Raw genomic sequence first — 54,858 nt, 5'->3', positions numbered from 1 at the left:
CCACCGACTCCGACGGCACCGTGCGCGCCCTCGCCGAGCGGGGCGCGATCCGGGCGTTGGAGGTGGCGCCGGTCTCGCTGGACGACGCCTTCCTCGCCCTGACGGCACCGCAACCCGTGACCGCACCGCAGCCCCCGCAGCCTTTGGAGACAGACTGATGATCACCGCGTACGTACGCCTCGAAACACGCCGCACCCTGCGCGACCCCGCCTTCGTGATCTCCACGGTCGGCGTGCCGGTGATGCTGTACCTGCTCTTCACCAACCTCCTGGGCAGCCGCGACGACACCACCTACCGCACGGCCGCGATGATCGGCATGGCCGCGTACGGCACCCTCGGCGCGGCGCTCTCGCTCGGCACCGGTGTCGCCGAGGACAAGTCCACCGGCTGGCTCCGGCAGCTGCGGATCACCCCCATGACGCCCGGGCAGGTCGTCACGGGCCGCGCCCTGACCGGCTCGGTGGTCGTGCTGCCCGCGATCGTCTCGGTGCTGTTCGCCGGCGCCCTGGTCAACTCCGTCCGGCTGGCCGCCTGGCAGTGGGGCGCGCTGACGCTCGCCCTCTGGGCCGGCTCGCTGCCGTTCGCGCTGCTCGGCCTCGGCAACGGCTACCGGCTCACGGCCCAGACCACCGGCGTCGTCAACCTCGCCTGCAATCTCGGCCTCGCGGTCGTGGGCGGGCTCTGGTTCCCGGCGGAGCTCTTCCCGGACTGGATGCGGACCCTGGCCGCGTCCACCCCGACCTTCCGCTTCGCGGAGCTGGGCGGGAGCGTGGCCGCGGGCCACGCCCCCACCGCGGCGGCCCTCGGCGTCCTGGCCCTGTGGACGGCCCTCTTCGGCGGCTACGCGGCGGTCTCGTACCGTCGTGCGGCGAGGACTGCGTAGAACGAAGAGGAGCCCGCGTCATGACGGAAGCCCTACTGAGGCGCACGGCGGCGGTGTGCCGTCCGGCGACGGTACGGGAGCGGTGGCGGGCCAGGAGGGAGGGCGGGCCCACCGGTTTCAGCCTGCTGCCCTGGCTGCTCATGGGCCTGGGCGCCCTCTCCCACCTCGTCCAGGGCGAGGCTGCCAACCCCTGGCTCGGCGGGCTCGGCCTCTTCGCCTTCAACACCCTCTACATCGGGATCGTCTTCCGCGCCTTCGACCGGAGCCGCCGCGAGGCCCCCCTCACCTGGACGCTGCTCACCGCCCTGGCCGTCCTGGCCTTCGCGCTCGCCATCGGCTACGGCCGGGAGTGGCTGTTGCTCTTCCCGCTCCTCGGCCTCGCGGTGGGCTCCGTGGTGCGCCGCCCCCGCCTCCTGCCGACGGTCGCCCTCCCGCTCTGCGCGGCGGTCGCCGTGGTGACGCTGTGGCGGGACAGCTGGACGGCCTTCGGGGTCGTGTACGGGACGTTCATCTCGGTCATGGTGACGGCAGCGATCCTCGCCCTGGACGAGACGGTGCGGGAGCTGCGGGAGACCCGCGAGGAGCTGGCCCGGGCGGCGGTGGAGCAGGAGCGGCTGCGCTTCTCCCGGGACCTGCACGACCTGCTCGGCCACACCCTGTCGGTGATCGTGGTGAAGTCGGAGGCCGCACGGCGCCTCGTGCCGCGCGACCCGGACGCGGCGCTCGCCCAGATCACCGACATCGAGGCGGTGGGCCGCCAGGCACTCACCGAGATCCGGGAGGCGGTCACCGGCTACCGCGAGGGCAGCCTCACCACGGAGCTGGACCGGGCCCGTTCGGCGCTGGCCTCGGCGGACGTGGAGCCGGTGGTCCGGCGCTCGGGCCCCCCGCTCGAACCGGCGGCGGAGGCGCTGCTCGGCTGGGTGGTACGGGAGGCGGCAACGAACGTGGTCCGGCACGCGGGGGCGACCCGGTGCGAGATCGAGGTCACGACCGCCCCGGAGCGGACCCGCCTCACCGTCACCGACGACGGCCGGGGCCCCTCCCCCACCATCACCGGCACCGGCCTGCGCGGCCTGCGCGAACGCCTCGCGGCGGCGGGCGGCACCCTCACCACGGCCGAGGCGCCGGCCGGCGGCTTCCGCCTGACGGCGGAACTCCCGGCGTCCCCGGACCTGTACGCCCCAGGCGGGGAGGAACCATCCGGCCTAGGCTTTCGCTCGTGAACGAGATGCCTCAGGACCACCGCCCGTCCAAGTCGATCCGGGTGCTCCTCGCCGAGGACCAGGGGATGATGCGCGGGGCGCTCGCCCTGCTGCTCGGGATGGAGACGGACATCGAGGTCGTCGCCCAGGTCGGGCGGGGGGACGAGATCGTGGAGCGGGCGCTGGTGGCGCGGCCGGACGTGGCGCTGCTCGACATCGAGCTGCCGGGGCGGTCGGGGCTCGACGCGGCGGCGGAGTTGCGGGACGAGGTGCCGGACTGCCGGGTGCTGATCCTGACGACCTTCGGACGGCCCGGGTATCTGCGGCGGGCGATGGAGGCGGGGGCGGCCGGGTTCCTGGTGAAGGACGGGCCGGTGGAGGAGCTGGCGGAGGCGGTCCGGAAGGTGCTGCGGGGCGAGACCGTCATCGACCCGGCGCTCGCGGCGGCGGCGCTCGGCGCGGGACCGAACCCGCTGACGGCCCGTGAGCGGGAGGCCCTGTCGGCGGCGGTGGACGGGGCGACGATCGCGGACATCGCGGGCCGGCTCCACCTGTCGGAGTCGACCGTGCGGAACTACCTGTCGTCGGCGATCGGCAAGACCGGGACCCGGAATCGGATGGAGGCGGCTCGGGCCGCCCGGCAGCAGGGCTGGCTCTAAGACTTGATCCGTAATTCACCAGAGGGTGAGCTGCGGACTGCACGCCGTTCGGGTGCCGGGCGCTCCAGCGTGGTCGCGCGCTGGGCGCGGCTCATCTGGGGTTGCTCGGTCCCGTCGTTCGGCGGTTCGGTGAGCAGAGGTCTCCCGCGGGCGCGGCCGGGGATGCGGGTGAAGTCGTGCCACCGGCCTGTGCGGGGGCGGCCGTGGCGGTTGCCCGAGGAATCGGCGAACAGATGCCGCTGCACGCCGTTCCACACTTCGTCGGCCATATGCATGGCCAGGGCCTTGGAGGCGTGGTGCTTGAGGTGACCGGCGTCTTCGAGGTGCCTGTACGCACAGCGCTCCAGGCCCTCTCGGGACAGGCCCAGGCGCTGGCGTACGGCCTTCGCTCCCTGCTCGCCCCGCTCGTGGAAGGCGGCCCAGTACGCATCGACCTTGGCGCGGGCGTCGCGCTGGACGGCCGCTTGACCAACCACATCGCGCCGAACAGTTTCTCCAGCCGGGCGAGGTCGGCGGGGTCGGTGACGGCCAGCGGCAGCACCATCACCGACACCATCCCGTCATCGGGCTTGGCCCACTTCGGAGCTTTGTTCCTCCCCCGGAACTTCCGCCCCTGGGCAGCCTGCATCACTGTCACCCCCCTTCCATCAAATGCCTGATCTAATTGAATCGACGTATGGAGGAGGCGGCACCCGAAGCGCGGAGATTGATCGATCTTTTCTCACACAGGAAGAAAATCACCTATTTAGGCCGTGCTGTCCGTTCGTGTGTGTCCGTTCGTATCGAAGCTCAACGTCACCAGCCTGCCGTCCCGCATCCTGCCCCAGTGGACTGGCCTGTCCGTCAAGGCTTCTCTCGTCCTGCCGACCCCCGCATCCTCGACCGGCTTATGTCGCCTTGGCCTTTCGGGGCAGCCAGACGGCCATCAGGGCCGCTGCCGCCAGGAGGATGCCCGTGGAGACGCGGAAGGCCGTCGCGTAGCCGGGGACCAGGTGGGCGGGGTCCGGGGTGGCGGCGGCCGCGACTGTGGTCAGCAGGGCGAGGCCGATCGCGCCGCCCATCGTCCGGGAGGTGTTGACGAGGCCGGAGACGAGGCCCGCGTCGCCGGGGGCGGCCCCGGAGGTGGCGAGGGTGGCGAGCGGCGTGGTGGCGAGGCCGATGCCGGCCATCATGAGGATGCCGGGGCCGAGGACCGTGGTGAGGAAGGTGCCGTCGGCGGTGAGGGTGGACTGCCAGGCGAAGCCGGCCGCCGCCGTGAGGATGCCGGCGATCGCGAGCGTCCGGGCGCCGGTGACGGCCATCAGGCGGGGCGCGGTCTTGGAGCCGACGAGGACGGCCAGCGAGCTGGGCACGAGGGCGAGTCCGGCCTGGAGCGGGGTGTAGCCGAGGACGTTCTGGGCGTACACCGTCATGAAGAACCACATGCCGAAGGAGGCGGAGCCGCAGAGCATGATGCCGGTGTTGGCGGCGGACACGGCCCGGTTGCGGAAGATGCCGAGGGGGACCAGGGGTTCCTTCGTGCGCTTCTCGACCGCGACGAAGACCGCCAGGAGCGCGAGGCCGCCGAGCAGCGGCAGCAGCGTCGCGGCGGAGGTCCAGCCGGCCATCTCGGTCTGCACGATGCCGTACGCGAGCGTCGCCAGGCCCCCGGTGACGAGGACCGCGCCGGGCAGGTCCAGGCGGCGCCCCTCCGCGGTGCGGCTCTCGGCGAGCCAGAGGACGGCCGCGGCGAGGATGAGGACGCCGAGGGGCGCGTTGACGAGGAGCACCCAGCGCCAGTTCAGGAGGTCGACGAGGAGGCCGCCGACGAAGCCGCCCGCGGCGCCGCCCGCCGCGCCGACCGCCGTCCAGGTGGCGATGGCCCGGGTGCGGGCCGCGCCGGGCGGGACGGCGGAGGTGACGAGGGTGAGGGTGGCCGGGGAGAGCGCCGCCGCGCCGAGTCCCTGCGCGGCCCGCGCCGCGACGAGGTAGCCGCCCTCGGGGGCGAGGCCGCCGACGACGGAGGCGGCGGTGAAGAGCCCGAGACCTGCGAGGAACATGGTCTTGCGCCCGTACAAGTCGGCCGCCCTGCCGCCGAGGAGCATGAAGCCGGCGAAGGCGATCGCGTAGGCGTTGAGGACCCACTGGAGGCCGAGGGTGCCGAGGCCGAGGTCGGCCTTGAGGGACGGCAGCGCCACGTTCATGACCGACACGTCGAGGACGACGAGGAACTGCCCGGCGCAGGCGACGAGGACGACGAGCCAGGGCCGGGCGGTGCGTATGAAGGGGCGGGTGGCGGTGCTTCCGGTGGCGGAGTCGGTCTGCGGCATGCGTGTCATGGTCGCAGAGCGGCTCCGCCCCGTACATGCGGAAAGAGTCCTACGACTCGCGACGCAGCAGGGTCACGACCGCTGCGCCGCCGAGGCCGATGTTGTGGGCGAGGCCGACGCGGGCGCCGGGGACCTGGCGGTCGGCGGCCTCGCCGCGGAGCTGGCGGACGAGTTCGGCGGTCTGGGCGAGGCCGGTGGCGCCGAGCGGGTGCCCCTTGGAGATGAGGCCGCCGGAGGGGTTGACCACCCACCGGCCGCCGTAGGTGGTGGCGCCGGACTCGACGAGCTTGCCGGAAGCGCCCTCCGCGCACATGCCGAGGGCCTCGTAGGTGAGGAGCTCGTTGATGGAGAAGCAGTCGTGGAGCTCGATGACGTCGACGTCCTCGATGCCGAGCCCGGAGGCCTCGTACGCCTGCCGCGCGGCCTCCCGCGACATGGGCCGGCCGACGGCGTCGACGCAGGAGCCGGAGGCGAAGGACTCTCCGGTGTCGGTGGTCATGGCCTGGCCCGCGATCTCCACGGCCCGCCCTTCCAGGCCGTGTTCCGCGACGAAGCGCGCGGAGACGACGAGGGCGGCGGCGGCGCCGTCGGAGGTGGGCGAGCACTGGAGCCTGGTGAGCGGATGGTGCACGGGCTTCGCGGCGAGGACCTCCTCGACCGTGTACACGTCCTGGAACTGGGCCTGGGGGTTGCGCGAGGAGTGGAGGTGGTTCTTGGCGGCGACGGCGGCGAGCTGCGCCTCGGTGGTGCCGTACCGCTCCATGTGCTCGCGGGCGGCGTTGCCGAAGATCTGCGCGGTGGGCGGGGAGGCCTCGAAGCCGTGGGCGGCGGCCATGATGCCGTAGTGCCGGGCGACGGGTGAGGTGGCGAAGTCTCCGGCGCCGCTGCCGCCGCCCAGCGAGCCCCGGCTCATCTTCTCGAAGCCGAGGGCGAGGACGCAGTCGGCGATGCCGCCCTCGACGAACTGGCGGGCGGTCATGAGGGCGGTGGAGCCGGTGGCGCAGTTGTTGTTGAGGTTGTAGACGGGAAGTCCGGTGAGGCCGAGTTCGTAGACGGCGCGCTGCCCGGCGGTGGAGGCCTGGAAGCAGTAGCCGACGGCGGCCTGTTCGACCTTCTCGTACGGGACGCCGGCGTCGGCGAGGGCGGCGGTGCCGGCCTCGCGGGCCATGTCCCAGTACTGCCAGTCCCGGGTCTCGGGCTTCTCGAACTTCGTCATGCCGACACCGACGACGTACGACTTCATGAGGGCCTCTCGGTCAGTCTCGCGGGAGGCCGAGCAGGCGCTCGGCGACGACGTTGAGCTGGACTTGCGTGGTGCCGCCCGCGATGGTCAGGCAGCGGGACATGAGGAAGCCGTGGACGGCCGCCGCGCCGGCGCCCTCGGCCACGGCGCCGTCGGGGCCGAGGAGTTCGAGGGCGAGTTCGGCGGTCTTCTGCTGGTGGAGGGTCTGGACGAGCTTGCGGACGCTGGCGCCCGCGCCGGGTTCGAGTCCCGACACCTGGAGGAGGGTGGTGCGCAGGCCGATGCAGGCGAGCGCGTGGGCCTCGGCGAGGAGGGCGCCGGTGCGGGCGCGGACGGAGCCGTCGGCTTCGGCGGAGGCCTTGATGAGCGCTTCGAGGCCGGTGTCGAAGACGACCTGGTCGGCCATGTGGACGCGTTCGTTGCCGAGGGTGGTGCGGGCGACCCGCCAGCCGTCGCCCACCTCGCCGACGACGGCGTCGGCGGGGAGGACGGCGCCGTCGAACCAGACCTCGTTGAAGAGGGAGTCCCCGGTGATCTCCTTCAGCGGGCGGATGTCGATGCCGGGGGTGTTCCTCATGTCGACGAGGAAGTAGCTGAGGCCCCGGTGTTTGGGGGCGGCGGGGTCGGTGCGGGCGAGGAGGATGCCGAAGTCGGCCTCCTGCGCGGCGCTCGTCCACACCTTCTGTCCGGTGATGCGCCAGCCGCCGTCCTCGGTGCGTTCGGCGCGGGTGCGGAGGGAGGCGAGGTCGGAGCCGGCGCCGGGCTCGGAGAAGAGCTGGCACCAGCGCCGTTCGCCGCGGAGGGTGGGGCCGAGGTGGGTCTCCTGCTGGGCGGGGCTGCCGTGGGCGAGGAGGGACGGTACGACCCAGGTGGCGATGGAGAGTCCGGCGATCGTGACGCCCGCCTCGTCGAGTTCGCGCTGGACGGCGAGCTGCTGGAGCGGCCCGGCGCCGAGGCCGTACGGCTCCGGGAGGTGCGGGGCGGCGTGGCCGGTGCGGGCGAGGACGCGGCGGGCGGCGGCCGGGTCGAGTCCGGCGGCGGGGGCGATGGCGGCGCGGGCGGCCTCGCGGTACTGCTCCGCGGCGGCCGGCAGGTCGAGGCGGAGGGAGCGGCGCGGGCCGGTGGCGGCGTGCCGGAGGGCGTCGAGCCGGAAGCGGTCGCCGGTGCCGAGGAGCTGGCGGGCGACGAGGGCGCGGCGCAGCAGGATGTGGGCGTCGTGTTCCCAGGTGAAGCCGATGCCGCCGAGGATCTGGACGCAGTCCTTGGCGCAGGTGTGGGCGGCGTCGAGGGCGGTGGCGGCGGCGAGCGCGGCGACGAGGGGCCGGGCGGGGTCGTCGGCGGCGCGGGCGGCATCCCAGGCGAGGGCGCGGGCCTGTTCGAGCCGGACGAGCATGTCGGCGCAGAGGTGTTTGACGCCCTGGAACTTCCCGATGGGGTGCCCGAACTGTTCGCGGGTGCGGGCGTGTTCGGCGGCGGTGTCGACGGCGCGGGCGGCGGTGCCGCAGGCGTCGGCGGCGAAGAGGACGGCGGCGAGGTCGTGGACGAGGCCGGTGTCGAGGGCGAGCGCGCGGTCGGCGGGCACGGGGACGGCGGCGGCCCCGACCTCGGCGGTGGGCCGGGTGGGGTCGGCGGAGGCGTGGGGGCGGACGGCGAGGCGCGGTCCGGCGGCGGCACGGGCACGGACGTCGGGACCCGGCCCGGCGGCGGCACGGGCACGGACGTCGGGACCCGGCCCGTCGGCGGCACGGGCACGGACGTCGGGACCCGGCCCGTCGGCGGCGCGGGCACGGACGTCGGGGCCCGGCCCGTCGGCCGGGTGCGCGTCGACGGCGAGCCAGACGGTGCCGTCGGCGGTGGCGGCCTGGAGGAGGAGCAGGTCGGCCTGGGCGGCGCCGAGGACGGGGGGCGCGGTGCCGTCGAGGAGGTATCCGGCGCCGGTGCGTACGGCGGTGAGGGTGCCGGTTCCGCCGAGGGCGACGGCGCCGACGCGGCGGCCTTCGGCGAGGTCGGCGAGGAGGGGCCCGTGCGCGCCCGCCCGGCGCAGGAGTTCGGCGGCGAGGACGGAGGGGAGGTAGGGGCCGGGGAGCAGGGCCCGGGCGGTCTCCTCGACGACGACGGCGAGGTCGTCGAGGCCGCCGCCCCCGCCGCCGTGCTCCTCCGGTACGTGGATCCCGAGGAGGCCCTGCGCGGCGGCGGCGTGCCAGTACGCGGGCGGGCCGGCGGGCGGCTCGGGCGCGTCGAGCAGGCGGCGGAGCTCCTCGGGGGGTGCGGCGCGGGTGAGCCAGGCGCGGACGGACCGGGCGAGGTCCCGCTGTTCGTGCGTGATGGCGATGCCCATGGCGCGCAGAGTAGAACACGTTCCACTACGACGGAAGGCCACATCTGACGGAAGGTCAGATGTGGCCCGCGTCTCACAGGGGGAGGCGACTCACTCCCCGTCCGGTACGCCCTCCGGCTCCGCGGGCTTCGTCAGCAGGACGTCCCGCGCCTGTTCGGCGGCGCGGACGATGGCCTCGCTGACGAAGTCCATGAAGCGGGCGACGTTCTCCAGGCGGGCGGCGGCGGGGGTGCCGGGACCGAGGACGGCGACGCCCTGCCGGGCGATCTCGACCATCTGCTCGTTGGCCTTGGCGGCGGCGATCATCGACTGGTACCAGAGCTCGTCGTCGACGATGTACCGCTCGCGGCGCCGGTCGTCGCGCTCGCGGCGGATGAGGCTCTGGCCCTCCAGGAAGGCGATGGCCTTGGAGATGGAGCCGGCGCTGACCTGGAGCCGCTCGCCGAGTTCGCCGGCGGTGAGGCTGCCCGCGTCGGTGGCGTAGAGGGCGGCGAGGACGCGGGCGGTCATCCGGGGCAGACCGCTCTGCATGAAGACGGTGGCGAACGCCTCCTCGTAGTCGCGCACGGCCTCCGCGTCCCGCCCGTCCGCCCGCGCGGCCGGCACCGCGGCGGCGCCCCCGGGCCTGCGGCGCCGGGCGCGGCCCTCGGTGGCGCGGTGCGCCAGGTCGGGGCGGTAGGCGGTGGGTCCGCCGTTGCGCATCACCTCGCGGGTGACGGTGGAGGTGGGGCGGTCGAGCCGCCTGCCGATCTCCGCGTACGCGAGCCCGTCGGCCAGTCCCAGCGCGATCTGCTGACGTTCCTGCTGAGTGAGCCTGCCTCCCGGCATCGCGCTCCCCTTTCGACTTCGCCCCCGTGCGTGCACAACGCGGCCAGCATAGCGTTCACCCTCCCTCCATTGCAACGCAACGGATCGGCGACGTTGCATCAATTCTCGATCCATTGCAACGAAATCTCGGCACCGACCTGCAAATACATCAATCCAGTGCAACGAAGTAGTTGCTAGATCTTGGAAAGCAACGTAGCTTTTCTCGTGTCGGAAACGCCGACGGAACACCACTCCACAAGGAGCGCCCCTCATGCAGACCTTCGCCGCCGCCGCCCCGATCGCCGCCCTCGTCGCCGTCCCGGCCGGTCACCTCCGCTTCATCGCCGCCGACCGCAAGGACGTCACCGTCGACGTCCGCCCCGCCTCCGCCGGCCGGTCCCGTGACGTGAAGGCCGCCGAGGAGACCACGGTCGCCTTCGCGGACGGCGTCCTGCGGATCACCGCCCCCGAGGCGAAGAACCAGCTGTTCGGCGCCTCCGGCTCCGTCGAGATCACCGTCCAGCTCCCGGCCGGGTCCTCCGTCGAGGGCAAGGCCGCCGCCGCGGACCTGCGCGGTGTCGGACGGCTCGGGGACGTCACCTTCGAGGCCGCCCAGGGCCCGGTCAAGCTCGACGAGGCCGGCCGCGTCCGCCTCGCCCTCCAGGACGGGGACATCACCCTCGGCCGCGTCAACGGCGACGCCGAACTCACCACCGCCCGCGGCGACCTGCGGATCGCCGAGGCGACGGCCGGTTCGGTGGAGCTGAGCACGCAGTCCGGCTCGATCTCGGTCGGCGCCGCCCGCGGCGTCGCCGCGACCCTCGACGCCGGCACCTCCTACGGCCGCGTCAGCAACGGCCTCCGGAACGCCGAGGGCGCGGGCGCCGGCCTCGCCATCCGCGCCACCACCTCCTACGGCGACATCTCCGCCCACTCCAACTGAGACCGCCACCCCTGTGGCGCCCCCGCACGACCCGCACGACCCGCACGACCCGTACGCCCCCCGCGGCCCGGGCCGGGACTCACCTCCCGCCCGGGCCGAAGCGGTTCCGGTACGCCGACGGGGACAGGCCCGTCTCGCGGCGCACCAGGGTCCGCAGATGGGCCGCCGTGCCGAGCCCGCTCGCCCGCGCCACCACGTCGAGCCGGGCCTCCCCGCGCTCCAGGAGCCGGCGGGCCAGCGTCACCCGCTCCCCCGTCAGCCAGGCCAGCGGGGTCGTGCCCAGCTCCGCCCGGAAGCGCCGGTGCAGGGTCGCGGGACTGACGGCCGCCCGCGCGGCGAGGTCGGCCACCGTCAGCGGCCGGTCGAGGCGCTCCTGCGCCCAGGCGAGGACCGGCGCGAGCGACTCCTCGGGGACCTCCGGCACGGGCCGCTCGATGAACTGCCGCTGCCCGCCGTCCCGGTGGGCGGCGAAGACGAGCCGCCGGCTCACCGCGCTCGCGACCTCCGCCCCGTGGTCGCGCCGCACCACGTGCAGGCCCAGGTCGAGCGCCGCCGCGCTGCCCGCCGCCGTCAGGATGTCGCCGTCGTCGACGAACAGCACGTCCTCCTCCAGGCGTACGGCCGGGAACCGCGCCCGGAAGGCGTCCGCCCACTGCCAGTGCGCCGTCGCCCGCCGCCCGTCCAGGACGCCCGCCTCCGCGAGCGTGAACGCCCCGCTGCAGAAGCCGATCAGCCGCGCCCCGCGCGCGTGCGCCCGCCGGATCGCGTCGAGGACGGCGGGGCGGCGCGGCACGGCCACGTCGGGCCGGTTCGGCACGATGACGGTGTCGGCGGCGTCCGCCGCCTCAAGCCCCCGGACCCCGGTCAGCGTGAAGAAGCCGTCCCGCATCAGGGTCTCCGGCTCCGGCGAGCAGAGCCCGAAGTCGTACAGCAGCTCCCGCCCCTCCCCCAGCTCCGGCCTGCGCAGGCCGAAGACCTCGCTGGCGCAGCCGAGCTCGAAGGGGTTGGAGTTGGCGTCGACGATCACGACGACCCGGTGAAGGGCGGACGGACTCGGGCCGTGCTGCGAGGATCCTTGCGACATACGCGATTCCTAGCACTCCCGCTCCGCTCCCGCCACGACGAGGATCACCCCATGACCCGCAACGAACCCGTCGCCCTCGCCGCCGCCCTCGCCTCCTTCGACGCCCTGTGGAGCCCCCGGATCGTCACCCGCGTCAACGACTACGACGTGCGCGTGGCCAAGGTCGAGGGCGAGCACCTGTGGCACGCGCACGACGACACCGACGAGTTCTTCCTCGTCCTCGACGGCGAGCTGTCGATCGCGCTCCGCGAACCGGACGGCGAGCGCACGGTCCGCCTCCCGAAGGGCTCGGTCTTCACCGTCCCCCGGGGCGTCGAGCACAAGCCGTACGCCCCCGCCGGCGCGTCGATCCTCCTCCTCGAACCCACCGGCACCTCCACGGTCGGCGACCGCCACGACCCGGTCCCGGCCCACGTGGACGCGACGACGGGCCACGCCCTCGACCTGTGACCACGGGCCGCGTGACCCGCACCCTGTCGGCCCCGTGACGACATTCGTACAAGACCGGGGCCGGCGGCCCGGGCATCCTCCCGTGCATGGCTATCCACGACGGTAAGCATGTGCACGGGATGCGCGTGGTCCACGACGGCCCCCGGGAGGCGCCGCCGCTGGTGCTCATCCACGGATCGGGGGCCTCGGGCAGCTCCTGGGGCCCGGTGGTGCCGGCCCTGGCCGGCCGGTACCACGTCATCCGGATCGACCTCCCGGGCCACGGCCAGTCCCCGCCCGCGCCGTCGTACGACGTGCCCGGGCAGGCCGCCGGCCTGGCCAAGGTGCTCGACGAGCTCGGCCTTCGTCCGGTCACGGTGGCCGGGCACTCCAGCGGCGGATACATCGCCACCGCCCTCGCCGAACAGCGCCCGGACCTGGTGGGTTCGCTCGCGCTGATCAGCAGTGGCCCGAGTCCCGACGCGCTCCTTCCGCAGCCCGCCTTCCTCCGGGTCCTGATCGGCCCGCCGCTCGGCCCGCTCGTATGGAGGATCCGTTCCGACGCGATGCTCCGCCGGGGGGTGACCTCGGTGTGCAACCGCCCGGTGGACGTCCCGGACGAGCTGATCGCCGACGTACGGGACATCGGCTACCGCACGTTCAAGACGGTGCTGCGCCAGAACACCGCGTACATCGCCGAGAGGAGCGTCCCCGCGCGCCTGACCGCACTCGACGTCCCTGTTCTGGTGATCTTCGGCGCTGCCGACCCCCGCTGGGACCCGGCTTCGGCGCACGACTACGACACCGTGCCGAACGCGCGGGTCGAGCAGCTGCCCGACGTCGGGCACTTCCCGATGCTCGAAGCGCCGGAGGCGACCGGCGAGTTGCTGCTGGACTTCGCGGCCACGGTCCGCTGACCCCCCTCGTCTAGCCTGGTGCCGTGAGGTCCACCGAACCACCACCCGACTGGGCGTCGTTGGAGGTCGCCGTGCCCGGGAAGCCGGGCCGGCTGCCGGGGGTCGGCATGGCCGGGTTCCGCCGACGTGCCCCGGCGCACATGGATGTCGCCATGCTGGATGTCGCCATGATGGACATCGCCATGGTCGCGCACCCCTCGATCACTCTGTTCATGGACCTGAGCGAGGGAGAGGGCCTCGTCCACGACGCCCACGGCCGGCGCGAACGCGGCAGCACGGTCGTCGGGCTGGTACCGCGCGGCCTTCGGCTCGGGGGCCGGGCGACAGCCGGGATCGAGTGCCTCCAGATCCGGTTGTCGCCGGTCCTGGCGGTCGCGGTGTTCGGAGCATCGACCGACCTCAGCGGGACGGTGGTCTCCCTGGAGGACGTCTGGGGCCGCGACGCCGGGAGAACCGAGGACAGGCTGCGGGCCGCCACGTCGTGGGACGAGCGGTTCACGATCGCGGCGGAGGTCCTCGGCCGACGGATCAGCGCCCGCCCCTCGCTCGATCCTGAGGTGGCCGCCGCCTGGCGGCTGATGCGCGCCGGCCGAGGACGGGTGCGCGTCGACAGCCTGGCGAACGAGGTGGGTTGGAGCCGTCAGCGCCTGTGGTCCCGCTTCCGGTCCCAGATCGGCCTCACCCCCAAACACGCCGCCCGGCTGGTGCGCTTCGACCACGCCGCCCATCTCCTCGCGGCAGGCAACGCCGCCGCCCAGGTGGCAGCCGCGAGCGGCTACGCCGACCAGGCCCACCTCCACCGCGAGGTCAAGGCGTTCACCGGGGTGACGCCCACCGCCGTAGCCGCTGCGCCCTGGCTCGCCATCGACGACGTCGCGTGGCCGGCCTCGTTCGCGGACCCGCCGCCGTCGACGCATCCGATCCGCGCATGAGAAGGATCCGCGCATGAGAAGGGCGCGCCGCTCCTCCTCGTGTTGTCAGTGGGCGCTGTCACGATGGCGACGAGACCGGACGACACGATCACGAAAGGGCGTACGCGCCATGGGGACCTGGGACATCGGACCGTTCGACAACGACACGGCGGCGGACTTCTCGTACCGGGTGGACGAGGCCCCGGACGGGAAGAAGGCGGAGGTGCTGCTCGCGGCCTTCCGGGAGGTGACCGGGACCGGGGAGGAGTACCTGGACTCGGATTTCGGGGCGGAGGCGCTCGCGGCCGCCGCGCTGGTGGCGGCGCGGTGTCCGGGCGGGGAGCCGGTGACGAGCTCGTACGGGCCGAAGGCGCCGGTCGGAGACCTGCCGGTGGCGCTGCTGCGGGCGGAGGCCGTCGCCGCGCTGGACCGGGTGCTCGCCGAGCCGTCCGAACTGCTCGAACTCTGGGAGGAGTCGGACGGCGAGGAGTGGAAGGCGGGGGTGCTGAAGCTGCGGGGCGTGCTGGCGGGGGCCTGACCGGTCGTCGCCTCGGCCCGTCCGCCGCCTACTGTGAGGGCTCGACGAGAGCGGAGGTCCGGAGGCAATGCCGACGTGGGGGCTGGTCGTGGAGATGACCGTGGGGATCGGGGAGCGCAAACACCTGGAGGCGTACGTGCTGACGCACGTCACCGGGTCGCGCGAGGACGCGCTGGCCGAACTGGAGCAGCGGGCTCGCGACTTCTCGCCGCCGCATCCCCGGAATCCCCGGCGCCGTCGGCTTCTTCGGGAGGGGGACGCCTTCCTGCTCGTCGTGGACGGGGCGTGGCAGTCCCACCTCACGCGGGTTCACCCTGGCGGAGCTGCTGGAGGACTCCGCGTCGCCTCCGCCCGAGCCCGACCCGGAACCGACGGAAGCCGAACCGGAGCCCGAGCCCGAACCGGAGCCCGAACCGGAGCCCGAGCCCGAGCCCGAGCCCGATGTCGAGCGGTACGCGGACGGGGTGCCGGTCAGGCCGTCGTGGCTGGGCCGCGCCGACCTGGGCTGACCGACGGCTCCGGGCGGTGCGGTCCGGCGGGCGTACGCTCCCGCCATGACGGGCGTCGGCGGGCCGAGGGCTCGCCGCCGTACGAGCGGGTCCACCACCGGGGCGAACCGCCCGCCCGGCACGGCGAGGTCCGGGCGACCGGGACCGGAGACCGTACCCTCCGGGCCCATGTCTCCGGCGGCCGGGGCCTCGTGACGACGGACTCCCTGGAGTACACACCGTGGGGCCTCCACGGCCCCGCGTACCTCCTCGACCTGGCCGACGGCACCGTCGTCCCCGAGCGCCGCGCACCGGGTCCGCCGCACGATCGCCTCTCCCCTACCGGCGCCTGACCCTCAGCACGATCGCGGCGACGGTCGCACCGACGGCGGTCACCGCGAGGACGGCGAGCCCCGGGTTCAGCCACGGCGGGACGATCTCCTCCCCCGCGCAGACCAGACTCACCGGCAGCCCACCGCTGGAGTCGGGCACCACCATGCGCCCCGCCTTGAACCAGCAGGCGTCCTCGGGCTGGAGGAACACCAGGTACGAGAACCCGTACAGGTGCAGCGCCCCGCCGAGGACGTACGCGAGTACGGCGATCCAGGCGGCCTTCTTCGCAGCGGTACGCCGGGGGCGGGGCGGGCCCGGAAGACCCGCGTTCTCGCGGCGGGCGCGGACGAGCCCCACGTACGTGATCCCCGCCCACGTCGGCAGGACGAGGGCGAGGATCACCATCCCTATGAGGGTCGCCATGGCCGGTCAGCGACCGATGCGCCCCTCGGCAGCGGCGCTCACGAACGCCGTGAAGGCGGCCGACGAGGCGAGGAAGGCGGGGCCTTCGGGGTTCTTGGAGTCGCGGACCGCGACGTGCGCGGCGAGGTCGGCGACCTCGATGCACTGGCCGCCCGTATCCCCGCTGTACGACGACTTACGCCAGGCCGCGGTGCCGAGCGGCGCACACTCGATGCAGTCGCCGCCGGTGTCCCCGCTGAACGAGGACTTACGCCAGCGCGCTCCCGCCAGGCTCCGGTTGGTCTCCATAGTGTTCCTCCATGACGCGGGTGATCAGCGCGGACGAGTCCTCCACCGAGAGAGCGGCCGCTCGCAGGTGATCGTAACGGAGCGACCCCCGCATGAACGCGGCGGAATCCACGGTCATATGACCCTGGACGAAGTCCTCGGTGTAGACGAGATCCGGATCGTCCTCGAACCGGAGGAGATTGAAGGAGCCCATCTGTCCACCGTGCGCGCCCACCTTGAACGGGAGGATCTGGATGTTCACCCTCTGGCGTTCCTGCATCTCCAACAGATGAGCCAGTTGATCCCTCATTACCTCCCGTCCACCAACCTCCTGGCGCAGTACCGCCTCGCTCATGACGACCCAGAGCAGGGGCGGGTTGTCTCGGTCCAGGATCCGCTGACGCTCAAGGCGGGCGGCGGCCAGACCATCGAGATCGCTCTCGAACCTGACGCCGATGACGGCCCGGGCATAGGCCTCCGTCTGGAGTAGGCCGTACACCAGCTGCGCCTGGAACGTGCAGAGATAGGTGGCCTTCTCTTCCATCTCCGCGTACGGCCTGAACCACGACGGCAGTTGGCTCTTCAGCACGAGCCCCACCAGCCGCGAGAACAGCCCGCCCGTCATCAGCGCCGCGTCGAGCCGCTCCGAGAACTCCCTGGTGGGGACCTTTCTCGCGGTCTCGATCTGGCCCACCAGCGAGCCCGTGCAGAAGAGGATCGCCCCCAGCTGCGACTGGCTCATCCCCGCTTCCTCTCTGAGGCGGCGGAGTTCGTAACCGTAGTAGTCCAGCGGCGAGGCGCTGGGATCGAGGCTGCGGATGTTGACCATGGCGAGGTCACCCCCCATTGCGTACGCACCGTGGCGTTGCGTTCAGTCCGGTAGCCGAGCGTAACGAAGTGTGGTCACCCTAGAGGCATGAATGAACCAACAGACTTGCATCCTGCGGCACTTGAGGCCAGCTACCGGATGGGCTTCACCGTGGGTGAGCACTCGGCCCGCCACATGCGCACCATCCTGCGCATGTTCCTCACGCGTTGGGGACTCGACCAGGTGAGCGATTCCGCGACCCTCGCGCTGACCGAGCTCGTCGCGAACGTCGTGCGGCACGTGCCGGGGCGGCGGTGCTCGGTGCTGTTCCTGCGGGAGCCGTACGGGCTGCGCGTGGAGGTCGCGGACGGGGTGGCGTGCACGCTGCACGCGAAGGTGCCGGAGGCGGCTGCGGAGAGCGGGCGGGGGCTCGCGGTGGTGGAGGGCGTGACGGACCGGTGGGGGGTGGAGGAGCGGAGGGACGGGAAGACGGTGTGGTTCGAGTGCGACGGGTAAGGCACGATGGGCGCCCGTACCGACGTACTACTTGCCAGTAGGAGACCGCCATGTCCGAGCCCACTCCCGAGATCCTCGCCGCCTTCGAGGCGGCGAAGGGGTTCATGCCCGTCGGCGAGGGGCTGGCCCTGTACGCGGCGGCCGAGGAGGCCGGCAAGCTCGGGCTGCCGCTCCTGGAGGTCGGCACGTACTGCGGGCGGTCGACGATCCTGCTGGCGGACGCGGCGCGGCGGGCGGGGACGGTCGCGGTGACCGTGGACCACCACCGGGGCAGCGAGGAGCAGCAGCCGGGGTGGGAGTACCACGACCCGACCGTGGTGGACCCGGAGGTCGGCGCGATGGACACGCTGCCGACCTTCCGGCGGACGCTGCGGAAGGCGGGCCTGGAGGAGCACGTGATCGCGGTGGTCGGGCGCAGCCCGCAGGTCGCGAAGGTGTGGGGCGGGGAGCTCGGGCTCGTGTTCATCGACGGCGGGCACACGGACGAGCACGCCACGAACGACTACGAGGGCTGGGCCCCCCGGGTCGCCCCCGGGGGCCTGCTGGTCATCCACGACGTGTTCCCGGACCCGGCGGACGGCGGCCAGGCGCCGTACCGGATCTATCTGCGCGCACTGGAGTCCGGCGACTTCGAGGAGGTCTCGGTCACGGACTCGCTGCGGGTGCTGCGCCGGGCCTCCTGAGGCCGGCCGGGCGGGCGGGTCACCTGCGCCAGAAGAGGTGGTGGGTGACGCCGCTCGGGCTGGGCACGACGTCCAGGTGGAAGCGGTCGGTGAGCTCCTCGGGAGTGTCCCAGAGCTTGAGGCCGGTGCCGAGCTTCACCGGCGAGACGGCGATGTGGAGGGTGTCGACGAGGTCGGCGTCCAGGAACTCGCGGACCGTCGTCACGCCGCCGCCGAGGCGGACGTCCTTGCCGTCCGCCGCCTCCTTCGCGCGCTCCAGGGCCGTCGCCGGGTCGGCGTCGAGGAAGTGGAACGTGGTGTCGGAGAGGGTGAAGGACGGGCGGGGGTGGTGGGTGAGGACGAAGACGGGCGTCCGGAAGGGCGGCTCCTCGCCCCACCAGCCCTTCCAGTCCTCGTCCTGCCCGGGGCCGCGCAGGGGGGCGAACTTGTTGCGGCCCATGATCTCCGCGCCGATGCCGTGGTGGAAGTCGCGGACGAGGTAGTCGTCGAGGCCTCGGGTGCCGCCGGGGTCGGTGCGGTTGGGCCAGCTGGCGGTGGCTCCGGCCCAGGCGAAGAGGCGCCCCGGGTCGACGTGGCCGAAGGGCCGCTCCAGGGACTGGTCCTCGCCGGCGGCGATCCCGTCGGTGGAGACGCAGAAGCTCTGGACCTTCAACAGCTGGGGCCTGGGGGGCTGGGCGGGCATGGGGCGCCTCCTCGGTCGGTCGTTCCGCATGGATGACTGCCCGGACGGCGGTAACTCATCGCACGTCGCGCGGGGACGCGTACCCTACGAGAAGGGGTTCAGTTGTAGTACTACGAACGGAGTGGTGTCGATGGCGAGGCGGAACGACGAGCGGCGCACCGCGCTCGTGGACGCGGCGATCGAGGTGCTGGCCCGCGAGGGCGCCCGGGGGCTGACCTTCCGGGCCGTGGACAGCGAGGCCGGGGTGCCCACCGGCACCGCGTCCAACTACTTCGCCAACCGCGACGAACTCCTCACCCAGGCCGGCGCCCGGGTCTACGAACGGCTCCGGCCCGACGAGGCGACGATGGAGGAGACCCGTACGGCGCCCCCGGACAAGGAGACGTACACGCGGATCATGCGGGAGCTGGTCGGGCGGGTCTCGTCCTTCCGCACCGGCTACCTCGCCCTCCTCGAACTACGGCTGGAGGCCACCCGCCGGCCCGCGCTCCGCTCGATCCTGACCGAGCGGGTGCGGGCCGACGTCGAGGCCAACGTCGCCTTCCACGAGTCCTCCGGGCTGCCCGGCGACGCCACCTCCGTCAAGCTGCTCATCCTCACCCTGAACTGGCTGATCGTGGAGCAGCTGACGCTCCCCGACGTCTTCTCGGAGGAGGAGCGGGACGCGCTGGTGGCGGCGGCGGTGGACCGGATCGTGGACGGGTACTGAGACTCAGACTCAGTAGAGCAGCGAGGTCACGTAGAGGCAGTTGGTGTAGCTGTAGCCGGGCTCGATCTTCGCCTTGCTGGACTTGGTGTCGCCGGCCGAGGAGAGGCCGCTGCCCGCCCGCTTCTGCAGCAGGTGGTACGTCCCCGCCGGCAGCGAGATCGTCGTCTTCGGGTACTTGGAGGACGGGCCGGAGCAGGGCTTGAAGCCCCTGACGGCGGTGTCGACGGCGCGGTACTTGCGGCAGCCGCCGCAGGCCCGCAGCGTGATCTTGCCGGTGACCGGGCCGGTGTAGAGGAGCTCCACCGTGTCCGGGGCGTCGTTGCTGATCACCATGGTCATGCGGGGGCCGCCCGGAGCCGTCGCCGGGGGCAGCTTCTTCCCGGCCTCCGGCACCTCGTCGGCGATCTCCGCGGCGATGGAGACCGACCGGGCGTGGGCCGCCTGCGGGCCCTTCGGGTAGTCCTTGAGGTACCGGTCCATGGTCGTCCCGGCGTCGGAGAAGTCCCCGTCGCGGAACTGCCGGGTGCCGCAGGCGAAGACGCCCTTCTGGATGCCCCGGTCGGCGTCCGCGACCGCCCCCGAGAGCGCGTAGTCCTTGAGCGAGGTGGCGAAGGCCCGCTGGGTCTCCACCGTCTTGACGGCGGCGCACGGGTCGGACGCGGTGCCGGCGGTCAGCGGGGCCGCCGCCTTGGAGAGGTCGCCGCCGACGAGCTTCTCGACCTCGGCGACGTGCGGGGACTTCGGGAACAGCGCGCGCAGTTCGGTGAACGCCTCGCGGGCGGGCTCCGTATCCGACCGGCCGCGCTCCGCGCTGCCGCACTCGTACAGGGAGCGCGCCAGCGGCTCGTCCCAGCGCGCCGCCCGGTCGCCGAGGACGGACTCGTCCACGGTGTCCGGGAGCGACCGCAGGTGCTTGAGCGGGTCGACCGCCAGGCAGTACTTCTTCTCCGTGTACGGCGCGGACACGGACACGACGTACGCGTCGAGGCGCTCCGGTACGAGCTTCGCGGCGCGGGAGCCGGGGTGTTCGAGCGCCAGCGACTCGTAGGTGCCGAGGGCCTCCTCGTAGTAGGGCTCGGCGAGGTCGAAGCGGACGCCGTCCTTGGACTTCACGACCGCGTCGGCGTCGGCGAGCCGGGCCAGCAGCGACTGCTGGAACGCCTCCTCGCGCGCCTCCTCCCGGGCCGCCCCGTACGCGACGGTGCCGCCGGCCGGGGCGGCGAGCAGCACGACCGCGAGCGGCAGCGCGAGGCGGCGGGCCGTGCCCCCGAGCGGGAGCCGGGCCCGCAGCCCGCGACGGGCGCCGTCGGCGACGGCGGCGAGCAGCACGGCGCCGTACCCGACGAGCACGCCCACCGGGACGCCGTCCGCGTCCGCCGGCAGCGCGAGCAGCAGCAGCGCGGCCGTGGCCGCCCAGCAGACCGCCGCCAGGACCCACCGCCGCAGCAGCACGTACCCGAGCCCGAGGCACGACAGGTTCAACAGCCCCACCGCCACCGCCTGCAGCGGCCGCGCCTCCCCCTGACCACCGGCACCGCCGGCCCCTCCGGCCCCTCCGGCCCCGAACCCGGGCGGCGCGGGAGGCAACGGCGGAAGCGCCCCCGCCCCGGCCCACCCGGGCCCGGCCACAGGCGCCTGCCCGTGCGCCCCACCGTCCCCGGCCCCGAAGCTGCCGGAGGGCGGCCCGAAGCCGCCGGCTCCGCCGGAGGAAGCCCCGAAACCGGCCCCGCCGGAATCGGTGCCCCCTGCGAAGCCGGAGGTCCCGGCGGGACCGGCGGGGCCGGCGGGACCGGTGGGGCCGGCGGGACCGACTGAGCCGGTCGAACCGGCAGGACCGGCGGCCCCGGCCGAGCCGGCAGAGCCGGTGGGGCCGACGGAACCGGCGGGACCCGCCGAGCCGCCGTTCTGCGCCGGCGCCTCCCAGGGCGCCGGGCCGCCCGCGGGCGCCGGGGCGGCCAGCCGGAAGGAGCCCGTCGGCGTGGCGTCCGCGGGCGTGGCCGCCGCAGGGGCGGCCTGTGTGGGCGCGGCGTCCGGGGGAAGCGCGTCCCTGGGTGCTGCCTGCATGGGCGTAGCGTCCGCGGGAAGCGCGTCCCTGGGTGCTGCCTGCATGGGCGTGGCGTCCGCCGGGAGCGCGTCCCTGGACGCCGCCTGCGCAGGCACGGCGTCCACAGAAAGCGCGGCCCCGGACGCCGCCTGCGCGGGCACGGCGTCCACAGGAAGCGCGGCCCCGGACGCTGCCTGCACGGGCGCGGCGTCCGCAGGAAGCGCGGCCCCGGGCACGGCCTGCACGGGCGCGGCGCTCCCGGGCCTGGCGCCTCCAGGCACCGCGTCTCCACGCACCGCGCCTCCAGGCACCGCGTCCCGGGGCGCCCCGTCCCCCGGTGTCCCCTCCCCCGGCCTCGCGTCCTGCGGGGTCGGGCGGGACGGGCGGATGCGTACCGTTTCGTTGGACGGGACGGTCGTCGAAGGTGCGTCGGGCTCCGTCGCCTCCGGTTCCGGCTTGTTCAGGCCCAGCTTGGGCGGTGCGTCCTGGGGACGCGTGTCGTTCGGTTCTTCCCCCACCGGTTCCCCCTCGTGGGTCCAGGCGCGGTGACCCCCACGCCACTCCGTGTTCCCAGCCTTCCCGGGTCCCCGACCGCGCGTCCACCGTTTTGCGGACCGCGTGACCGAGCCGGTACATCCGGTCCGCGGTTTCGTCCGGGGGAGGGCCTAGAGTCGCGGGGTGCCGTACGACCACAGGAACCCCGTGACCCGCTCGCTGCCCGCCGCCCTGGCCGCCCTCGTCTGCTCCGCCGCGCTCGCCGGATGCGGCGCCGCCTCCGAGGCCGCGGAGGGCAGCCGGGGGCCGGGCGCGGCGGCCACGACGCCCGGCCCGGCCCGTACCCCCACCGGCTCCGCCACGCCGGGCACCGCCGCCGCGCGGCCGCTCGCCGGCCGGACCGTCGTCGTCGACCCGGGGCACAACCCGGGGAACTTCCGGCACGGGCGGGAGATCGCCGAGAAGGTGGACATCGGGACGGCCCGCAAGGAGTGCGACACCACCGGGACCTCGACGAACGCGTCCGCGGGGAAGGCCGCGTACACGGAGGCCGCCTTCACGCTCGACGTCTCGCACCGGCTGAAGGAGCTCCTGGAGGCGCGCGGCGCCACCGTGGTCGTGACGCACGACGCGGACCGGCCGTTCGGGCCGTGCATCGACGAGCGGGCGCGGATCGGGAACGAGGCGGCGGCCGACGCCGTCGTCTCCGTCCACGCGGACGGCTCCGCCGTGGGGAACCGCGGCTTCCATGTGATCGTCCCCGCCGAGGTCCGTGAAGGATCGGCGGACACCGGCCCGATCGTCGCCCCGTCGCGTAGGCTCGGCGAGCGGATCGCCGCCGCCTTCGCCCGGACGACCGGCACCTCCCCCGCCAACTACCTCGGCGGCGGCACCGGGTTGGACGTCCGTTCGGATCTCGGCGGGCTCAATCTCTCAACCGTGCCCAAGGTCTTCGTCGAATGCGGCAATATGCGTGATCCGAAGGACGCAGCACTGCTGACGTCCGGCGCGTGGCGGCAGAAGGCGGCGCGGGGCATCGCCGACGGCATCGTGACCTACCTCCAGGGGTAGAACCCGCGAGCGATAGATTCGCTCCGTACGATGGGGCCGCCCCCGTGCCGAGAAACCGGCGCCTGCCCGACGCGACGACGACCCGACGAAGGACTTCTTACGTGAATATCCGCTCCCTCACCCGAGGCGATGGCGTAGTGATCGGTGCTGCGGTGCTGCTGTTCATCGCCTCGTTCCTCGACATCGCCGGCTGCGCCGGGACGCCTCAAGAATGCTCGCGGTACTACACCAGCGTGAACTCCTGGGAGATCTCCTACCTGGGCTGGGGCTCCTTCTTCCTCGGCATCGCCGGCGCGGCGCTCGTCGTCGTCTCGCGCGGCCTGCCGCAGCCCCGCAAGGTCGTGGGTCTGGAGCTCGGCCAGGTCGGGGCGGCCTTCACGATCGCCTCGGCGTGGACCCTGCTCATGTGGATCTTCGAGGCGGAGAACGCGGGCGCCGGCCTCATCCTCGGCCTGATCGCCGCGCTCGTCCTCGCCGGTGCCGTGGTGGCCGGTCCGATGGTGCCCGCGCTCAAGGCCCCGCTCGTCGGCGCCCCGCGCCCGGTCGCCCCGCAGCCGTACGGCGCGCAGCCCGGCCACCCGGGCGTCCAGGGCGGCGGCTACGGCTACCCGGGTGCCCAGCAGGGCCAGCAGGGCCAGCAGCCGTACCCGGCGCCGCAGGACGCCTCGCAGGGCGGTCAGCCGTACGCCCAGCCGCAGCCGGCCGCCGCGCAGCCGGCGCCGCAGCCCGAGCCGCAGGCCCAGGGCGGCGGGGACTTCACCCCGTTCTGGTTCGCCGTGCCGGTCGCCCGCCCGCTGTACGCGGAGGACGGCTCCGGCTCGCAGATCGCCGAACTGGCCCCCGGCACCTGGTACCTGGCCGTGGAGCAGCGCGGCCAGGCGCTGATCGCGCAGACGCAGGACGGGCGCCGCGGCGTCCTCCAGGACGCCACGGGCATCCAGCGCGGCTGACCCGGCCCGCTCCGTTTCGACGGCGGCCCCCCGACCGGAACCCTTCCGGTCGGGGGGCCGCCGTCGTACAGTCCCCGGACACCCTGATCTGACGATACGTCAGAAAGGAGTCCGGTCATGCGCCTGGGACTCGCGCTCGGCTACTGGGGCCGCGGCCCCTCCCCCGCCCACCTGGAGCTCGCCCGCGAGGCGGAGCGCCTCGGCTACGACTCGGTGTGGACGGCGGAGGCCTGGGGCTCGGACGCCTTCACCGCGCTCACCTGGATCGCCGCGCACACCCGCCGGATCGGGCTCGGCACGGCGGTCGCGCAGATGGCGGCCCGCACCCCGACCGCGACCGCGATGCAGGCGCTGACCCTGGACCACCTGTCGGGCGGCCGGATGCGGCTCGGCCTCGGGCTGTCGGGCCCGCAGGTGGTGGAGGGCTGGTACGGCCGGCCGTTCCCCCGCTCCCCGCTGACGGCGACCCGCGAGTACGTGGACGTGATCCGGCAGGTGCTGCGGCGGGAGGCGCCGGTCACCCTGGCGGGACGGCACTACTCCTTCCCGTACGCGGGCGAGGACGGCACCGGCCTCGGCAGGCCCCTGAAGCCGATCACCCACCCGCTCCGCGCCGACCTGCCCGTCCTGCTCGGCGCGGAGGGCCCGAGGAACATCGCGCAGACCCTGGAGATCGCCGACGGCTGGCTGCCGCTGTACTGGTCGCCCCGCCGCTTCCGCGACGCGTACGCCCTCCCGGACCGCCTCCCGGACGGCTTCCTGGTCGCCCCGATGGTCCGCGCCCAGGTCTGCGACGACGTGGCGAAGGGCCTCCTGCCGGTGAAGGCGATGCTCGGCTTCTACATCGGCGGCATGGGCCACGCGACCCGCAACTTCCACGCCGACCTCATGGCCCGCATGGGATACGGGGCGGAGGCCCGCCGCATCCAGGCCCTCTTCGCCGAGGGCCGCCGCGAGGAGGCCGTCCTCGCCGTCCCCGACGCCTTCGCCGACGAGATCTCCCTGGTCGGGCCGAGGGAGCGAATCGCGGAGCGGCTGGCCGAATGGCGCTCCGGCCCGGTGACGGACCTCCTGGTCGCGGCCCCGGACCCGGAGACCCTGCGGGCGCTGGCGGAGCTGTCCGGCTAACCGCGCCCGGTGGAGGCCGTCTCGATGACCTCGTCCAGGATGTCGCGGGAGCGGACCAGGTCGGCGATCATCGCGTCGATGCGGATCCGCTCGGCGGACAGCTCGTCGACCAGCTGCGAGGTGGCGATCTCGCTGGGCGCGCCGTCCGCGTCGCGCATGCAGGGCAGCAGGTGGGCGATCTTGCGGCTGTTCAGGCCCGCCGCGTACAGCGCCTGGACGCGGACGACCCGGTCCACCGCCCACTCGCCGTAGCGGCGCTGGCCGCCCGGGGTCCGCTCGGAGCGCAGCAGGCCCTGGGTCTCGTAGGAGCGCAGCGAACGCTCGCTCACGCCGCTGCGGCGGGCCAGTTCACCGATGCGCATCCGCCACCTCGCCGGAGAGTAGAAGGACTTGAACCTGACACTGGTGTCAACTCCTACGGTACCGGCATGACGAACGCAGCCGCTTCCTCCCGCCTCTTCGAGTCCACCGCCCTCGGCGCCCTCGCCCTCCCCAACCGGCTGGTGATGCCCCCGCTCACCCGCAACCGCGCCGCCGCCGACGGCGTCCCCCGCCCCCTCATGGCCGTCCTCCCCCAAGCTCTCGACTTCGCTCGAGCAAGGGGGGACCCCCATCGCCCAGCGGGCCGCCGCCGGCCTGATCATCACCGAGGGGACCACGCCGAACGCGGTCGGCCGGACGTACCCGAACATCCCCGCCCTCCACACCGACGCCCACGTGGCCGGCCGGCGCGCGGTCACCGACGCCGTACGGGCCGAGGGCGGGCGGATGTTCCTCCAGATCCAGCACGGCGGCCGGGTCGGCCACCCCGACAACAGCGGTCTCCTGCCGGTCGCGCCCTCGCAGGTCGCGCTTCCCGAGGAGATCCACACGCCCTCCGGCCGGAAGCCGTCCGTCGTGCCCCGCGAGATGACCGCCGACGGCATCCGGGAGACCGCCGCCGACTTCGCCGCCGCCGCGCGCCGGGCCGTCGACGCGGGCTTCGAGGGCGTCGAGGTGCACGCCGCCAACGGCCACCTCCTCCACCAGTTCCTGGCGAAGAACACCAACCGGCGGACGGACGGGTACGGCGGGTCCGTGGAGAACCGCGTCCGGTTCGCGGTCGAGGTCGTCCGGGCCGTCGTCGACGAGATCGGCGCCGACCGGGTCGGGGTGCGGATCTCCCCCGGGGTCACCGTCAACGGCATCGAGGAGGGCGACACCGACGACATCTACGCGGCGCTCGTGCCCGCCCTCGCCGCCCTCGGCCCGGTCTATCTGCACGTGGTCTTCGCCGACCCCGGGCAGCCGCTGTACCGGCGGATCCGCGCCGCCTGGCCGAACACCCTGATCGCCAACCCGGTGCTCGGCTTCGGCGGGCCCCTCCCCGCCGACGGCGGGAAGGCCGCGGGCGAGCGGCTCCTGGAGGCCGGGGCGGACCTGATCTCGCTGGGCCGGGCCTTCCTCGCCAACCCCGACCTCGTCGAACGGCTCCGCACCGGCGCGCCGCTCAACCCGCTGCGGGAGACGAACTGGATGTACTCGGGCGACGAGGCCGGGTACAACGACTACCCGACCCTCGCCGAGTCCGCCGCCCTCGCGTGACGGGGGATCAGCCGCCGCTGAGCTGGGAGGCCGAGGGGACCTTGTCGACGACCTCGGCCCCGGCGGACTTGCCCGCGTCCTTGATGCCGTTGATGACGCCCTCCAGGCCGCCGACGTCCGCCGCGTCGATCTCGCCCTTGCGGAGCTTCGTACCGAGATCCTTCAGGGAGTCGATGCCCGCGGTCAGCGGGGCCACCGCCTTGGAGAGCAGCGGGTCGCCCTTCGCGTTGTTCACCGCCGCCTTCAGCCGGTTGTACGTGAACGCGCCCGCGAGCCCCGCCTTCACCAGGGCGAAGGTGCGCCCGTCCGCGCCCTTCTTGAACTTCCCCGCCTTGTAGGGCTTCACGATCCACTGGTACGTGGCGCCGGCCGCGAGCCCGGCGTTCGCCACGAACCGGGTCTTCGCCAGCTTCTGCTGCTCGAAGGTGCCCGACGCCGAGGGGCTGCCGGCGGCGGTGAGACTGGCGTCGGTGTCGGACCCGCACCCGGCCGTGCCGAGCAGCAGGGAGCCGGACAGCAGCAGTGCGGCGGCCCCGCGACGGAGACTTCTGGGCACAGCGGACCTCCCTGGGACTGGTTCCCGCCAGCCTCGTCCGCCTCCCGGCGGGCCGCCATTCCGGCGGCCCGTCCGGGTGGTCCCCGCCGGGGTCAGCCCTCGCAGCAGTCCGGGGCCAGGCCCGTCGGGAGGGTCTCGCCGCCGAAGACGGCGACGGTCGCCTGCTCGCCGCCGAGCGCGGCGACGGCGAGGAGGAGGGAGCCCGCCGTCCAGGTGGTCTGCTCCTCGGGCCAGACCGCCGGCTCGTGGCCGTCCGCGCCCTCGTACACGTACCCCGTCCAGTACAGGCCGCTCGCGGCCCGCAGGTGGCCGATGGACTGGAGGACGTCGAGGGCCCGGTCGGACTCCCCCGTCGCCCACAGGGCGAGGGCGAGCTCGCAGCTCTCGCCGCCGGTCACCCACGGGTTGGGGACGACGCAGCGGACGCCGAGGCCCGGGACCACGAACTCGTCCCAGCGCGCGTCGATGCGGGCCTTCGCCTCGGCGCCGGTGACCGCCCCGCCCAGGACCGGGTAGTACCAGTCCATCGAGTAGCGCGCCTTGTCGAGGAAGCGCTCCGGGTGGCGGCGGATCGCGTGCGCCAGGGCGCCGGCGGCCAGCTCCCAGTCCGGCTGCGGCTCCTCGCGGGCCTCCGCGATCGCCAGGGCGCAGCGCAGGGCGTGGTGGATCGAGGAGGAGCCGGTGAGGAGCGCGTCGGTGACGGGGGTGCCGTCGGGCTCGCGCTTCCAGCCGATCTGGCCGCCGGGCTGCTGGAGCCGGAGGACGAACTCGACCGCCGCGTAGACGGCCGGCCACATCCGGTCGAGGAAGGCGTCGTCGCCGGTCGACAGGTAGTGGTGCCAGACGCCGACGGCGATGTACGCGGTGAAGTTGGACTCCTTGCCGCGGTCGGTGACGTCGTCCGGGTCGCCGTCCCGGTAGGCCGCGTACCAGGAGCCGTCGCCGTTCTGGTGCCGGGCGAGCCAGGCGTAGGCGCGGGCCGCCGCCTCGTGCTCGCCGGCCGTGTCCAGGGCCATGGCGGCCTCGGTGTGGTCCCACGGGTCCAGGTGGTGGCCGCGGAACCACGGGATGGCGCCGTCCTCGCGCTGGACGGCGAGGATGCCCGCGACCGTCCCGGCGGCCTGCTCGGCGGTGAGGACGCCGGGCAGGACCAGGTGTTCCGCTATCCGCTCGGGGCTCACGCCTCCGCCTTCGGGAGGTGGGGCTTGGTGGCGTACGCGACGAAGCTCTTGCCGACGACCGGGTTGAGCAGCTGCTCGGCGACCCGGGTCACGGCGGGCTTCTTCATGATGTCCCAGACCAGGAGCTTGTGGTACGCGCGCACCGGCAGCGCCTTGTCGTTGTCGACGCCGAAGGCGCACTTCAGCCACCAGTACGGGGCGTGCAGCGCGTGCGCGTGGTGCGTCCCGTACGGCTTGAGACCGGCCTGGCGGATCTTGGCGAGCAGCTCGTCCGCCTTGTAGATGCGGATGTGGCCGCCCTCGACCTCGTGGTACTCGTCGGAGAGCGCCCAGCAGACCTTCTCGGGGCCGTAGCGGGGGACGGTGATCGCGATCCGGCCGCCGGGCTTGAGGACGCGCACCATCTCGGCGAGGACGCCCTTGTCGTCCGGGATGTGCTCCATGACCTCAGAGATGATGACGACGTCGAAGGACTCGTCGGGGAACGGCAGGTTGAGCGCGTCGCCCTCCATCGCGGTGGCGGTGGCGCCGGCCGGCGCCTCACCGGCCTCCTTCATGGCCGCGAACCACTTGGCGACCTCGCGGATCTCCTCGCCGTTCTGGTCGAGCGCCACGACCTGCGCACCGCGCCGGTAACACTCGAAGGCATGCCGCCCCCCACCACAGCCCAGATCGAGCACGCGGTCGCCGGGGGCGAGCGGGAAGCGGGTGAAGTCGACGGTCAGCACGGAGTCTGCCTTTCGGAGTTGGTTGTGGGCAGGCGTTCCGCAGGGGCGGAACGGGTGGGCACAACCCACCCACCGGGCCGCACCCGGCGAACAAGGCGAGGTGTCACCGACGGGCGCCTTGGCGTTCCAGGGCCTCGCGGTACAGCTCGGCGGTGCCCTGAGCGGCCCTGGCCCACGTGAAACGGTCCAGCACCCTGGCCCGCCCGGCGGAACCGAGCCGAGCCCGCAGCTCACCATCCCCGAGCACCCGCCCGAGCGCCGCCGCGAGCGCCCCCGCGTCACCGGTCGGCACCGCGAGACACGTCTCCCCGTCAGGGCCCGCGACCTCCGGAATCGCCCCACCGGTCGTGGCGACCAGCGGCGTCCCCGTCGCCATCCCCTCCGCCGCCGGCAGCGAGAACCCCTCGTACAGGGAGGGCACGCAGGCGACCTCGGCGGACCGGTAGAGGTCGACGAGCTCCGCGTCGCTGATGCCCTTCACGAAGCGGACGGCGCCGTCGAGCCCGTACCGCTCGATCGCCCGGGCGACCGGCCCGTCCTCGGCGCGCTTGCCGACGACGACGAGGTGCGCCTCGGGCCGCTCGGTGCGGAGCTTGGCGAGCGCCTCGACGAGGAAGACGAGCCCCTTGAGGGGGACGTCGGCGCTGGAGGTGGTGACGATCCGGCCGGGGACCTCGGCGACGGAGGGGTCAGGGGACCACAGCTCGGTGTCGGCGCCGATGTGCACGACCTTGATGCGGTCCTCGCGGACGCCGAGGTGCTCGACGATCTCGTCGCGGGAGGTGCCGGAGACGGTGAGGACGGACGGCAGCCGGCGGGCGACGCGCTTCTGCATGCGGGTGAAGGCGTACCAGCGGCGGACGGAGGCGCGGCGCTTCCAGTCGGCGGCGGCGTCGAGCTCCAGCTGCCGGTCGACGGTGATGGGGTGGTGGATCGTGGTGACCAGTGGGGCGCCCAGCGCGCGGGGGCCGCCGAGGAGCCCGTACCCGAGGGTCTGGTTGTCGTGGATCACGTCGAAGTCGCCGCGGCGGGCGGCGAGGGTGCGGCGGGCGCGCAGCGAGAAGGTCAGCGGCTCGGGGAAGCCGCCGGTCCACATGGTGCCGACCTCCAGCGCGTCGATCCAGTCCCGGTACTCCTCGCGCCCGGGCGTCCGGAAGGGGTCGGGCTGGCGGTACAGGTCGAGGCTGGCGATCTCGCTGAGCGGGACGCCCTCGTCGAGCGTCGGGTAGGGCTGCGAGCCGAAGACCTCGACGGTGTGGCCCAGGCGGGCCAGTTCGCGGGAGAGATGGCGGACGTAGACGCCCTGCCCTCCGCAGAAGGGGTTGCCCTTGTACGTGAGGAGAGCGACCCGCAACGGACGGTCACCGGAGTCGGTGACGCCCTGCCGGGGGCTTGCCTCTATGGCCTCAGCGGTCATGCGCGACCCCCTTCGAGCGTGCGTTTCGCGCGAGCGTAACCGCTCGCGCTAAGGTAGAACAAGTTACAGACTTGATCGTTCCCGACGTCGACCGCCCCTTCGGGAGGCACAGAATCTACCGGCAGGTAGCTTCGCTGTGAGCGTCGGAACAGGTGATTCGCGCCACCCGGTCGCAGAGGTTCGCGCCACGGCCGTCCTCCGCCATACTGGCGCTGCCCACCGCACGGAACGGGACCCCGATGACCGCAGAGAGCAGAGCGGACCACCACCCCTCCGCCACACCACCCCTGACGGAACGTCAGGAGGCGCGGCGGCGCCGCATCCTGGACGCCAGCGCCCGGCTCGCCGCCCGCGGCGGCTTCGACGCGGTGCAGATGCGGGAGGTCGCGGAGGCGGCCGGGGTCGCCCTCGGCACCCTGTACCGCTACTTCCCGTCCAAGATCCACCTGCTCGTGGCGACCATGCAGGACCAGCTCCAGCACATGCACACCACGCTCCGGAAGCGGCCCCCGGCGGGCGCCGCCCCGGCCGAGCGGGTCGCGGAGACCCTGATGCGGGCCTTCCGCGCGCTCCAGCGCGAGCCGCAGCTCGCCGACGCGATGGTCAGGGCGCTGACCTTCGCCGACCGCAGCGTCAGCCCCGAGGTCGACACGGTCTCGCGGCTGACGACCGCGATCATCCTGGACGCGATGGGCGCGGAGCAGCCGACGCCCGAGCAGCTGTCGGCCGTCCGCGTCATCGAGCACACCTGGCACTCGGCGCTCATCACCTGGCTCTCGGGGCGCGCCTCGATCGCCCAGGTGAAGATCGACATCGAGACGGTCTGCCGCCTGATCGACCTGACGACCCCGGAACGGGCCCGCGCCGCCGCGCGTCAGTGACCGGACTCCTCGCGGGGCTCGTCGCCGGACAGCAGCGCGGTCTCCTGCTCGGTGAACTGCCCCATGCACACGTCCTCCGCGGCGATGAAGGAGAGGATGTCCGCCCCCAGCGCGCGCGAGGGGTTGTGCCGGGCGTAGAGGGTCCACCCCTCCTTCTTGAACGCCACCTGCACCATGGTGTCGCCGCCCTTCTCGCCGACCGGCTGCTCGAACCGCTTCCCCGACTCCTTCCAGCCCGCGCGGGCCAGCCCCGTCAGGGCCTTGTCGTACTTCCCGCGCGCGCCGTCCGCGACGGGCCCGATGTACTGCCAGCCGGCGGAGCAGGCGGCGGCCCGCCGCGCCACCCGCTCGCGGTCCGTCGCCGGGCTCGCCGTACCGGTCTCCTCGCCCGGCCCCGGCAGCTTCGACTCCGGCATCCCGGCCTCTGCGACGACCGTCCGGATCTCGGCCCGCACGGCGTCCCGGCCGAAGGCGGCCGGCTCCTCGGCGGCCTGGCACCCGGTGGCGAGCACCGCCGTCAGGGCCGCGGCAGCGACCCGTCCCTTCCCCTGCACGTGCGTTCCCTCCCCAGGTCACGGGGTCTTTCGCCGCGCGATCAGGCGAGGAGTGTGACACGGGCGCGGACCTCAGTCCTCCGGTGGGTAGACCGGCTCGCCGCCGTCGGCGAGGGTGAGGAGGATGGCCTCGACCGGGCAGCCCTCGGCCGCCGCGAGGAGGCGTTCGCCCGCGTCGGCCTCCGGACGGACCGGGTGGGACTGGCGGGCGGTGTCGAGGCGGAAGCCGTGCGGGGCGTGGTTCACGCACAGGCCGGAGCCGATGCAGACGCTCCGGTCGACCTCCACGCGCCAGCGGTCGCCCATCAGTTGTCCCCGTACCCGGCGGGCAGGTGGATCATCTTGTGCTCCAGGTACTCGCCGAAGCCCTCGGGGCCGAACTCGCGGCCCACGCCGGAGTTCTTGTAGCCGCCGAAGGGGCCGAGCATGTCGAGGCTGAAGGTGTTGACGTTGAAGGTGCCGGTGCGCACCCGGCGGGCGAAGTCCAGGCCGTGCTCGACGTCGCCGGTCCAGACGCTGCCGCTGAGGCCGAAGTCGGAGTCGTTCGCGATCCGCAGGGCCTCGGCCTCGTCCCCGTACGGCAGGAGACAGATCACCGGGCCGAAGATCTCCTCCCGGGCGATCCGCATCGCGTTGTCGACGTCCCCGAAGAGCGTCGGCTCGACGTACCAGCCCCGGTCGAGGCCCTCCGGGCGGCCGCCGCCGGTGAGGAGCTTGGCGCCCTCCGCCTGCCCGATGCCGATGTAGTCGAGGGAGCGCTGCTGCTGGCGGCGGGCGACGAGCGGGCCGAGCTGGGTGGCCGGGTCGAGCGGGTCGCCGACGACGAGGGCGGAGGCCGCGGCGGAGAACGCCTCGGCGTACTCCTCGTACCGGGAGCGGGGGGCGAGGATCCGGGTCTGGGCCACGCACGCCTGGCCGTTGTTCATCCAGGCCGCCGGGACGATCCCGGCGACGGCGGTCGCCACGTCGGCGTCCGGGAGGACCACCGCCGCCGACTTGCCGCCGAGTTCGAGGGTGACGCGGCTGAGGTTGCGGGAGGCGACCTCCATCACGCGCCGGCCGGCGGCGACCGAGCCGGTGAAGGAGACCTTGTCGACGCCGGGGTGCCCGACCAGGTACTCGCTGACCTCGCGGTCGGCGGGCAGGATCGAGAGGACGCCCTCGGGCAGCCCGGCCTCGGCGGCGATCTCGCCGAGGAGGTACGCGTCGAGCGGCGACTCCGGCGAGGGCTTGAGGACCACGGTGCAGCCGGCGAGCAGCGCCGGGCCCAGCTTGGCGGCGGCGGTGAACTGCGGCACGTTCCACGGCACGACGGCCGCGACCACCCCGACCGGCTCGCGCCGCACGAGCAGCGGCCCGAGGACGCCGGCGCGCCGCTCCTCGAAGACGAAGTCCCGGGCGACGGTGATCGCCGAGTCCCACACCATCATCGCGCCGAGCGCCTGCGCGAGGACGGACCAGGAGTACGGGGAGCCGTTCTGCGCGCTGACCGAGCGGGCGATCTCCTCGTGCCGGACGGCGATGGCGTCCTTGATCCTGGAGACGACCTCGATCCGCTCCGCCAGGCTCGTCCGCGGCCAGGGCCCCTCGTCGAACGCCCGCCGGGCCACCGCGACCGCCCGGTCGACGTCGGCGCGGGAGGCGTGCGGGACGCGCCCGATGACCTCCTCGGTGTGGGGGGAGATCACCTCGATGGACGCGTCGCCGAGCGGATCGGTCAACTCCCCGCCGATGAACAGCTTTCCGTGCTCCACGAGCTCGCTCATGCCGGTCGCCTCCCGGGGGTATCTGACGGTGTCTCAGAACTGATATCAGTTCTAGTTATGGTCGGCAATGGTCGTACCCGCACGGAGAGACGAGGACGCTCATGACGCAGGTGACCGAGCACGGCGGCGGCGTCTGGTCGCTCCGGGTGCCCATCCCCGACAACCCCCTGGGCCACACCCTCGTCCACGTCCTCGACACCGACCGCGGGCCGGTCCTCGTCGACACCGGCTGGGACGACCCGGACTCCTGGACCGAACTGACCGCCGGGCTGAGCGCCCTGGGCATCGACCCGGCGGACGTCCACGGCGTCGTCATCACCCACCACCACCCCGACCACCACGGCCTCTCGGGCCGGGTCCGGGAGGAGTCCGGGGCCTGGATCGCCATGCACGCCGCCGACACCGCCGTCGTCCGCCGCACCCGCGAATCCGACCCCGGCACCTGGCTCGACTACCTCGCCCGCAAGCTCGCCGCCGCCGGCGCCCCCGAGGACCACCTCGCGCCGCTGCGCGCCGCCCGCTCCGGGGGCGGGATGCGCACCCTGCCCGGCCTCGGCGCCGCCCTTCCCGACCGGGAGATCGTCCCCGGCGAGCTCCTCGACCTCGCCGGGCGGCGGCTCCGCGCCGTCTGGACCCCCGGCCACACCCCCGGCCACGTCTGCCTCCACCTGGAGGAGGAACACCCCGCCGGGCTCCCCGGCCACGGCCGGCTCTTCTCCGGCGACCACCTCCTCCCCGGGATCTCCCCGCACATCGGCCTGTACGAGGACCCCGACGACGCCGCGGTGACCGATCCGCCCCCAAGCTCTCAACTTCGTTCGAGCAGGGGGGACCCCCTCGGCGACTACCTGGACTCCCTGGAGCGGATCGGGCGGCTCGGCGTCGCCGAGGTGCTCCCCGCCCACCAGCACGCCTTCCCCGACGCCGCCGGGCGCGTCCGCGAACTCCTCGACCACCACGAGGACCGGCTCACCGGCCTCCTCGCCCTCCTCACCACCCCCCTCACGCCGTGGCAGCTCGCCGAACGCATGGAGTGGAACCGGCCCTGGGACCGCATCCCGTACGGCTCCCGCAACATCGCCGTCAGCGAGGCCGAGGCCCACATCCGGCGGCTCGTGAAGCTGGGCCGCGCGGAGGCCGTGCCGGGGACCGAGCCGGTGGCGTACGTGGCGGTGTGACGCGGCTCGCACGCCCGGGGGCAGGGCCGTACGGGCCGGTACAGTGGCCCGGTCGTCTTCATGCCCGAGCAGGGGAAAGCCGGTGCGAATCCGGCGCTGACCCGCAACCGTGAGCCGTTCCAGGGAATGGCGAGCCGGAACGCCCTGCCCTCGGAAGTGAGCGCCGGCACCGTCGAGGAATACGGCGCCGGACGCGGGCCCCGCGCGGGCGCCGGTGTCCGGTGCCCGCACGAGAGGCAACCATGATCAGCGTCCGTCGCGCCGCCGCCGCGCTCACCGCAGCGGCAGCCGTGCTCAGCACCGCCGCGACCGGCACGGCCTCCGCCGCGCCCTCTCCCAGCGCCTCCGCCGCCGCGCTCCCGCCCGGCCTGTACGGGAAGAGCGACCCCACGTACGACGGCGTCTGGCGCCAGTCGCTCGCCTTCCTCGCCCAGCGCGCCACCGGCTACCAGCCCGCCGACCAGGCCGTCGACTGGCTGCTCGGCCAGCAGTGCGCCGACGGCTCGTTCGCCTCCTACCGCGCGGACACCACCAAGCCCTGCGACGCGCAGACCATGCGGGACTCCAACGCCACCGCCGTCGCCCTCCAGGCGCTCGGCGCGGTCCGCCGCGAGGCCGCCGACCCGACGAAGATCGACACCGCGGTCAAGTCCGGCTACGGCTGGCTGCGCGGCGTACAGAACAAGGACGGCGGCTGGAGCTACACCCCCGGCGGCCCCAGCGACGCCAACTCCACCTCGATCGTCGTCAGCGCGCTCGCCGCCTCGGGCGTCAAGCCCGGCTCGTACACCTCCGCCGAGGGCCGCACCCCGTACGACGCGCTGCTCGCGCTCGCGCTGCCCTGCGCCGAGGAGGAAGGGCCGGGCGCCTTCGCGTACCAGCCCGACAAGGAGGGCGAGCTCGCCGCCAACGCGGACGCAACCGCCGCCGCCACCCTCGCCGGGCTCGGCAAGGGCATCACCGCCGTGAAGGCCACCCCGCCGCAGGCCCCGACCTGCGTCGACCTCTCCGAGCCGACCGTCGAGCGGGCCGCCCTCAACGGCGCCTCCTACCTCGCCAAGGCGCTCGTGCAGACCGGCCACCTGACCACCCCGCCGCTGCCCGGCGCCACCGACACCGAGCCGAAGCCCGACTTCGGCAACACCGCCGACGCCGTCGTCGCCCTCGCCGCCGCCGGCACCGCCCGCCTCGCCGAGCCCGCGCTCCAGTGGCTGGAGCAGAACGCCGCCCCCTGGGCGAAGGAGTCCGGCCCCGCCGCCTACGCGCAGCTGATCCTCGCCGCGCGGGCGATGGAGGCCGACCCGCGCGAGTTCGGCAAGGTCGACCTCGTCGAGGCGCTCAACGCGACCGGGCCCGCCCCGAAGACCCCCGACACCTCCGCCGCCTCCACCGAGGACGAGGACGACGACTCCTTCCTCGGCTTCGACGTCTGGTGGATCATCGGCATCGGCATGGTCGTCGGCGTCGGCATCGGCTTCCTCCTGAGCGGCCGCAAGAAGTGACCCTCCCGAAGCGGATCACCGGCTGGGGGGCGTGCGCCGCCGCCGGGCTGCTGCTCGCCCTCGGCGCGGCGGCCCCGGCGCAGGCCGCGGGCTACCGGTACTGGTCGTTCTGGGAGTCCGACGCCGGAAAGTGGACGTACGCCACCCAGGGCCCGGCGACCGCCCGGCCCGCCGACGGCGCCGCCATCGGCTTCCGCTTCGCGCTCAGCGAGGACTCCGCCGACGCGGCCAAGCCGACCGCCGCACCCGGCTTCGACACGGTCTGCGCCGGCGTCGAGAGGACGCCCGGCACGAAGCGGGTCGCGGTCGTCGTCGACTTCGGCACCCCGAAGGACGCCCCCGCGGGCGAGACCCCGCCGAAGACCGCCCCGACGACCGGCTGCGCCCTGATCGACGACAAGGGCACGGCCGCCGACGCCCTCGCCGCCGTCGCCAAGCCGCTCCGCTACGACAGCTCCGCGATGCTGTGCGGCATCGCGGGCTACCCGGAGAAGGGCTGCGGCGAGGCGGTGGCCGCGACGGAAGCCGCCGACCCCTCCTCCGAACCCTCCTCCGCCCCCTCCTCCGCCCCCTCCTCCGAACCCGCTTCCGAACCCGTTTCCGAGAAGAACGACAGCGGGGGCGACGGCCCGTCCCTCGGCCTCCTCGTCGGCGGCGGAGCCGTCCTCGCGCTCGGCGGCGCGGCCGTCTGGAAGTCCCGCCGCCGCGGATGACCCGGGTCACGTCCGTCACCCCCGGCCGCCTGCCGGGGCGCCTCCTGGCGCCCGTGGCGGACCGGGGCAACGCGCTGCACCCCGGCGCCTGGTGGCTGTGGGCCCTCGGCCTCGCCGTCGCCGCCTCCCGCACGACGAACCCGCTGCTGCTCGGACTGATCGTCGCGGTCGCCGGATACGTGGTGGCGGCGCGCCGGACGGACGCGCCGTGGGCCCGCTCGTACGGCGCCTTCGTGAAACTCGGCCTTTTCGTCGTCGCCCTGAGGATCGTCTTCTCGCTCGTCCTGGGCTCGCCCATCCCCGGTACGCACGAACTGTTCACCCTCCCCGAACTGCCCCTCCCCGGCTGGGCGCAAGGCATCCGCGTCGGCGGCCGGGTCACCGCCGAACAGCTCGCCTTCGCCCTGTACGACGGGCTCAGACTGGCGGCCCTGCTGATCTGCGTGGGCGCGGCGAACGCGCTCGCCAACCCGGCGCGGCTCCTCAAGTCGCTGCCGGGGGCGCTGTACGAGGCCGGGGTCGCGGTCGTCGTCGCGATGACCTTCGCGCCGAACCTGGTCGCGGACGTCGTCCGGCTGCGCACCGCCCGACGGCTCCGCGGCCGGCCCACGGGCGGGGTGCGGGCGGTCCTCCAGATCGGCCTGCCGGTCCTGGAAGGCGCGCTTGAACGGTCGGTCGCCGTGGCCGCGTCGATGGACGCGCGCGGGTACGGGCGCACCGCCCAGGTCCCGGCGGGCGTCCGCCGCACCACGAACGTCCTCACCCTCGGCGGCCTCCTCGGCGTCTGCGCCGGCTCGTACGGCCTGCTCGCCGCGCAAGGCGCCGGATACGGGCTCCCGCTGCTCGCCGCCGGCCTCGCCGCGGCCGTCGCGGGCCTGCGCCTCGGCGGCCGGCGCACCCTGCGCACCCGCTACCGGCCCGACCGCTTCGGCCCCCGCTCCTGGCTGGTCGCCGCGTCCGGCATCGCGGTGGCGGCCCTCATGATCCACGCCAACACGTACGCGCCCGGCGCCCTCCACCCCGGGGTCGTCCCCCTGGTCGCCCCCGACCTGCCCCTCTGGCCGGCCCTGTCGGTCCTCCCCGGCCTGCTGCCCGCCGTCATCGCCCCCGTACCGCCCGTCCCCGTACCGCCCGCCCGCGAGGAGTCCTCCGCGTGATCCGCTTCGAGAACGTCTCGGTGACGTACGAGGACGCCGCCGGCCCCACCCTGCGGGACGTCGACCTCGTCGTGCCGGAGGGGGAGCTCGTCCTCCTCGTCGGCCCCTCGGGCGTCGGCAAGTCGACCCTCCTCGGGGCGGTCTCCGGGCTCGTCCCCCACTTCACCGGCGGAACGCTGCGGGGCCGGGTCACCGTCGACGGCCGGGACACCCGGACCCACCACCCGCGCGAGCTCGCGGACCTCGTCGGCACGGTCGGCCAGGACCCCCTGGCCCACTTCGTCACGGACACCGTGGAGGACGAGCTCGCCTACGGCATGGAGTCCCTGGGCCTGGCCCCCGCGGTCATGCGCCGCCGCGTCGAGGAAACCCTCGACCTCCTCGGCCTGGCCGACCTCCGCGACCGCCCCATCGCCACGCTCTCCGGCGGGCAGCAGCAGCGCGTCGCCATCGGCTCCGTCCTCACCACGCACCCCAAGGTCCTCGTCCTCGACGAACCGACCTCCGCCCTGGACCCCTCCGCGGCGGAGGACGTCCTCGCGGTCCTCCAGCGCCTGGTCCACGACCTCGGCACGACGGTCCTCATGGCGGAACACCGCCTGGAGCGGGTGGTCCAGTACGCGGACCGCGTCCTCCTCCTCCCGGAGGCGGTCCTCGGCACCCCCGCCGAGATCATGGCCGTCTCCCCGATCCACCCCCCGGTGGTCGCCCTGGGCCGACTGGCCGACTGGACCCCCCTCCCCCTGACGGTCCGGGACGCCCGCCGCAGGTCCCCCACCCTGAAGGCCCGACTGGAGGGACGGACCCCGGTACGCAGCCGCCGCACGGGGCCTCTCCCCCACCCCGCCCCTTCCCGAAACCGGGGCTCCGCCCCGGACCCCCTACGGCCTCCGGCCGTGTCCTCAAACGCCGGACGGGCTGAATTGCCGGCCCCGCCGGAGCAGGAGGCCGAGCCCGGAATTCCAGCCCCGCCGGCGTTTGAGGCGCGGGGGTCCGGGGGCGGAGCCCCTGGTTTCGGGAAGGGGCGGGGTGGGGGAAGGTCCCTGTTCCGGCGGCGGCGGCGACGTGCGGGGGCCGCGGCGCGCGAGGACGTGGCGCTCGTGGAAGTCGACCGGCTCGCCGTCCGGCGGGGCCGCGTCGAGGCGCTGCGCCGGGTGGATCTGCGGGTCGCCCGGGGCGAGACCGTCGCGCTCATGGGCCGTAACGGGGCCGGGAAGTCCACGTTGCTGTCGACCCTCGTCGGCATGACCGCCCCGACCTCCGGCAGCGTCCTCGTGTCCGGGCTCGTCCCGCACGCGACCGAGCCGCGCACGCTGATCCGGCAGGTGGGCCTGGTCCCGCAGGAGCCGAGGGACCTGCTGTACGCGGAGACCGTCGGCGACGAGTGCGCGGCGGCCGACGCGGACGCGGGCGCCCCGCCCGGGACCTGCCGGGCGCTCGTGGCGGAGCTCGTACCGGGGGTGGCCGACGCGACCCATCCGCGCGACCTGTCCGAGGGGCAGCGGCTCGCGCTCGCCCTCGCCGTCGTGCTGACGGCCGCACCCCCGCTGGTGCTGCTCGACGAGCCGACCCGCGGCCTGGACTACGCGGCGAAGGCCCGCCTCGTGACCCGGCTGCGTGCCCTCGCCGCCGACGGGCACGCGATCGTCCTCGCCACGCACGACGTGGAGCTCGCCGCGGAGCTGGCGGACCGGGTGGTGATCGTCGCCGGCGGCGAGGTCGTCGCGGACGGCCCGACGGCCGAGGTCGTCGTCTCGTCCCCGGCCTTCGCCCCGCAGGTCGCGAAGATCCTGGCCCCCGAGCCGTGGCTCACGGTCGAGCAGGTGGAGGAGGCGCTGCGCACGTGAGGACGCATCCGATCCGCCTCGGGCCGCGCTCCGTCGCCGCCCTCGTCCTCGTCTCCCTCGTCGGGCTGGCCGGCATCTGCTGGCCGCTCTTCGCGGACGCCGGCTCCGCCGTCACCGACCACGCCGCCGACGCGCCGTGGCTCTTCGCGCTGATCCTCCCCCTCCTCATCGCCGTCGTCGTGGCGACGATCGCGGACTGCGGGATGGACGCGAAGGCGGTCGCGATGCTGGGGGTGCTCGCCGCCGTGGGCGCGGCGCTGCGCCCACTGGGCGCGGGCACGGCCGGCCTGGAGCCGATGTTCTTCCTGATGGTGCTGAGCGGCCGCGTCCTCGGTCCGGGCTTCGGCTTCGTCCTGGGCGCGGTGACGATGTTCGCGTCGGCGCTGCTCACGGGCGGGGTCGGGCCGTGGATGCCGACGCAGATGCTGGCGATGGGCTGGTTCGCGATGGGCGCGGGCCTGCTGCCGGCGGGCGTCCGGGGCCGGCCGGAGCGGCTGATGCTGGCCGCGTACGGCTTCGTCGCGGCGTTCGCGTACGGCACGGTCACCAATCTGTACGGGTGGGTGACGGTCGGCGGCCTCGGCCAGGGCATCTCCTTCGTGCCGGGGGCTCCGACGGCCGAGAACCTGGTCCGTTTCCTCGCGTACGTGCTGGCCACCTCCCTCGGCTGGGACCTGGGCCGGGCCGCGCTCACCGTGGTCCTGACGCTCACGGTCGGCGGACCGCTGCTGAGGGCGCTGCGCAGGGCCACCCGGCGGGCGAACTTCGAGGCCCAGGTCACATTCGAGGGGCCCGGAGAGGGGTCCGCGGGTGAGGCGCCTCATAGGACCCACGTCACGTACGACCGGAAATAGTAGAGCGGGACGAGTCGCACAAAACGCCCAAAGATGGGCGTGAGCTGCGAAAACTCCCACCCGTCGTCGAGCCGCCCGACCCCGTCGAGTCCGAAGCTTCCTCGTACAGGGGGGCGTTGCGCCGCCCCCCGGGGATTTGTTTCTGTAGTGGACGTCGCCAGGCAGCAGGTGCTCGGCCCAACGCAAGCGAAACGCTCAGCGAGGGCGCGGCACCGCGGCAGGCCGGTTCCCCCCAGTCCCCCGGGTCTCCCGGGCTCTGGTTCCGGCATGCCTGAAGCGGCCGGAAACGGCCGTGACGCCCGGCGCAGCCACAGTCCCCGACGTTAGGTAGACGTTTTGTTCCGCTCGATCACCACTCGCGCCGCTGCCCGCAAGAAGTCCTTCGCCGCCACCGCAGCCGTGCTGCTCGGCGCCTCGGGTGCGGTGCTCGGCACGACGGGCACGGCCTCGGCCGCCAGCCCGCAGGAGCTCGCCCGCGACATCGTCCCCGCCTCGCAGTACGCCGCCTTCAGCAAGATCGTCTCGCACGAGTCCGGCTGGAACCACAAGGCCACCAACTCCTCCTCCGGCGCCTACGGCCTGGTCCAGGCCCTGCCCGGTTCGAAGATGGCCTCGGCCGGTTCCGACTGGAAGACCAACCCGGCCACCCAGATCAAGTGGGGCCTGAACTACATGAACGAGCGCTACGGCTCCCCGAACGCCGCCTGGGCGTTCTGGCAGGCCAACGGCTGGTACTAAGCCTCACCACGCCGCCCCACGCACACCGCAAGGCCCCGCCCTCCTCCCGGAGGGGCGGGGCCTGCGGCGTTCCCGGACCGCTCCGGGTGATCCCTGGCCGGGTCCGGGCCGATGCTGGACCGGGTCCGGGCGGGTCCGGGCAGGTCCGGGCAGGTCCGGGCCGGGTCCGGGCAGGTCCGGGCCGGGTCCGGGCAGGTCCGGGCCGGTCCCGACCTGGCCGGGTCCGGGCCGTCCTCGGACGAGCCCGGGCCGTCCTCGGGCTTCGGGGCCGCGCGGTGGCCCGTTCTCAGGCCGACCCGGGGGCCGGCCTCGGGCCAGGCCCGGGCCGGTTCCAGGCCAGGCCCGGGCCGGTTCCAGGCCGTCCTCTGGCCTCGGGGCCGCTCGATGGCCCGTTCTCAGGCCGACCCGGGGCCGGCCTCGGGCCAGGTCCGGGCCGGTTCCAGGCCGTCCTCGGGCCTCGGGGCCGCTCGATGGCCCGTTCTCAGGCCGACGGGCCGGGCCCGGGCCAGGTCCAGGCTGGTTCCGGGCGAGGTCCAGGCCGGTTCCGGGCCGCCCTCGGGCCTCGGGGCCGCCCGGTGGCCCGTTCCCAGGCCGATTCCGGGCTGTCCTCGGACCTCGGGGCCGCCCCGTGGCCCGTCCTCAGGCCGACCCCGGGCCGAACCCCGGGTCGGCCTCGGGCCAGGTCCTGGCCAGGTCCAGGCCGGGTCCGGGTCAGGTCCGGGTCAGGTCCGGGCCGTCCTCAGGCCGTTCTCGGGCCTCGGGGCCGCCCGGTCGTCCGAGTTCGGGCCGGCTCTGGGCCTCAGGGACGGCCTGTCGCCCGTTTCGGGCCGGTTCCGGTCCGGGTCCGGTCCGGGTCCGGGCCTCAGGGACGCTCCGTGGACGCCGGGCTCGCGCCGGCCTTGCCTGTCGCCGCACCGGGTGCGTGCCCGAGTGCCACGACCCAGGTGCCGTCCCGGCGGAACATCGACACGTACGTGGCGAAGGGCCGGCCGTCCCGGCCCGTCCCGGTGACCCGCGCGCTCGCCAGGTCGTCGCCGGACTCGTGCGACACCTCGACGTCCGCGACCGTGATCCCCTTACCCCCGTCCGCGTCGACCTCCACGTACCCCGGGGGCCCCAGCTCGGCGAGCGCGGCCACGTCCCGTCCGTTCAGCGCCCGTACGTACGCGTCGACCGTCTGCCGTTTCGGCCTCCTGCGCGCACCCCGCGAGCAGCGGTATCAGCGGCAGCAGCACCCGGCCGACCGCCGCCGATCCCCATACTCCGCGTCTCGTCCTCATACGTCCGGGGACACGGGCACCCCGCTCCCGGGTTCCGCACCGACGGGCACGGGCGCGGACGCGGGCGCGGGCGCGGGGCCCCGCCCCTCCCACTCCGGAGGGACGGGGCCCCGCGGTTTCCCGGGCACCCCTGCCAGGTCTCGCGAGGCCGCGCGGGCCGCTACAGCCGCTGGATGATCGTTCCCGTGGCCTGCGCGCCGCCCGCGCACATGGTGATCAGCGCGAACTCCTTGTCGGACCGCTCCAGCTCGTGCAGCGCGGTGGTGACGAGGCGGGCGCCGGTCGCGCCGACCGGGTGGCCGAGGGCGATCGCGCCGCCGTTGACGTTGACCTTCTCCAGGCCGTCGAGGTCCTTCTCGAACTCCTGCGCCCAGCTGAGCACCACCGAGGCGAAGGCCTCGTTGATCTCGACCAGGTCGATGTCCCGGAGGGACATGCCGGCCTTGCCGAGGACCGCCCGGGTCGCGTCGATGGGCCCGTCGAGGTGGTAGTGCGGGTCGGCGCCGACGAGCGCCTGGGCGACGATCCGGGCGCGGGGCCGCAGCTTGAGCGCGCGGGCCATCCGCTTGGAGGCCCACATCACGGCGGAGGAGCCGTCGGAGATCTGGGAGGAGTTCCCGGCGGTGTGGATCGCGGTGGGCATGACCGGCTTGAGCCGGGCCAGGCCCTCCATGCTGGTGTCGCGCAGCCCCTCGTCGCGGTCGACGAGCCGCCACATGCCCTGGCCCGCGTGCTGTTCGGCTTCGGTGGTCGGGACCTGGACGGCGAAGGTCTCGCGCTTGAAGCGTTCCTCGGACCAGGCGACGGCGGCCCGTTCCTGGGAGATGACGCCGAGGGAGTCGACGCGCTCGCGGCTGAGGCCGCGGCGGCGGGCGATGCGCTCCGCGGCCTCGAACTGGTTGGGCAGGTCGACGTTCCACTCGTCGGGGAAGGGCTTGCCGGGCCCGTGCTTGGAGCCGGAGCCGAGCGGTACGCGGGACATGGCCTCGACCCCGCAGGAGATGCCGACGTCGATGACCCCGGCCGTGATCATGTTCGCGATCATGTGGCCGGCCTGCTGCGAGGAGCCGCACTGCGCGTCGACGGTCGTGGCGCCGGTCTCGTACGGCAGCCCCATGGCGAGCCAGGCGGTGCGCGCGGGGTTCATGGACTGCTCGCCGGCGTGGGTGACGGTGCCGCCGACGATCTGTTCGACGCAGTCGGCGGGGATGCCGGTGCGGCCGAGGAGTTCACGGTAGGTCTCGCCCAGGAGATAGGCGGGGTGGAGGTTGGCGAGCGCGCCTCCGCGCTTGCCGATGGGGGTGCGTACGGCTTCGACGATGACGGGTTCCGCGGCCATGAGCTCGTCCTCTCCTCGACCGGCGGGGTGTCCCGGCACCCCGTCCTGTCGGCGTCACGGGAGAACTAGTACGCGTTCTAGTTCTGAGTGAAGTCTTATGACTGCTACCGCCGGTACGCAAGGGTCCGGGAGGGAGGAGTTCGGCGACGGACACGAGCGTCGGCCGCACGCCCGGAGGCGTACGCGGCGGCGCCCGGAGGCATATTCGGCGGCGTCTGAGGGCGTATTCGGCCCGCGCCTCTTGCCACTTGTAGAACTCGTTACTAACTTTCCGGGCAACTTCTGATGGTCCATCAGATATGGAGCGTGCTGCCGATGCCGACCTGCCCCCACCTCCCCGAAGGATTCGACGCCACCGACCCCGACCTGCTGCGCAGCCGCGTCCCGCTCCCCGAGTTCGCGGAGCTGCGGCGTACCGCGCCGGTCTGGTGGTGCCCCCAGCCGCGCGGCATCACCGGCTTCGACGACGAGGGGTACTGGGCCGTCACCCGCCACGCGGACGTCAAGTACGTCTCCACGCACCCCGAGTTGTTCTCGTCCCAGGAGAACACCGCGGTGATCCGCTTCAACGAGCACATCGGGCGCGAGCAGATCGACGTCCAGAAGCTGATCATGCTGAACATGGACCCGCCCGAGCACACCCGGGTCCGCCAGATCGTCCAGCGCGGCTTCACCCCCCGCGCCATCCGCGGCCTGGAGACCGCCCTGCGCACCCGCGCCCGCGCGATCGCCGAGGAGGCGCGGGCCGCCGCCGCCGAAGACCCCGACGGCTCCTTCGACTTCGTCACGAAGGTCGCCGTCGAGCTGCCGCTCCAGGCCATCGCCGAACTCATCGGCGTCCCCCAGGCGGACCGCTCCCGGATCTTCGACTGGTCCAACAAGATGGTGGCGTACGACGATCCCGAGTACGCCATCACCGAGGAGGTCGGCGTCGAGGCCGCCATGGAACTCATCGGGTACGCGATGAACATGGCCGTCGCGCGCAAGGAGTGCCCCGCCGCGGACATCGTCTCGCAGCTGGTCGCCGCCGAGGACCAAGGGAACCTCTCCTCGGACGAGTTCGGGTTCTTCGTACTGCTGCTCGCCGTCGCCGGGAACGAAACCACCCGCAACGCGATCAGCCACGGCATGCACGCCTTCCTCACCCACCCCGACCAGTGGGAGCTCTACAAGCGGGAGCGGCCCGCGACCACCGCCGAGGAGATCGTCCGCTGGGCCACCCCGGTCGTCTCCTTCCAGCGCACCGCCACCCAGGACACCGAGCTCGGCGGCCAGAAGATCAAGAAGGGGGACCGGATCGGCCTCTTCTACTCCTCCGCCAACCACGATCCCGAGGTCTTCGAGGACCCGGAGGCCTTCGACATCGGCCGCGACCCCAACCCCCACCTGGGCTTCGGCGGCGGCGGGCCGCACTTCTGCCTCGGCAAGTCCCTCGCCGTGAAGGAGATCGAGCTGATCTTCGACGCGATCGCCGACGTCCTGCCCGACCTCACCCTCGCGGCGGAACCGCGCCGGCTGCGGGCCGCCTGGCTCAACGGCGTGAAGGAACTGCGCGTCCGCACCACCCGCTGAGCACCGCTGGGCACCGGCACCGGCACCGGACCTGGGGCCGGGAACCGGAATCCTCCCCCGCACGTCCGAGCGGACATGCGGGGGACACACACCACCAGAACCAACACCACCAGCATCAGCACCACCAGAACCACCACCAGAACCACGCCCAGGATCCTGGCCACACTCGTCGCGCTGCTCGCGCTGCAGCTCGGCTCGCTCGTCGCGCCCGCCTGGGCGTGCGGCTGCGGCGCGATGATCACGCGCCCCGAGGAGCGCATCGGCGTCGACCAGGAGCAGTCCGCCGTCCACTGGGACGGCCGGACCGAGACCATCGTCATGCGCTTCCGCGTCCACGGCGACGCCAAGCACGCCGCCTGGGTCATGCCGGTGCCGCACCGCGCGGACGTCACCCTCGGCGACCCCGGGCTGTTCGACGCGATCGAGGAGCTCGCGGCGCCCGAGGAGCGGGAGCGTTCCTACTTCTGGCCCCGCGAGGACGACTGGCCCTTCGACTCCGGCTACGGCGACGGCGCCTCGGCCGGCGCGCCCCCCGGCGACTCCGTCGGCGTCGTCGGCCGCGAGCGGCTCGGCCCCTTCGACGTGGCCCGGCTCACCGCCACCGACCCGAACGCCCTCGGCGACTGGCTGCACGCCAACGGCTTCCCGCTCCCCGAGCGGCTCTCGCCCGAACTCCGGCCCTACGTCGAGCGGAAGTGGGAGTACGTCGCCATCCGCCTCTCCCCGGAGGCGAAGGGCGTGCCCCTGTACGGCGAACTGACGCCGCTCCGCATCACCTTCGCCTCCCCCGAACTCGTCTACCCCATGCGGCTCTCGCGCCTCGCCGAGACCCGCCAGACGCTCGGCCTCTCGATCCTGGCAGCCCACCGCATGGAGCCCCGCTCGTCGATCGGCGGCGAGGCCCCCGAGGTCACCTTCGCCGGCCGGATCGACCGTCCCGAAGGCCCCGTCGCCGCCCTCGCCGGCGGCGCCCCCGTCCACCTCACCGTCCTCCGGCAGCGCTTCCCCGAGCCCTCCCGCATCGACGACGACCACGTCCTGCGGACGGTCGCCGACACGCCGTACCGCCAAGTGGTCTACCGGGAGCACCTGCTGACGGTCGCCGGCATCCCGGCCTGGATGCTGACGGCGGGCGCGGGCGCGGCGGTGATCGCCGGCCTGACCGTGTTCCTGACCGTACGGGCGAACCGCCGCCGGGTACCTTCGGCGGTATGACGAATCCTCAGACGAACCCTCAGTGGAACGAGGTCGACGCGTACGTCACCGACCTGCTGGTCCCCGCCGACGAGGTCCTGACCGCCGCGCTGGCCGACAGCGCGGCGGCCGGTCTCCCCGAGATCGCCGTCGCCCCCAACCAGGGCAAGCTCCTGAACCTCCTCGCCCAGGTCCAGGGCGCCCGCCGCATCCTGGAGATCGGCACCCTCGGCGGCTACAGCACCATCTGGCTGGGCCGCGCCCTGCCCGCCGACGGGCGCCTGATCAGCCTGGAGTACGACCCCCGGCACGCCGAGGTGGCCCGCGCCAACCTCGCCCGCGCGGGGCTCGCCGACCGCGTCGAGGTCCGCACGGGCGCGGCCCTGGACACCCTCCCCCTCCTGGAGAAGGAGGGCGCGGGCCCCTTCGACCTGGTCTTCGTCGACGCGGACAAGGCCAACAACCCGCACTACGTGACCTGGGCCCTGAAGCTCTCCCGCGCCGGCAGCCTGATCGTCGTCGACAACGTCGTCCGCGCCGGCCGCGTCGCCGCCCCGGACCCCTCGGACCCGGCGATCACCGGCACCCGCGCCATGTTCGAGCTCGTGGCGAACGAGCCGCGCCTCGACGCGACCGCCTTCCAGACGGTCGGCACGAAGGGCCACGACGGCCTCCTCATCGCCCGCGTCACGGCCTGACCGGAGACCCCCCGGCCCGCCATCCCACGAAGAGCGGCAGCTCCCCGTCGGCGTCGAGGACGACCACCCCGAAGGGCCGGTCGAAGGCGATCCGCTCGACGGGCAGCGGCCGGGCCGCGCTCCGGGTCATCTCCACCTGGGTGACGGCCGCCGCCTCCACCCCCGTCTCGCCGACCTCCACGACCGCCTCCTGGAGCGCCTTGGAGACGTACAGCGGCTCGGGCGAGAGCCCGGAGAAGTCGGCGCCGGGCCGCGACGGTGCCGTCACCCCCACCGACCCCAGCCAGGCCAGCGCGTCGATCCGGCCCCGCAGCCCGAACCGGGGCAGCGCCAGCTCGACGCCCCCGGCCCGTACCGGTTCCCGCCCGCCGTCCGCCCAGGCGAGCGGCACCACCGCGTCCGGCCCCGCGCCCACGAGTCCGAGCACGAACCGCACCCGTGGCGCCCGCTCCCCCGCGCACGGCAGCTCCACCACGGTCCCGCCCGCGACCCGCCACGCCCACCGGGCGGGAACGCGCCGGTGCATGGTCGGCACCTCCGCCACGCTCCCGTCCGCCCCGGTGAACGGCGCGGGCCGGGTCCCGCCCGCGTCGAACGCCTCCCGCCACACCGCCCCCAGGGCCACCACGCCGACGAGGACCAGGTCGGCGCCCCCGTCCAGCGCGTCGGGCAACCCGCCCATCCGCCCCCCGCTGACCTCGGCCACCCACGCGTCCAGCTCCGCCCGCGCGTCCCCGCCCAGCTCCCCGAACGCGATGCCCGGCAGCGCGCTCCGGTACGCCGCGCGCACCGGCACCCGGCTCCGCACCGCGACGCCGGCGGAGACGCCCGAGGACCGCGCCAACGCCGCCGCCACCCCGGCGACGGCCGGCCCCGCCTCCTCCCCGGCCACCCCGAGCACCCCCCGCAGCTCCTCGGCGGCCCGCCCCCGCGCCCCCGCCGCCACGGCACCGAGCGCCACCCACAACCCGGCCGGCGACCCGACGAAGTCCCGCGCCGCGTCCCCCGGCAGCAGCCACTCCGCCAACTCCCGCACCGCCCCCGCCCACACGGCCCCGCCCTTCCCGGTCATATCCTGCCTTTCATGAGCATCGTGAAGATCAACGTCCTGACCGTGCCCGCCGAGCAGCGCGAGGTCCTTGAGCAGCGGTTCGCCTCGCGGGCCGGGGCCGTGGAGGGCTCCGGCGGGTTCGAGTGGTTCGAGCTGCTGCGGCCGCTGGAGGGCACCGACCAGTACCTGGTGTACACCCGGTGGCGCAGCGAGGAGGACTTCCAGAACTGGATGAACGGTTCGATGAAGGCGGCCCACCAGGGCACCGCCGGCGGCGCGGGCGGCGAAGGCGGCGGCGAGCGTCCGAAGCCGGCCGCTTCCGGTTCCACGCTGTGGTCCTTCGAGGTCGTGCAGCAGGCGTCGCCGAAGCAGTGACCCGGAGCCCCGGGGGAGGCGGAACCCCGGGGAGGCGGCCCCCTGGGGAGGCGGCCCCCTGGGGAGGCGGCCCCCTGGGGAGGCGGAGCGAAATCCGGCGGCGGACGTGATCGTGCGGGCCGCAGAATGGCCCGCATGACCTGGAACTTCTCCCCCGAGCGCGTCGACACCCCGGACGCCACCGCACTCCGCCGCGACTACTACGGCGACGTCGCCGGACGGTACTTCGGGCGGGTGCTGACCGAGGACGAGTACGACGACGACATGATCGACGACGGGCTCGGCCTCCTCGCCCCGCCCGCCGGGCAGTTCCTGGTCGGGCGGTACGACGGGAAGGCCGCCGCCTGCGGCGGCCTGATCCTCCTCGACGCCGACCGCGCCGAGCTGACCCGGGTGTTCGTCCGCCCCGCCTTCCGCGGCCTCGGCGGCGCCGACCTGCTCATGGGCGGCCTGGAGGAGGCCGCCCGCGCGCTCGGCGCCCGCCGCGCGGTCCTCAACACCCGCCTCGACCTGGTCGAGGCGCGGACGCTGTACGTGCGGCACGGGTACGGGGAGATCCCGGCGTACTGCACGGGGCCGTACATGGAGATCTGGTACGGCAAGGAGCTCTGAGCCCAGCCGGCCCGGGCGGCCCCGCCTCCTCCGTCAGCCCGCCCAGACGACGACGTCGAAGGTGGCGTTCGTGTCGCCGGCCTGGCCGGCCATGTCCTTGACGGTCATCCGGACGAGCCGGCCCTCGCCGGTGCGGCCGCAGACGGTGAGGCCGGTCTTGATGCGGATGTCGTTCGAGGTGGCCTGGGTGTCGACGACACCCGCGCAGTCCTCGTACGTCGGCGCCTTCGCCGCGCCCTTCCACACGAGGGCCTTGGCGCCGTTGTCGGGGCGCAGCATGTGGTCGCCGAAGGGGAAGACGGCGAAGTCGTTGTCGCGGTTGATCTCGGACATCACGGGCGGCGCCGCGTCGAGGTCCTTGTCCTCCACGTACGTGATGACGAGGGTGCCCTGCCAGTGGACGGTGTCGGGCGCCGGGCCCGAGGGGGTGGCGGGGGCGGACGGGGTCGACGCGGCGTCCGTCGTCGGCGCGGTGTCCGCGGTCGGCGTGGTGTCCGTACCGGCCGTGGCGTCCCGCGTCGGCTTGTCGTCCGCCGACGGGCTCGCGCTGGTCGGCGCCGGGGCCGGTGCGGCGGCCGGGGTGTTGTCGTTGCCGCTGCTCGCCAGATACGTGCCGACGACGCCGATCACCGCCGCCACCAGCGTCGCGCCCGCGCCGATCCAGGCGCCCCGGTGCGACGGCGGGCGGGTCGGCGGGGCCGTGTAGACGACGCCGTACGCGGGTCCTTCCGGGTACTGCCCCGGCGCGTGTCCCGGCTGCGGCGGCCAGCTCTGGCCCGGCTCGTGACTGCTCATCCTGTCCGTCCCCCTGTGACTGGAAGTCGATCTTCGGCTGGACAGGTTACCGACCCGGTCCCGCGTTCTCCGCCACGAGCCGAATGTCCGGATATGACCTGCGAAGGGGCACGCGTGTTCACCCGGGGGCAGCGGGGCGCCTGCATAATCACTGCCAGTTGCGTTGGGGAGGGGACACATCATGACCGGACACGCATGTCCTGATTGCGGCGGTCGGCGTCCGGGCTGCGCCTGCGCCCGTACGGCGGAGGCGGCGGCGACCGAGGACTTCGACCCGCTCAGAATCAGACCGTACGTCACGCTGGACGCGCCCGACGACGAGGCGGCCGACCCGCCGACGACGCAGCTCACGGCGGTACGGGTGGGACCCGGGGACGCCGGGCACGCCGGGGAGTACGGGGTGATGCCTGGCGCGCCCGGGGGCGCCGGGGAGTACGGCGGCCATGGCGGGCCCGGTGGAGGACATGGCGGGTCCGGCGGGCAGGGCGGGCAGGGCGGATACGGGCCGTACGACGACGGCTTCTCCCCCGTCTCCCCGTACGGCTCCGAGGGCGGGTCCGACGCGACCATGCCGCTGCTGCTCGGCGGGGTCGGCGGCGCGGGGGGCGCCGGCGACTCCTGGGCTGCAGGGGCGGCAGGGGCGCCCGGGACGGCCGGGGCGCGGCGGGAGCGGTCGCGCCGGCGGCGGGGCGGCGCCCTGGTCGCGGGCGTCGCGGCGGCGGCCGTGGTCGGCACGGCCGCGCTGGCCGCGGCGGTGTTCGGCGGCGAGGAGCCCGAGGACCGGGCGATCGTCCCCGAGGTGACCACGAGCGCGTCCCTGAACCTCGCCGTCTCGGAGGAGCCGTCCCCGTCCTCCGACAGTCCGACGCCGAGCCGGACCCCCTCGCGGACGCCCTCGCCCAGCTCGTCGTCCCCGACGGCCTCGAAGTCCCCGTCCCCGTCCCCGTCGGCCTCGCGGACGACGGCCCCGACGGCGACCGGCTCGCCGTCCGCGACGGGCGCCGCGGCCCCGCCCCGCCCCTCTTCCTCGGCACCCGCGGCGCCCGCGGCCCCGACGACCGCCTCGCCCACCGCCACCCACACGGACGCTCCCGAAGGGGCCACGCTGAGCCTCGGCGACACGGGGCCGGAGGTGGAGGAGCTCCAGACGCGGCTCCGGATCCTGTGGGTCTATCTGGGCGAGGCCGACGGGGTCTTCGACGAAGAGCTGCGCTCGGCACTCATTCAGTACCAGAGCCGGTTCTGGCAGCTGGAGGACCCGGAAGGCGTGTACGGCCCGGACACCCGGCGCAAGTTGGAGCGGGAGACCAAAAACTCCCACCGCTGACGGGATCGGAAGAGGTCGGAAGAGGTCGGCAGGGGCCGGAAGGGATCGGAAGGGGCTCGGCGGGGGGGCCGGGTGGCCAAGACCGCCCCCGGTTTTGTATCGTGAAGAAACAAAGTGGCCCCGCCCGTACTCCCTGACCGGCGGGCGGGACCGCTTCGTTCTCCGCACCACCCCCCTGGAGACCCCCATGGCCGCCACCCCGGCAACGCTCACCGCCCGCGCCCTCCTGCTCGACATGGACGGCACCCTGGTCAACTCGGACGCCGTCGTGGAGCGCTGCTGGCGCCGCTGGGCCGACCGGCAGGGGCTGGACGCCGCCGACGTCCTGAAGGTGGTCCACGGACGCCAGGGCTACGCCACGATGGCGGTCCTCCTCCCCGACCGCCCGATGGCCGAGAACCACGCGGACAACGCCGTGATACTCGCCGAGGAGACCGCCGACGTCGACGGCGTCGTGCCGGTGGCAGGCGCTCCCGCCTTCATGGACGCGATCACGGACTTCCCGCACGCCCTGGTGACCTCGGCGGACGAGGCCCTCGCCCAGGCCCGGATGGGCGCGGCGGGCCTGCGGATGCCGACGACCCGGGTGACCGCCGAGCAGGTCGGCGCGAGCAAGCCGGACCCGGAGGGCTTCCTCAAGGGCGCCGCCGAGCTCGGCACGGCCCCGGCGGAGTGCGTGGCCTTCGAGGACTCCGAGGCCGGCATCCAGGCGGCGAAGGCCGCCGGGATGCGCGTGGTGGGCGTGGGCCCGCGCGCGGCGGCCTTCGCGCCGGACCTGTACGTACCGAACCTGACCCGCCTGCGACTGGACGCGAACGGGGACGGGACGATGACCCTCGGAGTCGTACCGGAGTAATCCCCGGCCACCCGGCAACTCGGACTCCCGAGCCCGCCCACCCCGCGGACTCCACCCACCTCACATCACCGCACAGACCACCGCGCGCGGCCGGACGATCCGGCCGCGCGCGGTGGTCTGCGGCCGCGGGGGGGGGCGGCGGTCACGGGGGCGGCGGTCACGGGGGCGGCGGTCACGGGGGCGGCGGTCACGGGGGGGCAGTCGCGGGGGCGGCGGCCGTGGGGGCGGCGGCCGCGCACGCGGGGGGGGCTCGACAGACGATCCCCCTCCACCCCTCCCACCGGCGGAATCTGGCACTCCGTCAGGACACGTCACACCCCTTGATGTGACGTGTCCATGTCGCCACCCTGTTACCTGGCGCACCCCCCGACGAAACCTCGCGCCGCCACGATGACCGGGCCGTCGCCCGGTACCGCACGGGACCGGCCGAACCGCCGAGGTCCCACCGAATCAAGGGAGTCCCCCCATGCCCATCGGCAAGGTCTACGCGCGTCGAGCCGCCGTGCTCGCCTCCTCCGCCGCCCTCGCCCTCACCGGGCTCACCACCACCGCGCCCTCCGCCCAGGCCGCGATGCCGACCCCGGTCAGCGCCGCCACCGCCCGTACCTACCTGGCCTCCCTCACGGTCAAGGCGGAAGGTTCCCTCACCGGCTACAGCCGCGACCTCTTCCCGCACTGGATCACCCAGTCCGGCACCTGCAACACCCGCGAGACCGTCCTCAAGCGCGACGGCTCGAACGTCGTCACCAACTCCTCCTGCGCCTCGGTCAGCGGCAGCTGGTACTCGCAGTACGACGGCGCCACCTGGACGGCCGCCTCCGACCTCGACATCGACCACGTCGTCGCGCTCGCCGAGGCGTGGCGCTCGGGCGCCAACTCCTGGACCACCGCCCAGCGCCAGGGCTTCGCCAACGACCTCACCCGGCCGCAGCTCATAGCCGTCACCGACAACGTCAACCAGTCCAAGGGCGACAAGGACCCGGCCGACTGGCTGCCGCCGCGCACCGCGTACCGCTGCACCTACGCCCGCGCCTGGGTCCACGTGAAGTACCACTACCACCTCAGCGTCGACTCGGCGGAGAAGAGCGCCCTCCAGTCCGTCCTCAACGGCTGCTGACCGCACCCCTCCTGACACACCGTGAGCCGGCGCGGAAGCCCCGGCCCGAAAACGGCGTGAATTCGGCGCGCCTGTGGTCCAGACCTGAGCAACTCTTACCGCAGGCGCGCCCCCCCCACGGCCCCTCGCCCGAGATGATTGAACTTGCAAGTACAACTGAGGGATGCCTAACCTGGCGGCCGTTCGGTTTCCGTCCCCCACGTCCGCCCCTCTCCGGGCGGGCCAGGCCGAAGGAGTTCCCCCACCATGAGCACCCTCACGCACCGCCTCGACCAGGCGCAGCCCTACGCGCTCGGTCTCTTCCGCATCGTCATAGGCCTGCTCTTCGCCTGCCACGGCGCCGCCTCGCTCTTCGGCGTCCTCGGCGGCGCGATGGGCGGCGGCACCGTCCCCGCCGGCACCTGGCCCGGCTGGTACGCGGCGGTGATCCAGCTCGTCGGCGGCGTCCTGGTCCTCGTCGGCCTCGGCACGCGCGGCGCGGCCCTCATCTCCTCGGGCTCGATGGCGTACGCGTACTTCTGGGCCCACCAGCCCGAGGCCCTCTTCCCGCTCCAGAACCACGGCGAGACCGCCGCGCTCTTCTGCTGGGCCTTCGCCCTCCTGATCTTCACCGGCCCGGGCGCCCTCGCACTCGACGGCCTCTTCGGCGGCAAGGGCACGAAGGGCTCCCGCGCAGGCGACCCCGAGCGAGGCACGGAGAAGCAGAGCACGCCGGTCGCGGCCTGAGACCGTACCCCTGGCGGAAGGCCGAATCGCCGGCCGAAGGCCGCGTCCCTGGCCGGAGGCCGTACCCCAGGGCCGGAGGCCGTACGCAGGGCCGGAGGCCGCATCCCCGGCCTCGGGCCGTGCCCCTGGCCGGAGGCAGCACCCCCGGCCCAAGGCCGCACCCCGGGCCGGAGGCCGCATCCCTGGCTCAAGGCCATGCCCCTGGCCGGAGGCCTCATCCCCGGCTCAAGGCCATGCCCCTGGCCGGAGCCGTGCCTCCGGCCGGAGGCCGCACCCCCGGCCGGAGGCCTCATCCCCGGCCGGAGCCATACCCCTGACCGCAGGCCGCATCCCCGGCCGGAGCCATACCCCTGACCGCAGGCCGCATCCCTGGCCGAAGGCTGCATCCCCGGCCGAA

The 54,858-nt window shown here is 74.0% G+C and carries 56 protein-coding genes, 2 pseudogenes and 1 riboswitch (1 of these 59 cut by a window edge); of the genes and pseudogenes, 36 read left to right on the top strand and 22 right to left on the bottom strand.

Annotated features, from left to right (window positions below):
- The 5 genes from HHL19_RS03485 to HHL19_RS03465 form a co-directional block, all read left to right on the top strand.
- Positions 1-158 carry the end of an ABC transporter ATP-binding protein gene (locus HHL19_RS03485; protein ID WP_169085352.1) on the top strand. Its footprint begins 772 nt before the window's first position, so only the last 158 of its 930 coding nucleotides appear in the window; its start codon lies beyond the left edge, outside the window; the stop codon is at positions 156-158.
- 2 nt (positions 159-160) lie between these two features.
- On the top strand, positions 161-883 hold the full coding sequence (locus HHL19_RS03480; RefSeq protein ID WP_169086273.1) for an ABC transporter permease: 723 nt from the start codon (positions 161-163) through the stop codon (positions 881-883).
- A 20-nt stretch (positions 884-903) separates the two neighbouring features.
- Positions 904-2,109: a sensor histidine kinase gene (locus HHL19_RS03475; RefSeq protein WP_169085350.1), complete on the top strand. Its 1,206-nt coding sequence runs from the start codon at positions 904-906 to the stop codon at positions 2,107-2,109.
- A 5-nt stretch (positions 2,110-2,114) separates the two neighbouring features.
- Positions 2,115-2,747, top strand: a complete 633-nt coding sequence (locus HHL19_RS03470; protein ID WP_169086271.1) for a response regulator transcription factor — start codon at positions 2,115-2,117, stop codon at positions 2,745-2,747.
- A gap of 233 nt (positions 2,748-2,980) precedes the next feature.
- On the top strand, positions 2,981-3,406 hold the full coding sequence (locus HHL19_RS03465) for a hypothetical protein (RefSeq protein WP_169085348.1): 426 nt from the start codon (positions 2,981-2,983) through the stop codon (positions 3,404-3,406).
- Between the two features lie 228 nt (positions 3,407-3,634).
- On the opposite strand, the gene HHL19_RS03460 is transcribed toward HHL19_RS03465, so the two are convergent.
- The 4 genes from HHL19_RS03460 to HHL19_RS03445 form a co-directional block, all read right to left on the bottom strand.
- Complete coding sequence (locus HHL19_RS03460; RefSeq protein ID WP_240981385.1) at positions 3,635-5,056, bottom strand: DHA2 family efflux MFS transporter permease subunit; 1,422 nt, start codon at positions 5,054-5,056, stop codon at positions 3,635-3,637.
- Between the two features lie 49 nt (positions 5,057-5,105).
- Positions 5,106-6,299, bottom strand: coding sequence for a lipid-transfer protein (locus HHL19_RS03455; protein WP_169085344.1), 1,194 nt, complete (start codon positions 6,297-6,299; stop codon positions 5,106-5,108).
- Between the two features lie 13 nt (positions 6,300-6,312).
- Positions 6,313-8,637, bottom strand: a complete 2,325-nt coding sequence (locus HHL19_RS03450) for an acyl-CoA dehydrogenase (protein ID WP_169085342.1) — start codon at positions 8,635-8,637, stop codon at positions 6,313-6,315.
- A 90-nt stretch (positions 8,638-8,727) separates the two neighbouring features.
- A complete protein-coding gene (locus HHL19_RS03445; protein WP_169085340.1) occupies positions 8,728-9,465 on the bottom strand; it encodes a helix-turn-helix domain-containing protein in 738 nt (245 codons plus the stop codon).
- A 250-nt stretch (positions 9,466-9,715) separates the two neighbouring features.
- On the opposite strand from HHL19_RS03445, the gene HHL19_RS03440 reads away from it, so the two are divergent.
- Entirely contained in the window at positions 9,716-10,387 is a 672-nt protein-coding gene (locus HHL19_RS03440; protein ID WP_169085338.1) for a DUF4097 family beta strand repeat-containing protein, read from the top strand.
- 79 nt (positions 10,388-10,466) lie between these two features.
- Here HHL19_RS03440 and HHL19_RS03435 read toward each other — a convergent pair whose 3' ends face one another.
- Positions 10,467-11,471: a helix-turn-helix domain-containing protein gene (locus HHL19_RS03435; RefSeq protein ID WP_169085336.1), complete on the bottom strand. Its 1,005-nt coding sequence runs from the start codon at positions 11,469-11,471 to the stop codon at positions 10,467-10,469.
- A 51-nt stretch (positions 11,472-11,522) separates the two neighbouring features.
- Here HHL19_RS03435 and HHL19_RS03430 point away from each other — a divergent pair, with 51 nt between their 5' ends.
- From HHL19_RS03430 to HHL19_RS03405, 6 genes and pseudogenes are all read left to right on the top strand, one after another.
- On the top strand, positions 11,523-11,921 hold the full coding sequence (locus HHL19_RS03430) for a cupin domain-containing protein (protein WP_169085334.1): 399 nt from the start codon (positions 11,523-11,525) through the stop codon (positions 11,919-11,921).
- 86 nt (positions 11,922-12,007) lie between these two features.
- Complete coding sequence (locus tag HHL19_RS03425; protein ID WP_169085332.1) at positions 12,008-12,817, top strand: alpha/beta hydrolase; 810 nt, start codon at positions 12,008-12,010, stop codon at positions 12,815-12,817.
- Between the two features lie 23 nt (positions 12,818-12,840).
- On the top strand, positions 12,841-13,749 hold the full coding sequence (locus HHL19_RS03420; protein ID WP_346768242.1) for a helix-turn-helix domain-containing protein: 909 nt from the start codon (positions 12,841-12,843) through the stop codon (positions 13,747-13,749).
- Positions 13,750-13,858: 109 nt separating this feature from the next.
- The gene (locus HHL19_RS03415) at positions 13,859-14,266 is read left to right on the top strand and encodes a DUF4259 domain-containing protein (RefSeq protein ID WP_169085330.1); all 408 of its coding nucleotides are present in this window, start codon (positions 13,859-13,861) and stop codon (positions 14,264-14,266) included.
- A gap of 67 nt (positions 14,267-14,333) precedes the next feature.
- A pseudogene (locus tag HHL19_RS37010) lies at positions 14,334-14,775 on the top strand (hypothetical protein).
- Positions 14,748-15,107 (top strand): hypothetical protein, encoded by a 360-nt coding sequence (locus HHL19_RS03405; RefSeq protein ID WP_169084239.1) that lies wholly within the window; start codon positions 14,748-14,750, stop codon positions 15,105-15,107. Before HHL19_RS37010 ends, HHL19_RS03405 begins: the two are co-directional and overlap by 28 nt.
- Here HHL19_RS03405 and HHL19_RS03400 read toward each other — a convergent pair.
- Genes HHL19_RS03400 through HHL19_RS03390 form a run of 3 tightly spaced genes read right to left on the bottom strand, consistent with a single transcriptional unit; the run spans position 15,094 to position 16,606 of the window.
- Positions 15,094-15,510 carry a hypothetical protein gene (locus HHL19_RS03400; RefSeq protein WP_169085328.1) on the bottom strand — a complete coding sequence of 139 codons (417 nt, stop codon included), beginning with the start codon at positions 15,508-15,510 and terminating at the stop codon, positions 15,094-15,096. The two genes, HHL19_RS03405 and HHL19_RS03400, sit on opposite strands and share 14 nt — an antisense overlap.
- A 6-nt stretch (positions 15,511-15,516) precedes the next feature.
- Positions 15,517-15,798, bottom strand: coding sequence for a DUF397 domain-containing protein (locus HHL19_RS03395; RefSeq protein ID WP_169085326.1), 282 nt, complete (start codon positions 15,796-15,798; stop codon positions 15,517-15,519).
- Positions 15,758-16,606: a helix-turn-helix transcriptional regulator gene (locus tag HHL19_RS03390; RefSeq protein WP_169085324.1), complete on the bottom strand. Its 849-nt coding sequence runs from the start codon at positions 16,604-16,606 to the stop codon at positions 15,758-15,760. Before HHL19_RS03390 ends, HHL19_RS03395 begins: the two co-directional genes overlap by 41 nt.
- 87 nt (positions 16,607-16,693) lie before the next feature.
- Between HHL19_RS03390 and HHL19_RS03385 the strand changes: the two genes are divergently transcribed.
- Together HHL19_RS03385 and HHL19_RS03380 are read left to right on the top strand one after the other, a co-directional pair.
- Positions 16,694-17,101: an ATP-binding protein gene (locus HHL19_RS03385; RefSeq protein WP_346768241.1), complete on the top strand. Its 408-nt coding sequence runs from the start codon at positions 16,694-16,696 to the stop codon at positions 17,099-17,101.
- Between the two features lie 50 nt (positions 17,102-17,151).
- A complete protein-coding gene (locus HHL19_RS03380) occupies positions 17,152-17,784 on the top strand; it encodes a class I SAM-dependent methyltransferase (protein WP_169085322.1) in 633 nt (210 codons plus the stop codon).
- Positions 17,785-17,803: 19 nt separating this feature from the next.
- Here the strand turns inward: HHL19_RS03380 and HHL19_RS03375 are convergent, their stop codons facing one another.
- Positions 17,804-18,466, bottom strand: coding sequence for a dihydrofolate reductase family protein (locus HHL19_RS03375; RefSeq protein ID WP_169085320.1), 663 nt, complete (start codon positions 18,464-18,466; stop codon positions 17,804-17,806).
- A 130-nt stretch (positions 18,467-18,596) separates the two neighbouring features.
- On the opposite strand from HHL19_RS03375, the gene HHL19_RS03370 reads away from it, so the two are divergent.
- Positions 18,597-19,175 carry a TetR/AcrR family transcriptional regulator gene (locus HHL19_RS03370; protein WP_169085318.1) on the top strand — a complete coding sequence of 193 codons (579 nt, stop codon included), beginning with the start codon at positions 18,597-18,599 and terminating at the stop codon, positions 19,173-19,175.
- Between the two features lie 9 nt (positions 19,176-19,184).
- On the opposite strand, the gene HHL19_RS03365 is transcribed toward HHL19_RS03370, so the two are convergent.
- A complete protein-coding gene (locus HHL19_RS03365) occupies positions 19,185-20,666 on the bottom strand; it encodes a hypothetical protein (protein WP_169085316.1) in 1,482 nt (493 codons plus the stop codon).
- Between the two features lie 1,231 nt (positions 20,667-21,897).
- Here HHL19_RS03365 and HHL19_RS03360 point away from each other — a divergent pair.
- The 3 genes from HHL19_RS03360 (at position 21,898) to HHL19_RS03350 (ending at position 24,863) form a co-directional block, all read left to right on the top strand.
- Positions 21,898-22,785 carry an N-acetylmuramoyl-L-alanine amidase gene (locus HHL19_RS03360; RefSeq protein WP_169085314.1) on the top strand — a complete coding sequence of 296 codons (888 nt, stop codon included), beginning with the start codon at positions 21,898-21,900 and terminating at the stop codon, positions 22,783-22,785.
- A 101-nt stretch (positions 22,786-22,886) separates the two neighbouring features.
- Positions 22,887-23,735, top strand: a complete 849-nt coding sequence (locus HHL19_RS03355; protein ID WP_169085312.1) for a hypothetical protein — start codon at positions 22,887-22,889, stop codon at positions 23,733-23,735.
- Positions 23,736-23,852: 117 nt separating this feature from the next.
- The gene (locus HHL19_RS03350; protein ID WP_169085311.1) at positions 23,853-24,863 is read left to right on the top strand and encodes an LLM class F420-dependent oxidoreductase; all 1,011 of its coding nucleotides are present in this window, start codon (positions 23,853-23,855) and stop codon (positions 24,861-24,863) included.
- Here HHL19_RS03350 and HHL19_RS03345 read toward each other — a convergent pair.
- Positions 24,860-25,225: a MerR family transcriptional regulator gene (locus tag HHL19_RS03345; RefSeq protein WP_169085309.1), complete on the bottom strand. Its 366-nt coding sequence runs from the start codon at positions 25,223-25,225 to the stop codon at positions 24,860-24,862. The genes HHL19_RS03350 and HHL19_RS03345 overlap by 4 nt on opposite strands.
- 66 nt (positions 25,226-25,291) lie before the next feature.
- Between HHL19_RS03345 and HHL19_RS03340 the strand changes: the two are divergent.
- Positions 25,292-26,447: pseudogene (locus HHL19_RS03340) on the top strand (alkene reductase).
- 7 nt (positions 26,448-26,454) lie between these two features.
- On the opposite strand, the gene HHL19_RS03335 reads toward HHL19_RS03340, so the two are convergent.
- From HHL19_RS03335 to HHL19_RS03320, 4 genes are all read right to left on the bottom strand, one after another.
- Complete coding sequence (locus HHL19_RS03335) at positions 26,455-27,003, bottom strand: hypothetical protein (RefSeq protein WP_169085307.1); 549 nt, start codon at positions 27,001-27,003, stop codon at positions 26,455-26,457.
- A 92-nt stretch (positions 27,004-27,095) separates the two neighbouring features.
- Positions 27,096-28,184 carry a prenyltransferase gene (locus HHL19_RS03330; protein WP_169085305.1) on the bottom strand — a complete coding sequence of 363 codons (1,089 nt, stop codon included), beginning with the start codon at positions 28,182-28,184 and terminating at the stop codon, positions 27,096-27,098.
- Positions 28,181-28,912 (bottom strand): class I SAM-dependent methyltransferase, encoded by a 732-nt coding sequence (locus HHL19_RS03325; protein WP_169085302.1) that lies wholly within the window; start codon positions 28,910-28,912, stop codon positions 28,181-28,183. Before HHL19_RS03325 ends, HHL19_RS03330 begins: the two co-directional genes overlap by 4 nt.
- A 103-nt stretch (positions 28,913-29,015) precedes the next feature.
- Positions 29,016-30,329, bottom strand: coding sequence for a glycosyltransferase family 4 protein (locus HHL19_RS03320; RefSeq protein WP_169085300.1), 1,314 nt, complete (start codon positions 30,327-30,329; stop codon positions 29,016-29,018).
- A gap of 239 nt (positions 30,330-30,568) precedes the next feature.
- On the opposite strand from HHL19_RS03320, the gene HHL19_RS03315 reads away from it, so the two are divergent.
- Positions 30,569-31,210, top strand: coding sequence for a TetR family transcriptional regulator (locus HHL19_RS03315; RefSeq protein ID WP_169085298.1), 642 nt, complete (start codon positions 30,569-30,571; stop codon positions 31,208-31,210).
- Here the strand turns inward: HHL19_RS03315 and HHL19_RS03310 are convergent.
- The 3 genes from HHL19_RS03310 to HHL19_RS03300 form a co-directional block, all read right to left on the bottom strand.
- Positions 31,204-31,764 carry a hypothetical protein gene (locus tag HHL19_RS03310; RefSeq protein WP_169085296.1) on the bottom strand — a complete coding sequence of 187 codons (561 nt, stop codon included), beginning with the start codon at positions 31,762-31,764 and terminating at the stop codon, positions 31,204-31,206. The genes HHL19_RS03315 and HHL19_RS03310 overlap by 7 nt on opposite strands.
- 72 nt (positions 31,765-31,836) lie before the next feature.
- The gene (locus HHL19_RS03305) at positions 31,837-32,070 is read right to left on the bottom strand and encodes a ferredoxin (RefSeq protein WP_169085295.1); all 234 of its coding nucleotides are present in this window, start codon (positions 32,068-32,070) and stop codon (positions 31,837-31,839) included.
- Positions 32,070-33,530 carry an aldehyde dehydrogenase gene (locus HHL19_RS03300; RefSeq protein ID WP_169085293.1) on the bottom strand — a complete coding sequence of 487 codons (1,461 nt, stop codon included), beginning with the start codon at positions 33,528-33,530 and terminating at the stop codon, positions 32,070-32,072. The genes HHL19_RS03305 and HHL19_RS03300 overlap by 1 nt, the downstream gene beginning before the upstream one ends.
- Positions 33,531-33,631: 101 nt before the next feature.
- On the opposite strand from HHL19_RS03300, the gene HHL19_RS03295 reads away from it, so the two are divergent.
- The 7 genes from HHL19_RS03295 (at position 33,632) to HHL19_RS03265 (ending at position 41,519) form a co-directional block, all read left to right on the top strand.
- Positions 33,632-34,708, top strand: a complete 1,077-nt coding sequence (locus HHL19_RS03295; RefSeq protein WP_169085291.1) for an MBL fold metallo-hydrolase — start codon at positions 33,632-33,634, stop codon at positions 34,706-34,708.
- A 27-nt stretch (positions 34,709-34,735) separates the two neighbouring features.
- Positions 34,736-34,875, top strand: a riboswitch (cobalamin riboswitch).
- A 75-nt stretch (positions 34,876-34,950) separates the two neighbouring features.
- Positions 34,951-36,210 (top strand): prenyltransferase/squalene oxidase repeat-containing protein, encoded by a 1,260-nt coding sequence (locus tag HHL19_RS03290; protein ID WP_206324493.1) that lies wholly within the window; start codon positions 34,951-34,953, stop codon positions 36,208-36,210.
- On the top strand, positions 36,207-36,923 hold the full coding sequence (locus tag HHL19_RS03285) for an SCO2322 family protein (protein ID WP_169085289.1): 717 nt from the start codon (positions 36,207-36,209) through the stop codon (positions 36,921-36,923). The genes HHL19_RS03290 and HHL19_RS03285 overlap by 4 nt, the downstream gene beginning before the upstream one ends.
- A complete protein-coding gene (locus tag HHL19_RS03280; RefSeq protein ID WP_169085287.1) occupies positions 36,920-38,080 on the top strand; it encodes an energy-coupling factor transporter transmembrane protein EcfT in 1,161 nt (386 codons plus the stop codon). Before HHL19_RS03285 ends, HHL19_RS03280 begins: the two co-directional genes overlap by 4 nt.
- Complete coding sequence (locus HHL19_RS03275) at positions 38,077-39,927, top strand: ABC transporter ATP-binding protein (protein WP_169085284.1); 1,851 nt, start codon at positions 38,077-38,079, stop codon at positions 39,925-39,927. Before HHL19_RS03280 ends, HHL19_RS03275 begins: the two co-directional genes overlap by 4 nt.
- Positions 39,924-40,781, top strand: a complete 858-nt coding sequence (locus HHL19_RS03270) for an ECF transporter S component (RefSeq protein WP_169085282.1) — start codon at positions 39,924-39,926, stop codon at positions 40,779-40,781. Before HHL19_RS03275 ends, HHL19_RS03270 begins: the two co-directional genes overlap by 4 nt.
- Before the next feature lie 336 nt (positions 40,782-41,117).
- Positions 41,118-41,519: a transglycosylase SLT domain-containing protein gene (locus HHL19_RS03265; RefSeq protein ID WP_169085280.1), complete on the top strand. Its 402-nt coding sequence runs from the start codon at positions 41,118-41,120 to the stop codon at positions 41,517-41,519.
- Positions 41,520-42,381: 862 nt separating this feature from the next.
- On the opposite strand, the gene HHL19_RS03260 is transcribed toward HHL19_RS03265, so the two are convergent.
- Together HHL19_RS03260 and HHL19_RS03255 are read right to left on the bottom strand one after the other, a co-directional pair.
- Positions 42,382-42,657, bottom strand: coding sequence for a hypothetical protein (locus HHL19_RS03260; protein ID WP_169085278.1), 276 nt, complete (start codon positions 42,655-42,657; stop codon positions 42,382-42,384).
- 302 nt (positions 42,658-42,959) lie between these two features.
- The gene (locus HHL19_RS03255) at positions 42,960-44,138 is read right to left on the bottom strand and encodes a steroid 3-ketoacyl-CoA thiolase (protein WP_169085276.1); all 1,179 of its coding nucleotides are present in this window, start codon (positions 44,136-44,138) and stop codon (positions 42,960-42,962) included.
- A 315-nt stretch (positions 44,139-44,453) separates the two neighbouring features.
- On the opposite strand from HHL19_RS03255, the gene HHL19_RS03250 reads away from it, so the two are divergent.
- From HHL19_RS03250 to HHL19_RS03240, 3 genes are all read left to right on the top strand, one after another.
- The gene (locus tag HHL19_RS03250) at positions 44,454-45,710 is read left to right on the top strand and encodes a cytochrome P450 (protein WP_169085274.1); all 1,257 of its coding nucleotides are present in this window, start codon (positions 44,454-44,456) and stop codon (positions 45,708-45,710) included.
- A gap of 75 nt (positions 45,711-45,785) precedes the next feature.
- The gene (locus HHL19_RS03245) at positions 45,786-46,925 is read left to right on the top strand and encodes a DUF2330 domain-containing protein (protein ID WP_169085272.1); all 1,140 of its coding nucleotides are present in this window, start codon (positions 45,786-45,788) and stop codon (positions 46,923-46,925) included.
- Entirely contained in the window at positions 46,922-47,602 is a 681-nt protein-coding gene (locus tag HHL19_RS03240) for an O-methyltransferase (protein WP_169085270.1), read from the top strand. Before HHL19_RS03245 ends, HHL19_RS03240 begins: the two co-directional genes overlap by 4 nt.
- Here HHL19_RS03240 and HHL19_RS03235 read toward each other — a convergent pair.
- Positions 47,592-48,674, bottom strand: coding sequence for a serpin family protein (locus HHL19_RS03235; RefSeq protein ID WP_169085268.1), 1,083 nt, complete (start codon positions 48,672-48,674; stop codon positions 47,592-47,594). The two genes, HHL19_RS03240 and HHL19_RS03235, sit on opposite strands and share 11 nt — an antisense overlap.
- A gap of 12 nt (positions 48,675-48,686) precedes the next feature.
- Between HHL19_RS03235 and HHL19_RS03230 the strand changes: the two genes are divergently transcribed.
- Together HHL19_RS03230 and HHL19_RS03225 are read left to right on the top strand one after the other, a co-directional pair.
- Positions 48,687-49,028 carry an antibiotic biosynthesis monooxygenase gene (locus HHL19_RS03230; protein WP_206324492.1) on the top strand — a complete coding sequence of 114 codons (342 nt, stop codon included), beginning with the start codon at positions 48,687-48,689 and terminating at the stop codon, positions 49,026-49,028.
- A gap of 126 nt (positions 49,029-49,154) precedes the next feature.
- Positions 49,155-49,640, top strand: coding sequence for a GNAT family N-acetyltransferase (locus HHL19_RS03225; protein WP_169085266.1), 486 nt, complete (start codon positions 49,155-49,157; stop codon positions 49,638-49,640).
- Positions 49,641-49,673: 33 nt separating this feature from the next.
- Here HHL19_RS03225 and HHL19_RS03220 read toward each other — a convergent pair whose 3' ends face one another.
- Entirely contained in the window at positions 49,674-50,435 is a 762-nt protein-coding gene (locus HHL19_RS03220) for a hypothetical protein (protein ID WP_169085264.1), read from the bottom strand.
- Between the two features lie 181 nt (positions 50,436-50,616).
- Here HHL19_RS03220 and HHL19_RS03215 point away from each other — a divergent pair, with 181 nt between their 5' ends.
- The 4 genes from HHL19_RS03215 to HHL19_RS03200 all read left to right on the top strand — a co-directional run bounded on the left by HHL19_RS03215 (position 50,617) and on the right by HHL19_RS03200 (position 54,461).
- Positions 50,617-51,762, top strand: coding sequence for a peptidoglycan-binding domain-containing protein (locus tag HHL19_RS03215; protein WP_169085262.1), 1,146 nt, complete (start codon positions 50,617-50,619; stop codon positions 51,760-51,762).
- Between the two features lie 187 nt (positions 51,763-51,949).
- Positions 51,950-52,618, top strand: a complete 669-nt coding sequence (locus HHL19_RS03210) for an HAD-IA family hydrolase (RefSeq protein ID WP_169085260.1) — start codon at positions 51,950-51,952, stop codon at positions 52,616-52,618.
- Positions 52,619-53,090: 472 nt separating this feature from the next.
- Complete coding sequence (locus HHL19_RS03205; protein WP_346768265.1) at positions 53,091-53,735, top strand: HNH endonuclease family protein; 645 nt, start codon at positions 53,091-53,093, stop codon at positions 53,733-53,735.
- Between the two features lie 246 nt (positions 53,736-53,981).
- A complete protein-coding gene (locus HHL19_RS03200) occupies positions 53,982-54,461 on the top strand; it encodes a DoxX family protein (RefSeq protein ID WP_169085256.1) in 480 nt (159 codons plus the stop codon).
- Positions 54,462-54,858: the final 397 nt, after the last annotated feature.

This window comes from Streptomyces sp. R302 (genome assembly GCF_012927245.1).
GTDB lineage: Bacteria > Actinomycetota > Actinomycetes > Streptomycetales > Streptomycetaceae > Streptomyces.
The sequence above is the reverse complement of the archived record's forward strand: the minus strand, read 5'-3'. Positions and strand labels throughout refer to the sequence as shown.

Excerpts from the sequence above, each read along its gene's own strand:
- HHL19_RS03470 (WP_169086271.1), top strand. The coding sequence starts at position 2,115 with ATGCCTCAGGACCACCGCCCGTCCAAGTCGATCCGGGTGCTCCTCGCC.
- HHL19_RS03220 (WP_169085264.1), bottom strand. The coding sequence starts at position 50,435 with ATGAGCAGTCACGAGCCGGGCCAGAGCTGGCCGCCGCAGCCGGGACAC.
- HHL19_RS03315 (WP_169085298.1), top strand. The coding sequence starts at position 30,569 with ATGACCGCAGAGAGCAGAGCGGACCACCACCCCTCCGCCACACCACCC.
- HHL19_RS03350 (WP_169085311.1), top strand. The coding sequence starts at position 23,853 with ATGCGCCTGGGACTCGCGCTCGGCTACTGGGGCCGCGGCCCCTCCCCC.
- HHL19_RS03370 (WP_169085318.1), top strand. The coding sequence starts at position 18,597 with ATGGCGAGGCGGAACGACGAGCGGCGCACCGCGCTCGTGGACGCGGCG.
- HHL19_RS03445 (WP_169085340.1), bottom strand. The coding sequence starts at position 9,465 with ATGCCGGGAGGCAGGCTCACTCAGCAGGAACGTCAGCAGATCGCGCTG.
- HHL19_RS03320 (WP_169085300.1), bottom strand. The coding sequence starts at position 30,329 with ATGACCGCTGAGGCCATAGAGGCAAGCCCCCGGCAGGGCGTCACCGAC.
- HHL19_RS03210 (WP_169085260.1), top strand. The coding sequence starts at position 51,950 with ATGGCCGCCACCCCGGCAACGCTCACCGCCCGCGCCCTCCTGCTCGAC.
- HHL19_RS03215 (WP_169085262.1), top strand. The coding sequence starts at position 50,617 with ATGACCGGACACGCATGTCCTGATTGCGGCGGTCGGCGTCCGGGCTGC.
- HHL19_RS03280 (WP_169085287.1), top strand. The coding sequence starts at position 36,920 with ATGACCCGGGTCACGTCCGTCACCCCCGGCCGCCTGCCGGGGCGCCTC.
- HHL19_RS03415 (WP_169085330.1), top strand. The coding sequence starts at position 13,859 with ATGGGGACCTGGGACATCGGACCGTTCGACAACGACACGGCGGCGGAC.
- HHL19_RS03375 (WP_169085320.1), bottom strand. The coding sequence starts at position 18,466 with ATGCCCGCCCAGCCCCCCAGGCCCCAGCTGTTGAAGGTCCAGAGCTTC.
- HHL19_RS03245 (WP_169085272.1), top strand. The coding sequence starts at position 45,786 with ATGCGGGGGACACACACCACCAGAACCAACACCACCAGCATCAGCACC.
- HHL19_RS03200 (WP_169085256.1), top strand. The coding sequence starts at position 53,982 with ATGAGCACCCTCACGCACCGCCTCGACCAGGCGCAGCCCTACGCGCTC.
- HHL19_RS03255 (WP_169085276.1), bottom strand. The coding sequence starts at position 44,138 with ATGGCCGCGGAACCCGTCATCGTCGAAGCCGTACGCACCCCCATCGGC.
- HHL19_RS03300 (WP_169085293.1), bottom strand. The coding sequence starts at position 33,530 with ATGAGCGAGCTCGTGGAGCACGGAAAGCTGTTCATCGGCGGGGAGTTG.
- HHL19_RS03225 (WP_169085266.1), top strand. The coding sequence starts at position 49,155 with ATGGCCCGCATGACCTGGAACTTCTCCCCCGAGCGCGTCGACACCCCG.
- HHL19_RS03290 (WP_206324493.1), top strand. The coding sequence starts at position 34,951 with ATGATCAGCGTCCGTCGCGCCGCCGCCGCGCTCACCGCAGCGGCAGCC.
- HHL19_RS03400 (WP_169085328.1), bottom strand. The coding sequence starts at position 15,510 with ATGGCGACCCTCATAGGGATGGTGATCCTCGCCCTCGTCCTGCCGACG.
- HHL19_RS03240 (WP_169085270.1), top strand. The coding sequence starts at position 46,922 with ATGACGAATCCTCAGACGAACCCTCAGTGGAACGAGGTCGACGCGTAC.
- HHL19_RS03425 (WP_169085332.1), top strand. The coding sequence starts at position 12,008 with ATGGCTATCCACGACGGTAAGCATGTGCACGGGATGCGCGTGGTCCAC.
- HHL19_RS03430 (WP_169085334.1), top strand. The coding sequence starts at position 11,523 with ATGACCCGCAACGAACCCGTCGCCCTCGCCGCCGCCCTCGCCTCCTTC.
- HHL19_RS03235 (WP_169085268.1), bottom strand. The coding sequence starts at position 48,674 with ATGACCGGGAAGGGCGGGGCCGTGTGGGCGGGGGCGGTGCGGGAGTTG.
- HHL19_RS03395 (WP_169085326.1), bottom strand. The coding sequence starts at position 15,798 with ATGGAGACCAACCGGAGCCTGGCGGGAGCGCGCTGGCGTAAGTCCTCG.
- HHL19_RS03385 (WP_346768241.1), top strand. The coding sequence starts at position 16,694 with ATGAATGAACCAACAGACTTGCATCCTGCGGCACTTGAGGCCAGCTAC.
- HHL19_RS03460 (WP_240981385.1), bottom strand. The coding sequence starts at position 5,056 with ATGCCGCAGACCGACTCCGCCACCGGAAGCACCGCCACCCGCCCCTTC.
- HHL19_RS03380 (WP_169085322.1), top strand. The coding sequence starts at position 17,152 with ATGTCCGAGCCCACTCCCGAGATCCTCGCCGCCTTCGAGGCGGCGAAG.
- HHL19_RS03295 (WP_169085291.1), top strand. The coding sequence starts at position 33,632 with ATGACGCAGGTGACCGAGCACGGCGGCGGCGTCTGGTCGCTCCGGGTG.
- HHL19_RS03450 (WP_169085342.1), bottom strand. The coding sequence starts at position 8,637 with ATGGGCATCGCCATCACGCACGAACAGCGGGACCTCGCCCGGTCCGTC.
- HHL19_RS03465 (WP_169085348.1), top strand. The coding sequence starts at position 2,981 with ATGCCGCTGCACGCCGTTCCACACTTCGTCGGCCATATGCATGGCCAG.
- HHL19_RS03390 (WP_169085324.1), bottom strand. The coding sequence starts at position 16,606 with ATGGTCAACATCCGCAGCCTCGATCCCAGCGCCTCGCCGCTGGACTAC.
- HHL19_RS03230 (WP_206324492.1), top strand. The coding sequence starts at position 48,687 with ATGAGCATCGTGAAGATCAACGTCCTGACCGTGCCCGCCGAGCAGCGC.
- HHL19_RS03475 (WP_169085350.1), top strand. The coding sequence starts at position 904 with ATGACGGAAGCCCTACTGAGGCGCACGGCGGCGGTGTGCCGTCCGGCG.
- HHL19_RS03305 (WP_169085295.1), bottom strand. The coding sequence starts at position 32,070 with ATGGGCGACCGCTGGCGCGTGGAGGTCGACCGGAGCGTCTGCATCGGC.
- HHL19_RS03440 (WP_169085338.1), top strand. The coding sequence starts at position 9,716 with ATGCAGACCTTCGCCGCCGCCGCCCCGATCGCCGCCCTCGTCGCCGTC.
- HHL19_RS03455 (WP_169085344.1), bottom strand. The coding sequence starts at position 6,299 with ATGAAGTCGTACGTCGTCGGTGTCGGCATGACGAAGTTCGAGAAGCCC.
- HHL19_RS03250 (WP_169085274.1), top strand. The coding sequence starts at position 44,454 with ATGCCGACCTGCCCCCACCTCCCCGAAGGATTCGACGCCACCGACCCC.
- HHL19_RS03435 (WP_169085336.1), bottom strand. The coding sequence starts at position 11,471 with ATGTCGCAAGGATCCTCGCAGCACGGCCCGAGTCCGTCCGCCCTTCAC.
- HHL19_RS03345 (WP_169085309.1), bottom strand. The coding sequence starts at position 25,225 with ATGCGCATCGGTGAACTGGCCCGCCGCAGCGGCGTGAGCGAGCGTTCG.